The sequence below is a fragment of the Lactobacillus xylocopicola genome, from assembly GCF_033096005.1.
GTDB lineage: Bacteria > Bacillota > Bacilli > Lactobacillales > Lactobacillaceae > Lactobacillus > Lactobacillus xylocopicola.
Window position 1 is genome coordinate 230,425 of record NZ_AP026803.1, and the last position, 57,076, is coordinate 287,500.

Sequence of the window (57,076 nt, forward strand, 5' to 3'; positions counted from 1 at the left end):
ATCAAATGCTTCAGTTAGCTTAATGTATACACTAGATGAACATAATAACGGACTTTATCAAAGAGTTGTCCAAAAAGGTAACGTAACTAAAAGTAATTGCTATGCTTTACAGTTATATAAGGGAGGAACTTATGTATTTAAAGCCTCCTTGCAAAGCGACATGAACTTCAATAAGAACACCGTTTTAACATTAACTGGTATTGCTGGTGGTCATACTCAAACCTTTGAATATGCTGGACAAAAAAATTCTTGGTTTGTTGGTACTAAGGGGAAAAAATCAACTGCAGATAATGAAAAACGCTTCTGGGCTTCACAAATAGCTCGAGTACAAATTCCAGATAAAACGACACATACAACTAATATCAATCTGCCACGTCTTTCTTACTTGAATCGTGCAGGTATTGGGAAAAAGATTGATGCTTCTGGGAACTTTACGGAAGAAACTTTCACTGGTAAAGATTTATTCCGATCAGAAGCTGCTGTCTCACCTGATTACACCAAATTTTTATTAGCAACTATTGATACTACAGGGAATGGTTATTTCTTCTTGTACAATTTAGCTACTATTAATCGTGAATTAAATCAGGCTGGAAATTCCGATGTTAATATTGGTAATATTTCTTGTTTAGGTTACTTTGCTATTCCTAATATTACAAATAGATATTCTGGTATTGGCTCAATCCAAGGGTATGACTTAGATGATCGAAACAATATCTATATTTCTAGTCAAAAATCAGGCGAATCTGAACGAAATATTTATAAGATCCCTTGGGGAAAAATTAAAAAGGAAGCTTGAGATCAGATAGCACTAAATAATGAAAACGCGTTAGATACACCAGGATATTACACTGAACTAGAAAGCGTTCAAGTAATTAGTGAAAATAATCTTTACCTAACTGTTTCTTATCATAGAAATTCAGATGATGTAACAACACGTAATCATATTTTTGAAGTTTCTTGGTGAAACGAATAGACCAATCGAACTTAACATAATGCAGTTTAAGCGAAGTAGGTTTAATACTTAGAGCCACAAGGCTCAATTTGGCAATAAATAATTGTTTGTGAATTTTAACCCGTATAGCAAAAGGGAAGACTGAATTAATAGTCTTCCTTTTTTTGCTTACTAGCCAATTTCACAATTAGTACAAATTTTTCTGACATTTTAATGGTTGTAGTATGGGATATCTTGATGAAACTTTGATAAATTGAGTTTCCTACCCATACGACTATTATTGAATAATTTCCTCCTTTAAGTATTGACGATTAAGTAAATCAGGACTATTCTTGATTTAATTGAATACGGTTTCTTCGGGGCAGGGTGCAATTCCCTACCGACGGTGACAACGAGTGCGTTGAAGTCCGTGACCCGCGTTAAGCGGTGGAACTAGTGCAAGTCTAGTACCGACAGTTAAAGTCTGGATGGGAGAAGAACAAATAACAACTAATATTTGACTCGCGCTAGAGCAGACTGAGCTGAAATCATATTTAGTTAATAAAAAAGCGCCCCGTTGATTAACTTCAACGGGGTTTTTCTATGCTTAGGAAGTGAAAAAATTGCAAGATAAAGATTATATGCGGATGGCTGTCAAAGAAGCAGTGAAGGCGCAAGGCATGACCTGGACCAACCCCTTGGTGGGAGCCGTGATTGTCAAAGACGGTCAGGTGCTGGCCACCGGCTACCACCACCAGTACGGGCGTGAACACGCGGAAGTTAATGCGCTGTTGCATTTGACGAAGTTTGAAGAAGCGCGTGGCGCAACGCTCTATGTTACGTTGGAGCCGTGCAGCCACTACGGCAAGCAGCCGCCTTGCTGTAAGAAGGTGGCTGCAGCCGGCATCAAGCGGGTCATTATAGGTCAGGTTGATCCCCACGAAGTTGTAGGCGGTAAGGGAATTAAATATCTCAATGAACATAACGTGGAAACGGAAGTAATCGGTGGCACGGAGTACTTGAATGAGGCGTATAACTTCTTTTACCGTCAGCAACGGCCACTGGTCACCATGAAATATGCAATGTCGCTTGACGGCAAGCTCAATGAGGCTGGGAACAAGCGCACAATGTTGACGGGTGAGGCGGCACAAGATGACGTGCAGCAGTTGCGCCTGCGTAATCAGGCTATCTTGGTAGGTGCAAACACGGTGCGCGTGGACGATCCGCTGCTGACGGTCAGGATTAGGCCCCTGCCGCAACTGCCAATCAGGATTGTGTTAACACGTGATGCCAACCGACTTGATTTGACTAAAAAAATATTCAAGACGCCTGGCCCTATCTGGCTATTGAGTCAAACCGAACTAACGGAACGGCACGAAGAAAACGTGCGCTGTTTTACCGCTGAAAAATGGACGCCAGCGAAAATTGTGCAATTGTTGACCGATCACAACCTGCAGTCGTTACTGGTAGAGGGTGGTAGCAATGTGCAGGCCCAGTTTATTGCAGCCGCCTTGGCTGATGAGGTGGTTGCTTACATTGCACCGACACTGCTTGGTGGGTCAGCACTGCCCGTAGCAATGGGCCAGGAAGCATCACAGAAGGTGCATTACCAAGTATGTGATGTCCAAACTTTGGGTCCAGACGTGCGCCTTCGCGCAAGGAGAGAATAAATGTTTACAGGAATTATTCAGACAACAGGTAGAATTACGCGTTTAGACGTTACTGACCAGCATGCGCGCTTAGGTGTTAGCGCTCCCAAGCTAGTTGAAAGTAGCTTGCCGCTTGGGGCCAGCATTGCCGTCAACGGTATTTGCTTAACGGTAACTGATTGGCGAGAAAGTGACTTCACGGTTGACGTAATGCCGGAGACAATGAGGCGAACTAACCTGGGTAGGTTGGCTCGCGGCAGCCTAGTTAATTTAGAACCGTCACTTGCATTAGACAGCAAACTGGACGGTCATATTGTTGCTGGACACGTTGATACTACAGCGGAATTAATTGACCGGGTGGAGAATGAAAATGCGGTTGAACTGGGCTTTCGGGTGCCCCATAAGTATGATCCCTATATTGTTGAAAAGGGGTCAATTGCAATCGACGGTATCAGCTTGACGGTCACAATGGCCCAGCAAGACGCATTTGGTGTCAGCCTAATTCCCTTTACAGTTGCCAACACAACGCTGGCCCATTATGGTTTAGGTGATTTAGTTAACATCGAAGTCGACATGCTTGGCCGCTATGCAGTCAAGCAGATTCAGGCGTGGAAAAAAAGAGTTTTAACGGAGAAAAGATAATGAGCGATCAATTAAACGAAAAAATGACCAAAATTTTAGACCACATGCGGGCAGGCGGTCTGATAATCGTAGCGGATTCACCCCAACGTGAGTCTGAAGGTGACATGATTGGCCTGGCTGAAAAGGTGACGCCGGAGACAGTCAACATGATGATTTCTAAGGCGCGCGGCCTGCTCTGCGTACCGATGAGCAAGGACTATGCCGATCGCATGCAGCTAGCGCCGATTGAAACGGGATCAAACGACACCTTTGGTACCGCCTTTACCCTGAGTGTGGATGCGACAGAAACGACTACCGGCATTTCAGCCTTTGACCGAGCCAAGACGATTAAGAAGCTGGCCGACCCGAGTAGCAAGTGGGATGACTTTTACCATCCTGGTCACGTCTTTCCCTTGGTCGCAAAGGAGGGCGGCGTTTTGGAGCGGACCGGTCACACCGAGGCCTCACTAGATTTGGCCCGCCTGGCCGGTGTTGCACCGGTTGGCTTTATTTGCGAATGCATCAAAAAAGATGGCACGATGGCGCGGCGCAAGGACTTAAAAGCCTTGGCCGAAGGGCTAGGAATTCCCTACCTGACGATTGAGGAATTGATTGAATACCGCAAGGGTCAGGAGAACAAGGACCTGGACATCGAGGCTTTTGCCCAAGTTGATTTTCCAACCAAGTACGGACACTTCATGCTTGAGGGCTTCCGCGACAAAAAGCATCCGGATAAAGAACCAACCCTGCTTATCAGCAAGGGGAAGGTCAAGCCGGGTGAACCACTGTTGCTCCGCCTGCACAGTGAATGTCTGACGGGTGATGTTTTTAGCTCTAAACGCTGCGATTGTGGTGCCCAGCTGGCTGAAGCTTTGACTAAGATAGAAGCTAATGGGTCGGGGGCTGTTCTGTACCTGCGCCAAGAGGGCCGCGGCATTGGCTTGGAAAACAAGTTGCGCGCCTACCAACTGCAGGATGAAGGAATGAACACGGTCGAGGCTAACCAGCATCTAGGTCTACCGGTGGATGCGCGCCGCTATAACATTGCGGCGGAAATCTTGCGCCAAAAAGGCATAAGCGAAATTGAACTAATGACTAACAATCCGGACAAGGTTGACCAGCTGGAAGGCTACGGCATCAAGGTCGTCAAGCGTCTGCCAGTTGAAGTGGGCCTAACGGCAGAAAATAAACGGTACTTGACAACTAAGAAGCATGAAATGAATCATATTTTGAATGAGGTGGACTAAAATGAAGGAAATTACGGGTAATATTACTGTTGGTCAGGACAAGCGCATCGGCATCGTCTGTGCCCAGTTTAACGGTGTTGTAACCGACCGTTTACTAACTGGGGCAATCGCCCAATTGCAGAAGTCGGGTGTACAAGATGAAAACATTGTGGTCGTTCATGTACCGGGGGCCTTTGAAGTGGCTCGTGCTGCTAACTGCCTGGCCAACAGTGGTAAGGTCGACGGGGTCATCGCGCTGGGTGCGGTAATCCGCGGAGAGACCGCCCACTTTACCTATGTGTGTGAGGGGGCCACGGCACAAATCGCTGAGGCGTCTGCCAATGGTCCAGTTCCTGTGATGTTTGGGGTGCTTATGACTGACACGGTGGCCCAGGCAACGGACCGGGCCGGTGGCAAGTCAGGCAACAAGGGTGCAGAGTGCGCCACCGATGTCTTAGAGGTTCTGAGTATCGAAGAGCAAATTGACCAACTATAAGAATAAATGAGTGCATCGTGCTGGTGCTACGCCATTGGTACCGGCATACAAAACAGGACATTTCTTTAAAGAGGAATGTCCTGTTTTTGGTTATTTTGTTGGGGTGAAAATGAGCTAGTAAAATGATTAGTTAACTTTTATAATTTGCTTGATAGAGTAATTTTTTTGGTAAAGCAAATGGGAGTAAAGAAATGATTGAAATTAACGGCTTGCATGGCGTTCCCCAGATTTCTGAACCAGGTTATTTACCCAAAATACTGGTAGAAACGATAAAAAAAGAGAACTTTACAATTGCAGAAGGGGATGTCCTTTGTGTTGCTTCTAAGCTATGTTCGATTGCCGAAGGCAATGTAATTGAGCTGGGTCAGGTAAGACCGTCTGTGCTAGCACAGAAAATTCATGCTCAAATTCCGCGTAAAGATGCCCGATTAATCCAAGTGGTTATTGATCAAACAGGTGATCCAACTGGCAACAGCCTTGAAATAGCTGATAATTATCTTGGTGCATGGCTGTCCAGTGGCCTGTTTCTAACCAGTGGCGGGGTCGACAAGGGTCAGGGTGATACCGTAATTACTTTGCCGCAGGATTGTGATCGATCGGCACGGGAAATTCGTGCTGCAATTTTTGCTGAATTGGGCATCAGGACGAGTGTCATTATTACGGATAGTGATGGCCGTGTTGATAAAAAGGGTGCAACTCAGGTCGCAATTGGCCTTAGCGGACTTAGTGGTTTGCGGGTCAACGAGCATACACATACGTCTGAGACCCTGTGTGATCTGCTGGCAGCCGCTGCGGGTCTGGTAATGGGTCAGCGCGGTGTCAACATTCCATTAGTCTGCATTCATGGTTTGGACTATGAGAAGTCACTTGAGTGCGGAATCGGGGATGTGGTGAATGGAAGGTAGTTATTTTTAGAGGGAGGATAAATAAAATAATTAGCGAAAAAATAATATATCCTATATTCATTTCAAATTTTTTGAAAATCTCTTAATTACAACACTTGCAAAAAATGACACTAGACAATATATCGTCTAGTGTCATTTTTATTTATTATTGATTTTTTGCTGTCAAAAGTTTTGCAAATTCATTTTGGCAGTTATGGTTTGCCAAAAAGGCAACTAGATTATGTTGTAAGCGCATACTAATACCCATAAAATAAAAATATGAACGAAGTTTGATAGGAGGAGATAGAAATGACACAAGATAGTCAGGCTGTTGGGCAAACGACAGTCAAACAAAAAAGTTCAATTAAAACTAAGATTCAACGTTTTGGTACTGCTCTCTCCGGGATGATTATGCCTAATATTGCGGCAATCATTGCCTGGGGACTGGTAACAGCACTGTTTTTGGTGCCGGGAGGTTGGTTACCTAATGCGCAAATTGCTAAATTAATTAATCCCATGCTCCATTATTTGCTACCTCTACTGATAGGTTATGTCGGTGGTCGCATGGTATATGAGGAGCGTGGTGCCGTTGTCGGTGCTATTGCAACGACAGGTGTAATTGTCGGAGCCGATGTACCTATGTTTCTCGGTGCCATGATTATGGGACCTTTTGGGGGCTGGTGCATGAAGCAATTTGACCGGCTATTTTCAGACAAGATAAGAACTGGCTTTGAAATGATTTACCAAAATTTCTCTGCAGGGATTATCGGAATGGTCCTGGCTATTATTGGGCAGTTTATTGTTAACCCCTTGGTGGTTGGTGGTAGCAACATTGCCGCTCAAGGTGTTTCTTGGATTATCTCGGCCCACTTACTGCCACTAGCTAATATTTTTATTGAGCCAGCCAAAGTCTTGTTCCTTAACAATGCGGTTGGTAATGGTATTTTGGTCCCATTAGGTATTCAGCAAGTAGGACAGGCGGGTAAGTCAATCCTCTTCTTGCTGGAATCCAATCCTGGTCCGGGGTTAGGAATTTTACTTGCTTTTTGTCTGTACGGCAAGGGCAGTTCTAAATCGTCGGCACCAGGTGCAGTTATTATTCAGTTCTTAGGTGGTATCCATGAAATATACTTCCCGTATATTTTAATGAAACCACTCTTGATTGTTCCTGCTATTTTGGCAGGTATATCGGGAACATTTACTTTTCAGTTACTAGGTGCTGGGTTAAAAGCAGCTGCCTCACCTGGGTCAATTATTTCAATTCTATTGATGACTCCTAAGGGCAGTTATATTGCCAACTTGGCAGGTATTTTAGTAGCTACAATTGTTTCCTTTATTCTCTCAGCAATTATTCTCAAGCGAGACAAGTCGCTTGGCGGTGATCTTGAAACTAAACAGGCAGAAATGCAGCAAATGAAGGCTGAGTCCAAGGGCCTTACAAATAATAACAACGGGTTATCGGCTTCAACCGATATTAAAAAGATTATCTTTGCTTGTGATGCTGGTATGGGATCATCGGCAATGGGTGCATCATTATTACGTGATAAGTTAAAGAAAGCTGGCATAACAACTGTTCCAGTAACCAATGTTGCTGTACGCGACTTAAAACCAGAACCCAATTTATTAGTAGTTACGCAAAAGGAACTAACAGATCGGGCAACCGAAAAAACTCCCGCTGCAATTCATGTTTCTGTTGGTAATTTCATGAACAGTTCACGCTATGATGAAATTGTACAGATGCTAAAACAGAATGTTAATAAAGCTAACTCTGATAGTGTTTCTGAAGAACCAGCTGAAAATATTTCAGGTTTATTCAGCCAGATTGATTTCGCAAGAGTTAAAAAAATCAGCTTTGTAAGTGGAGACGAAAACGTTGGCTCAACCACAATGGCAGTAAGTTCATTCAACGATGAACTTAAACTGGCGCAAAAGAACCTGACTGCTAACCAGACATCTTTAGCAAATGTTCAGGATAGTCCAGATCAGTTGCTAATCACAACAACTGCAATGGTAGAGCAACTAAAAAGGCATGTTTCACAAGCACAAATAGTTGCTGTTGATGACCTGCTAAAGGACAAAAATTTAAAAAATCTGATTTTCCATTTAGAGTAGTTAGGATTTAGAAAATGAAACTTGATAAAAAGATGATTAAGCTGAATCAGCACTTCGACACAAAAGAAGACGCAATTCGAGCTGCCGGTCAATTATTGGTTGATAACGGATGTGTTGAACCTGGTTATGTTAATTCAATGCTCGAACGCAATAAGGAACTTTCAACATATATTGGTAACTTTATTGCCATTCCACACGGTATCGATGAGGGTAAAAAGTATATTGAAAAAACCGGCATTTCCGTTATTCAAGTTCCTGAAGGAATCGAGTTTGGGGAAAACCATGATGATCATAAAGTGGTAACGGTGGTTTTCGGTATTGCTGGTGTAAATAACGAACATTTGAATGTTTTGTCACAAATTGCACTGTTTTGTAGAAAAGTTGAAAACGTTGCCAAATTAGCAGATGCACAGTCAGAACAAGAAGTAATTGATCTTTTAAAAGAGGTAGAAGAATAGTGAAAGCAGTACATTTTGGAGCAGGTAATATTGGCCGCGGTTTTATTGGTGAAACATTAGCTGATAATGACTTTGCGATTGCCTTTGTCGACGTGAACGAAACAATTATTGATGAGCTGAACAGACGTCATGAGTACACAATTGAGTTAGCGGCCGATGGACAACAGAAAATTAACGTTAAAAACGTCCGAGGAATTAATAATAGTAAAAACCCGGACCAAGTTATCGCTGCAATTGCCGAAACAGACATAGTGACAACAGCCATTGGGCCAAAGATTTTACAGTTTATTGCGCAATTAATTGCCCAGGGAATTAATGCCCGAAAAGATAAAGGTAATGAGCAAAAAATTGATATCATTGCTTGTGAAAATATGATTGGTGGTTCTCAGTTATTAAAGCAAGAAGTATACAAGCACTTGGAAGATAGTGATAAAACGTTTGCTGATAAATATATCGGTTTTCCCAATGCGGCCGTTGATCGAATAGTCCCCTTGCAAGAACATGACGATCCACTAATGGTTTCGGTTGAACCCTTTAAAGAATGGATTGTTGATAAGTCGCAAATGGCAAATCCTTCTTTAAAATTGACGGGAGTTGACTATGCCACAGACTTGGAGCCATATATTGAGCGTAAATTATTTTCTGTTAACACAGGGCATGCTACTGTTGCTTATACAGGTAAAACCCTTGGTTACAATAGTATCGGGGAGGCTATTAAAGATGATCGAGTACTGAGCCAGTTAAAGGGTGTCTTAAAAGAAACAGGTGACCTACTGATTGCAAAGTGGAATTTTGATCGGACGAAGCATAAAAAGTACCAAGAAAAAATCATTAAGCGCTTTGAAAATCCATATATTTCTGATACGATTGCCCGAGTTGGCCGCACGCCGATTCGTAAGTTGGGCTATGATGAGCGTTTCATTAGACCGATTCGTGAAGCAAAGGACAGAGGACTAGATTATAGTAATTTGCTGGCAACGGCAGCTAAAATTTACCAGTTCGATGTCTCTAACGATGATGAAAGTGTAAAATTGCAACAAATGATTCAAGACAAGTTTGCAGAAGTAGTAGTTGCAACAACTGGCTTGAAGGACCAAGACTTGGTCAATGCACTTGCTGGTGCCATATCAGAAGAGTTTAAAAAATAAAATTTGTTTAACAGAAAGAACAGTCATTTGAGATAGTTAAGTTGAAGAATGACTGTTTTTGCTGATGCCAACTGATTACTTGATGATAATACCAGCAGGGGTGGTGAAAATGGTTGTATTTACTGAACGACAAAGAAAAATTTTACTAAAGTTGATTGAAAATAAGAAAGGACTTTCTCTAGCTGATTTAGAACAACAGTTGGCTGTCAGTCAGCGTACTTTGTATCGTGAATTTGCTGATTTAAGGTTATATCTAGAGCAACAGGGCGTAATTTTAATTAATCGAAAAGGTCTTTACCAAATTGAGGGTAGTCAAGGCGCATTAACACAAGTTAAAAAAAGTTTGATTAATCAAAAGAAAATGTATTATTTTTCTACTGCATCAAGACAAGATGCAATTGTTGCGATGCTGTTATTAAGCTGTACGGAAATGAAAATCAATGATTTGGCTTTGAATTTAGAGGTTAGCCAAGTCACAGTTCAACGAGATCTAGACGATGTTGCCGAGTCTCTAGAGGCCTATGGCTTGCATTTGCTGCGAAAAAAAGGGATTGGGATTATTGTTAGTGGACCTGAAAATATTCGGCGGTATCTTTTCTGCCGCGTAGTGTTAAATGAAATAAATGAATATCAATTTTTATTGAGTCTACAAAATAAAAAGAAAGCCATGAGTAATTTCTTGGCCCTGCTGATTCCCACTGATTTGCTAGTCAAGAGCTACGAAGCCCTGACTGTTAATGTATTACCTGAAATAAAAGGAATATACGACCAAAGAACCATATCACTCGTTTTAATGTTTGCTCTAACAATCTACCGGTTTTCCCAAGGCTGCAATTTGAGCAAGATAACTAATGAAAGTGTTGATATTAAGTATTTGGGGCTGACGTACAAATACTTGGCAAATTTGAACTATCAGAATATTGGGGAAAAATTGCCCAAAGAGGAAGTGAAATTTTTAGCGGTTCAGTTACAGAACAGCGACCATCAGGTTATCCCAAAGAACTTTGATGACATTGATCTATCAACTTCTATTCAGATAAAAGAATTTATCTCTTTAGTATCTACGGCATATGGCTGGGACTTTACCCGTAATCCGACTTTTTTTGAAAAATCAGCTTATCATATAGAGAGCTTGTTAAAAAAGAACCAATTACTATTACCTGAAGCAAATTTAGCTTCAATCAAAATTTTAGAGCAAAAGTATCAAAAACTAGCAAATATTATTGCTGAAAAGTGGCAAGAAGTATTCACACAAAAATATCTTAGCGAATATGAGAAGCAGTTGTTGTTGCTGTACTTTGCCAATGAGTGCGAAAACCATAAATATTATCATGGGTTGAGTGCATTGGTGATTTGTGAAAATGGATTTTCAACCTCGCAAATTTTAAAAAGTCGTTTGCAACAAGAAGTGCCGGAAATTAGTCAGATTGATACAACTAAAATTGCCAAATTAAAGCAACTTGATTTGGCTAATTACGATTTAGTTTTGACAACGGTCGATTTACCGGGCTTCCCGCGTGACTATCAAGTTGTGAGTCCGCTGCTTTTAAATAATGAAGTCAAAAAAATCAAAAAATATCTGAAGACTTACCAATTTAAATACGCTAATTTGAAAAAAAAGAAACCCAAACAACCAGCATTGCCGCGCTTGCTAGCACATAAAAAAGAAGTTGACCTATATGCTCGGATAGCTGCGCAAATAGTCGTTTTTAAATTTGAAAACACAAGTGGACAGTTACTAAAGCACATAATTAATGGTATTGTTAAGCAACTTCCGGAAGAAGTGATTGCTGATGCTGAATCAGTTGCTCAAAAACTGCTCTATCGAATTAACTTATCACCAGTAGGTTTGCCTCATACCCATTTAGCGTTAGTGCATACTAGCAGTGCAAGTGTCCATCAAGCAGATGTTACAGTTTGTGAGTTGCAAATTCCAGTTAAAATGCTTGCAATGGATCGTAAAGAAATAGAAGTGAAAAGATTTTTGATTATGCTCGCTCCTGAAAAAGATGCATCTAGTGAAACTCAGGCATTAGGAATGATTAGCAGTATGCTAGTAATGAATAATGAAAGTATGGCTATGTTTGAAAATGGAACTACGAAGCAATTACAGGAGTTCTTAGCAGATAAATTCTTGGCAGTTTTGGAACATCAGGCATAAAAAATAATCTGAAGCAATCGCTTCAGATTATTTTTTGAGCTATTGTTCTAGCCTAAAAGCAGGGCATCATCCTTTAGACCATTACCAACTTGCTTTTGGAAGAGTTCCATTAGTTTTGAGACGGTCAGGTTTTGTTTTTCCGCACCTGCGAGGTCGATTGCTACACGGCCTTGGTGCAACATAATCAACCGGTTGCCATAGCGAATGGCATCTTCCATGTTGTGGGTAACCATGAAGGCGGTCAATTTTTGCTCACTAATTAGCTTTTCGGTCAGCTGCATAACGGTAATGGAAGTTTGGGGGTCAAGTGCTGCGGTATGCTCATCGAGTAAAATCAGGTCGGGCCGCTGGAGTGTGGCCATGAGTAGAGTAATGGCCTGTCGTTGCCCGCCTGAAAGCAAGCCGATTTCGGTCTCTAAGCGGTTTTCCAAATTTAGGTCGAGCTGGGCCAGCTGCTCTTTGAAGTACTTGCGGTCTTGACGTTTGACGCCGGCACGAAAGCCGCGGTGTTGCCCGCGTTTCATGGCTAGTGCCAAATTCTCTTCGACGGTTAACCTGACGGCTGTTCCCATCTTGGGATCTTGAAAGACTCGGCTGATGTTCTTGGCCCGTTTGGTCACTGGTAGTTTGCTGATATCTTGGTCCTTCAAGATAATCTGTCCTGCTTGGATTGGCAGAGTGCCCGCAATACTGTTTAAGAGGGTTGATTTACCAGCTCCGTTACTACCAATAATGGTAACGAAGTCACCAGCTGCGAGCTCAAGTTCAACGCCGCGTAGTACCCGATTTTCGTTAACTGTGCCACGCTCAAAGGTTTGATGCAAATTTTTAATCTTTAGTACTTGAGACATTTTTGCTTCCTCCTTTAAGGTTACGTGGTAAATGAAAATTCGGCAATGCCAGGCAAACAACTAATACTAAAGCAGAAGCCAGTTTGGCATCTGAAGGTTCAACGTTCATTTGGAAAACTAGCGCCAGGATTAAGCGGTAGATGATAGCACCTAGTGCTAGGGAAAGCATCCGTGCTCCAATTGACAGGTTACGCAGCAGTACTTCGGCGATAATAATTGATGCCAGGCCAATAACGATCGTACCAACACCCGAATTTAAGTCGGCAAAGCCATTGTTTTGGGCCAATAATGCGCCAGACAGGGCAATACAGCCGTTAGAAATCATATAGCCGAGAATCTTCATACCTTGGGTCTTAATTCCGTTGGCGGCACTCATTTCCGGATTGTCGCCCGTTGCTCGCATGGCTAGACCAATTTCAGTCCGAAAAAAGATAACTAGTAAGCCAACTACAAGCAGGGCAATCAACGCCCCCATGACAATTACCGCATTGTTGCGCGATAAGCCCCAGTTTTGAGCAATTGTAAAAATAGTATTCTTGCCCAGCAGTGAAACGTTGGCAGCATTTTGCATTACCCGCGAGGTAATGGAGTAGAGACCAGTCATTGTGATGATTCCGGCAAGTAACGAGGGAATTTGCAGTTTGGTATTGAGCAAGCCAGTAACTAATCCAGCAACAAGTCCGCCCCCAAAAGCGGCAATGGTTGCCAAAATGGGGTTGATGCCCTTAATTAGACACATCGTGGCTATAGCTCCGCCTAAGGGAAAACTACCTTCAGCGGTCATATCAGCTAAATCGAGGATTCGAAAAGTCAGATAAACGCCTATGGCCATCAATGACCAGAGCAATCCTTGTGAGGATGCTGAAAGAAATAAGTCCCAAAAAGTATTTAACATAATTTTGTGTTTACGACCTTTCTAAAAGTTATTTAGGTGCCTTAATTGATTTAGGATCAATCCCTAAAGCTTTAGCCATCTCTTTATTAACAACCAACTTTAAATTTTCGGCCTTTTCAACGGGCATGTCCTGTGGCTTGGCCTTACCATCTAAGATTTTGGCAGCCATCTTACCTGTTTGTTTACCGAGCAGTTCGTAATCGATTCCGATAGTGGCTAAGCCCCCGGTCTTAACCTGGTCAACAGAGCCTGCAACAAGGGGAACTTTCTTTTCTTTAACTACTTTGCCGATGATCGCGGCGGCTGAGGCAAAAGTGTTGTCAGTTGGCACGTAAATTCCTTGCACTTTACCAGCCAAGGCTTCGGTTACTTGCTGCACATCGTTAGTTGTGTTAGCAGTCTTAACAACTATCTTAACACCAGCCTTCTTGAGGGCAGCAATGGCCATGTCAGCCTGAATCTTTGAATTGGCCTCACCGGCATTATACATTACCCCGATGGTCTTGGCCTTAGGTACAATTGACAAGAGTAAGTTGATTTGCTTGTCAATTGACACCATGTCGGTCGTACCCGTAACATTTCTGCCTGGTTTAGCGTCCGACTTGACTAACTTAGCCGCCTTGAGATCAGTCACCGCTGTGACTACAAGCGGAATGTCTTGGGTGGTGTTAGCCAGACTTTGGGCGGCCGGAGTGGCAATTCCCAGAATTAAATCTGACTTCTCGTTGACCAGTTTTTCACTCATACTCTTCAGATTATCTTGGCTATTTTGCGCATTTTGGTAATCTAGCTTAAGGTTTTTGCCTTCAGTGTAGCCCCCCTCTTTCAGCCCCTCTTTAAAGCCCTTATATGCCTTGTCTAGGGATGGGTGTTGCACGACTTGTAAGATGCCGACGTGCTTAACGGCTGATTTAGAGCCGCCTTGCTTGCTGCTACAACCGCCAAGCAATAGTAATCCTGTCATTGTGATTCCAGTGACCAATTTTCTAATATGCATTTTTCTTCCTCCATTATCCAGAAACAGCTAAAAATAAAAGTACCCACTTACTTCATAAGTGGGTACTACAGAATTATCTCGAATTAAGAAATCGTTTGCGGTTAACCACTTAGAAAGCTATGGGGCTAACCGCATTTAAAGGGCATTAGCCATCATAGATAAATTCAAACTTGCGTTTCGTTTGAATTCACCTAGATGAACCCAAACGCTATCTAAAATAGCTAAAGTAAAAACGGTTATTCAGTTGTAAGTTTTGTTTTAAATTCATCAGAATTTACCTCCAACCTCAATGAAAAAATTATAAAATAATAAAAATTGAAAGTCAAGGAAAAATTCACTAACTTACTCAATTGGATAAAGGAGATGCAAGTAAATTTACGAGCGAGTAAATTAGCTTATTGGGGCGCCTTGATTGATTTGGGGTTGATACCCAGAGCTTGGGCCATCTCCTTGTTGACCACTAACTTCATGTCACGGGCCTTTTCAACGGGTAGATCTTGCGGCTTGGCTTTACCAGCTAAAATCTTGGCCGCCATTTTACCGGTTTGCTTACCGAGGAGTTCGTAATCAATCCCAATTGAAGCTAGACCACCGGTTTTAACTTGGTCAATTGAGGCGGCAACGAGCGGGACCTTCTTTTCTTTGACTACTTTACCGACAACTGAAGCGGCGGAGTCAAAGGTGTTGTCAGTCGGAACAAAGATTCCTTGAACCTTGCTGGCTAAAGTTTCAGTCACTTGTTGTACGTCATTAGTTGTGTTGGCAGTCTTGACAACCACCTTGACGCCGGCTTTCTTTAACACGGCAATAGCCATATCTGCTTGAATTTTAGAATTGGACTCACCAGCATTGTACATGATACCAATGGTCTTGGCCTTGGGCACAATCGATAAAAGCAGGTCAATTTGCTTTTTAATTGAAACCATGTCAGTTGTGCCAGTGACATTGGTTCCAGGTTTAGTATTCGACTTAACTAACTTGGCTGCTTTAAGGTCAGTTACGGCGGTAACCACGACGGGAATGTCTTGGGTTGCGTTGGCTACGCTCTGAGCCGCCGGTGTGGCAATGCCCAAGATCAAGTCGGACTTTGCATTAACCAACTTTTCACTCATGCTCTTTAGATTGTCCTGATTATTTTGCGCATTTTGGTAGTCAATTTTAAGGTTTTTGCCTTCGGTATAGCCACCTTCTTTTAAGCCTTCCTTAAAGCCCTTGTAGGCCTTATCTAGGGACGGGTGCTGGACCACTTGTAAAACCCCGACGTGTTTGACCACTGTCTTGTCTGAGCCAGCCTCTTTGCTGGAACAGCCGCCTAAGAGCAAGAGCCCCGCCAAGGTAATTCCGGTAACTAATTTTTTGATCTGCATTTTCATGCCTCCATAAAAAAATACCCACTTACTCCTAAGTGGGTACAACAAGAATTATCCTGAGGTAATTAATCATGAAGCGATTAGCCACTTAGAAAGCTATGTGGCTAATCGCACTAAAAAGGGTCTAGCCATCATAGATAAATTCAAACGCGTATGGTTTGAATCCACCTAAGATGAATCCAAACCTTATCTATAGTAGCTAAGATAATAACAATTATTAAGTTGTAGATTATGTTTCAAATTCTTCATGAGAATTACCTCCAGCCTTAATGAGGAAAGTATAAAAGATAAAATAGAAAACGTCAAGGCTAAATTTAATTTTGTGATTAATTAGAGCGAGTGGGTCCGCGCAAAATCCGCCTGCCGGGACGCTTAAATATACCTTGGACGTGTAGAAAAAAGTGGCAAGGGTTAGAAAGCGCTCTATTAATCGGCTATAATTAAAGAACAACATAAATTGTCTTGGGAAAAGAAAGGAGAAAAGTCGATGGCACAATTGCAAAGATTGGTACTGAAACCACAAGAGCAGTTAGTGACACGGCTTTTTCTGTCGCCTAAGCTGAAGCAGAATCTAACAGTCCTGTCTTACAGTACTTATGATTTGGTCAACGCGCTGAAAGACTTGAGCGAGCGTGATCCCTTTGTTTCGCTACGTGAGCCGAGGGCAGAAATGCAAAACTTGGAGTGGTTGCGGGCGCCAGCAGGTGAAAACTTAGTTGACCATTTGTTGGGACAAGTACGGTTAAGCGACTGGACCAGCAGGGAGCAGAGAGCAGTTAAATTGCTTATTTTCAGCTTAGACTCAGACGGCTACCTCCGCGCTGATTTAGCTAACATAGCCACTCAAACGGAATTTTCATTGGTAGACTTAAACCATGCTCGCACGCTGCTGCAAGAACTCGATCCCTGCGGGATTGGTACTACAAATCTAAATGAGTGTCTGTTACTTCAAGCTAGGCAAAAAACGAATTTCGATCAGGTTGCCAGGCAGATTTTAGAGGCAGGCCAGTTGGAATTATTGGCTAGCCCGCAGCAGTGGCCCAAGTCAAAATTCACAGAGGCAGAATTGACCCAGGCGCTAGCTTGCATTCAGACCCTTGATCCACACCCCGCAAGTGAGTATGTTGTCGACAATAACACGCAGTATCTTTTACCAGATTTAAGCTACAAGGTTGAAGACGGGCGGCTGACGGTTGAAAGCTGCCAGTCGCAGATTCCAGAGCTGATTTTTGATGAACCAGCGTATGCAGAATTAAAGGATCAGGCACCGCAAAAGAAGTACTTTACTGAGCAGAAACAAGACTATCTGGAAATGAAGAATGCGCTTGACCAGCGTCAAAAGACGATTATGCGATTAGGTCACTTTGTTGGTGAAGTCCAACAGCCATTCTTAATGTCTCTAAAAAAGCAAGAGCTGAAGCCACTAGGCCTAAAGGAGGCGTCCCAGGCTCTGAACCTGGCACCTAGCACGATTAGTCGGGCGATTAAGGACAAGTACATCCAGTGTCAAAACAAGCTTTTTAGTCTAAAAATACTCTTTCCCCGTCAGGTGACGACGGATTTGTCCCCAGCGCGGATTGAGTACGACCTGCAAAAAATAATTGCAGCAGAAGACCAGCCGTTAAGTGACCAGCAATTAGTCGGAATTTTTGCTGAAGCTGGGGTCAAATTGAGCAGACGGGTAATTACCAAGTACCGGCAAAAGTTAAACATTCCCAACAGTTATGGGCGCAAGCACAAGTATTGATAATGTTAATGGTCACACAAAAAGTCCTAGTGAATTTGGGTTCACCAGGACTTTTTTTGCTTAAAAATATTATGGTAAGTCATTACCAGCAGCTAGGTAGAGGTCATACCACTCCTGAGCCGTCAGGTTGATGTCAGCGCCCCGAGCACTGTCAAAAATGTGGTCAGGGGTCATCGTGCCAATGATGACCTGGATCTTAGCTGGATGGCGCAGGATCCAGGCTGCGGCAATTGCGTTCTTGGAGACGCCCTTAGAGTCAGCTAGCTTTTGCAGGGTGGCGTTGACTTCAGGAAATTGCGGGTTGCCAATAAAGTTGCCCTCAATCTGGCCGTACTGGAAAGGCGACCAGGCCTGTACCGTCATGTGATGGAGCTGAGAGTAGTCCAGAATGCCGCGGTCATGGTCAATACTGCGCTCATCGGTCATGTTGGTATGGATGTTGAAGTCGATTGGACCGGTGTGCATAATACTGAACTGCAACTGGTTAATTAATAGCTGCTGGCTGATGCCGCTTTGCAGCAAATCAACCTGCCTAGGGTTGAAGTTGGATACGCCGAAGTGGCGTACCTTGCCAGCTGTTTGCAATTCGTCAAAGGCGGCTCCGATCTCATCGGGATCCATCAATGCATCTGGCCGATGCAAAAGCAGGCTGTCTAGATAATCAATCTTCATCCGGGAGAGAATACCGTCAACTGCACTGAGAATATGTTTTTTAGAAAAATCATAGCGGGTAGTCTTGTAGTTGAGTGCAGGTTCTTCGAAGATACCAGTCTTGGACTGGATATAAAAGTCATCACGGTTTAAAGCAGATTTTGCGAATGCCTGACCGAAAATTTTTTCAGACTTGCCATGACCGTAGATGTCAGCTGAATCTATATAATTAATGCCCGTCTCGCGTGCGGTTTCTAGCGTCTTGACCGCCTCGTCGACTGTTAACTGGCTCATGCGCATGATGCCTAATGCAACGGCAGAACCAGTAAAGTTTGTGTTGCCAATTTTAATTTGTCTCATAGTGTAAGACCTCCTACCTGTAGTATAAGGCTTTTGAAACAAAATAAGTACATCAAAAGATTGAGTTAAAGATAAATTAAACTTAATAATTATTTGAGTAAAAATTTAAATAATTTATTATTTTTAATGAATATTGTTAATAAATAGAGTATATTATTTAGAAAATGTTCCTTAAATTAACTACAGGAGGGAAATATTATGAGTCATAAAGTCGGGATTATTGGCGACGGACATGTTGGTAGCACGGTAGCACATCAACTAATTATTGCGGGATTAGTTGATGACTTGGTCTTAATTGATGTGAATGAGGCTAAATTAGCTTCGGATGCGCTTGATTTTGAAGATGCAATGGCTAATCTCAATCACCATACCAATATTATTAGCAATGATTACGCCGCCTTGAAAGACGCCGATGTTATCATCTCGGCCTTTGGCAACATTGCCTTGGAAGCGGGCGGCGACCGCTTTGCCGAATTACGCTATAACAAGGAGCGGATTGGGGCAATTGCAACGGCTATCAAGCAGAGCGGGTTTAATGGCATTATCATTGCCATTACCAACCCGGTAGACGTCATTACCAGTATGTATCAAGAGCTGACGGGCTTGCCGAAAAAGCATGTTATCGGTACGGGTACCTTGCTTGATACGGCCAGAATGAAGCGAGCTGTAGGTAAGCGCATGGGTGTTGATCCACGTTCAGTTCAAGGCTTTAACTTGGGTGAGCATGGCAATTCGCAATTTACCGCCTGGTCGACTGTTAAGGTATTAGAACGGCCGATAATTGAACTGGCTCAAAATCAGCCTTGGAAGTTAGAAGATTTGAATGAGGAAATCAAGTTCGGAGGCCAGACTGTATACAAGGGCAAGCAGTATACTAATTATGCCATTGCGGCAGCTGCAACGCGCTTGCTTGAAGTTGTTCAAAGTGATGCACGCGCTGAAATGCCAGTCTCCAACTACCGCCAAGAGTACGGCACTTACTTGTCGTATCCGGCAATTGTGGGCCGCGATGGGATTATTCAAACTCTTGACTTGGCATTGACTGAGGAAGAAGAGCAGCAGCTACGGCATTCAGCTGAAACAATTAAGGCCAAGGCGGCTAAAGAATTTAACTAATAATAACGAAAAGGCTAACTGGTAGCATTGTAAGTGCTACCAGTTTTTGCTATTCTTAAAGAATAAAAAAGGTCATTTATTAAGGAGAAAAATATGGTAAAAGTAGCAGACGATTATATTTTAGGCCTCGATATCGGGACAAACTCATGCGGCTGGGCCGTGACTGATAAGCAGAATACTTTGTTGAAGCTGCGCGGTAAAACTGCAATTGGCTCGCATTTGTTTGAAGAAGGACATTCAGCTGCTGACCGGCGTAGCTTTCGAACCACCCGTAGGCGGCTAAAGCGTAGGAAGTGGCGCCTGAAGCTTTTAGAAGAAATTTTTGCTGAGCCAATGGCTGAAGTAGATGAGAACTTCTTCGCGCGGTTACATCAATCCTGGATATCGCCACTGGACAACGATCGGCCCAAATACCAGGCCATTGTTTTCCCCACGCCAGAAGAAGACCGTGCTTTTTACCAAGACTATCCAACAATCTACCACTTGCGCTATGCGCTAATGACTGAGGATAAACAGTTTGACCTGCGAGCAATCTTTATGGCAATGCACCATATCGTCAAGTATCGTGGTAATTTTCTGCAGGATACGCCTGTCAAAAACTTTGAAGCATCAAAAATTAAGGTGGCTGCAGCCCTAGAATCGATTAATTCTGCTTTGGCGGACATGGCTGGCGAGAACGCAGATCTGATCAAGCTGAAGGTTGCTAATGCTGCGGAAATTGAAAAAATCATCAAAGGTGAAGATGAGGCAAAGACGGTCGCCAAGCTTGATAAGGTTAAGAAGATTACCCAATTGCTGGTCGATCCAACTAATAAGGAGGCTAAGAACCTAGCCAAGCAACTCGCTAATGCTTTGATGGGTTATAAGACGCGATTTGAAGTGATTTTAGGTAAAGAAATCGAAAAGGCTGATCAAAACGCCTGGAACTTCAAACTAAGCGATGAAGATGCCGATGACAAACTAGATGCACTGTTGCCTGAGCTGAGCGATAATGAGCAGACCATTATAGCCGAGATCAAGCTGTTGTTCGGTGCCATTACCTTGAGTAATATTGTCGATGAAGGTAAGTCGCTGTCGGAATCCATGATTGGCAAGTATCAACAGCACAGTAAGGACTATCGGTTGCTTAAGTCCGTTGTGCACAGCCAACATGATCGCAAAAAGGGCCAAAGCTTGCGCCTAGCATACGACCTCTATGTCAACAACCGCCACGGTAGCTTACTCAAAGCTAAGCAGGAATTGGGTTTCAAAAATGTTTTGAACAAGGAAGACTTCTATAAGCTGGTGCAAAAAAATGTGGATGATTCTGAAGATGCACAAACTATTTTGCAAGAAATTGAAGAAGACAACTTCATGCCTAAACAGCGCACCTCGGCTAACGGTGTTATTCCCTTCCAGCTGCACCAACGAGAGTTAGACCAGATTATCAAGATGCAGAGCAAGTATTACCCCTTCCTGGCAGAGGAGAATCCGGTCGTAGATCACCAAAAGCAGGCACCATACAAGCTGGACGAGCTGATTAGATTCCGCGTGCCCTACTATGTAGGACCAATGATTACGCCTGATGACCAGGAGAAGACTTCGGGCAAAAGTTTTGCCTGGATGGTACGCAAAGCAGATGGTGCAATCACGCCCTGGAACTTTGAAGCTAAAGTAGATCGAATTGAGTCGGCCAACCGCTTTATTAAACGGATGACGCTCAAGGATACTTACCTGCTCGGTGAAGATGTCGTGCCGGCCAATAGCCTGCTCTACCAAAAGTATGAGGTTTTAAATGAACTAAACAATATTAGAATTAATGGCAGCCGGCTTGATGTTCCTACCAAGCAGGAGATTTATGAGGGCCTGTTTAAGACCCGAAAGACAGTCACAGCCAGCAGTTTAATTACGTATCTGCAGACCAACCATCATCTCCAATATGTTGATATTAAGGGGCTGGCTGATCCGCAGAAGTTCAATTCCAGCCTAGCCAGCTTTTATCATTTGAAAAATCTCGGTGTCTTCAGCCAGGAGCTTGATAACCCGCAGTATGAGAAGGATTTTGAGCAAATTATTGAATGGTCAACAGTCTTTGAAGATACGAGGATTTTTCAAGAAAAACTGCGTGAAATTACCTGGTTAACTCCCGAACAATTCAAGGCTATATCGACTTGGCGGCTCAAGGGTTGGGGCAGGTTATCACGTAGATTACTAGTAGAGCTGCATGATCAGAACGGTCAGAACATCATGGAGCGGTTGTGGGACAGTCAGCAGAACTTTATGCAGATTGTTAATGAACCCGCCTTCAAAGCGGCTATCGAAAAAGAAAATCAAGCTGTCACTAAAAGAAGTGGTGTCGAAGATATTTTGGCCGACGCCTATACCTCACCAGCCAATAAGAAAGCCATCAGGCAAGTGGTTAAGGTGGTTGACGATGTGGTTAAGGCGACTGGTGGCAAGGTGCCAGCCCAATTTGCAGTTGAATTTACCCGTAACCCGGATCCCAACCCCAAACTTACGCAAATCCGAGGCAGTAAACTTTTGAAGGTATATAGCGATACAGCCAAAGAGCTCGTTGACCAGGAGTTAACCAATAATTTAAAGCAGAAAATGGAAAGTCGCCAATTAGCACAAGATAAATATTTTCTCTACTTCATGCAGGCCGGTCGGGATGCTTATACGGGCCAGAGAATAAATATCGATGAAATTACGACTAAGTATCAAATCGACCATATTCTACCGCAGTCCTTTGTTAAGGATGACTCCTTAGATAACCGTGTTTTGACCGCAAGCCCGCTGAATGCACAAAAATCTGATGATGTACCATTTAAACGTTTTGGCAATAAGACAGCGGTGGGACTTAGTATGACAATTACGCAAATGTGGAAAGTTTGGCAAAAGGTGGGTCTGATTAGCAAGACCAAATTGACTAACTTAATGCTGGATCCGGATCATCTATACAAGTATCAAAAGTCCGGCTTTATCCACCGTCAATTAGTAGAGACGAGCCAAATTATTAAGTTAGTGGCGGTTATTCTTCAAGATAAGTATCCTGATTCTGAAATCATTACGGTTAAAGCCAAGGATAATTCAGCCTTGCGCAAACGGCTGTCCTTGTACAAGAGCCGGGAAGTCAATGATTACCATCACGCCATCGATGCTTATTTATCGGCAATTTGTGGCAACTTTTTGTACCAGGTCTATCCGAAACTTCGTCCCTTCTTTGTTTATGGTCAATATCAACGGTTTGGTAATGACTCCAAGCAAAAAGACGAAACAATGGAAAAAGTCAAAACGTTTAACTTCTTGTGGCCGCTGCTGCAAAAAGATAACGAAAAACACCAGGCACCAGAAGAGATAGTTGAAAACTTTACGGACCACATTGTCTTTTACAAGCACCCAGATATCTTTGATAAACTGCGTCGCGCCTATAATTTCAAGTTCATGCTGGTATCACGGGAAACAACGACGGAAGAGCGCAACCTGTTCAATATGACGGTCTATCCGCGCGCTGAACGCGACACTGCCGCTACTAGAAGTCTTATTCCTAAGGGTAAGGGACTTAATCCAGCCATCTACGGTGGCTATAGCGGTAACGCAGATGCCTACATGGCTATTGTTAAGATTGAAAAGGCTAAAGATGCGGTTTACAAGGTGGTTGGAGTGCCGATGCGGGCGCTAGCTGACTTAAAGCAGGCGGCTAAAGCGGGTAATTATGATGCGGTTCTAAAGCAGACCTTGACACCGCTAGTGATGTACGACAAGAAGGGTAAGCCCAAGCGAGGCTTTAAAGACTTTAGAATCCTCGGTGGACGTGTGCTTTACAAACAAGTCGTAATTGATGGCGACCGTAAATTTATGCTGTATTCGTCAGTTTATATGGCTAATGCCAAGCAATTAACCTTGTCGCCAGAAGCGATGCGGATAGTGACCGATAACTTTAAGCAGGGTGATAACATAGATCAGTTACTGATTGATGTTTATGACGAAATTCTAACCAAGGTTGACCGCTACCTGCCCTTATTTGATACTAATGGCTTTAGAAGGGGGCTTCACAATGGTCGCGAAAAATTTCTGACTCTGGAGATTAGTGAAAAGAAGAATACAGTTAAGCAAATTCTCAATGGCTTGCATGATAATTTGGTTCTGGGTAATTTGAAGAATCTAGGAATTAAGACTTTATTTGGTATGATGACAGTGACATCTGGTATTACCCTCTCACCAGATGCCAAGTTACTCTTCCAATCGCCGACCGGCTTATTTGAAAAACAAGTTCGAATTACTGATTTGTAAATGTCAAAAAGGGGGACCAGCCAGTTGGTCCTCCTTTTTGGGAAACAAAAAAACCTCCGCTATAGAGTTGAGGCAGGACGACACATCAGTGTCGCGTTGAAACATATCGTTTGATTTTAAATCTGGTTGTTAGATCAATGATGATTAAAATCATCGGTCGGGAGCTACCCGACAAGTTAATTTTACCATGTTTTAAGGAATATACAAGGAGTAATTATGGGATGGAGATCAGTTATTATTACCCAGCATGCGAAGCTTACCTACTCGATGAATATGATGATTGTTCAGACGCGGGATGGGATTAACCAGATTCCAATTACAGATATCAACTTATTGCTAGTGTCTACGACCCAGGCGGTAATTACCAGTGCGCTAATTAGTAAGCTGGCTCAGAATCAGACCAAGGTCATTTTTGTGGATGAAAAGAATGAACCCGTCACGGAAACAGTGGATTACTATCCAGGGGCGCGAACTATGGCTAAATTATCCAAGCAATTTAGTTGGGATCAGGACCGCAAAGAAAAATTGTGGACTAAAATTGTTAATCAGAAAATCACCAACCAAATTATGGTCTTGCGAAATTATCATTTGAATGGACAAGCCGTTCAGGATGAGCTGAACCAACTTGAAGTGAACGATTCCACCAACCGGGAGGCAATGGCCGCCCGCAAGTATTTCTTGACTTTATTTGCGGGAGACTTTGTGAGACGTGATGGTAGTGCAGTCAATAGCGCCTTAGATTACGGCTATGCAATCTTACTGGCGAGTTTTAATCGGAGTATTGCCGTCAGCGGCTATATTTCTTATCTGGGTATTCACCATCATTCTGAAGAAAATCAATTTAACCTGGCCTCAGACCTGATGGAACCATTTCGCCCTTTCGTGGATTATTGGGTGAAAGCCAATGACCAGATTACCGAACTGACACCAGATATTAAGTATGGGCTAGTCGAGTTGTTGAACTTGGAGATCAAGTTTAATGGGAAAAAGACTTTACTCACCAATGCAATTAATGGCTATGTGCAATCGTGCCTGCGTTTTTTGAGTGAAGAAAGTAAGGCTTTGCCCGGAATGGAGATGAGTTTAACCAATGAGGTACCGAATGATGCGCTTAATGATAATGTTTGATTTACCAACTGAAACAGCCCAAGACAAAAAAGAGTATCGGCAATTTCGCAAGAAGCTAATTAATGAGGGTTTTTTGATGGTCCAGTATTCAATCTATGTACGAGTTTGTGTTACTAGACAAACAGCCAACTTTTTAGAAAAAAGGGTCAAAAAATTTTTGCCACAAGGTGGCGTAGTCCAGTCCTTAATGGTCACCGAAAAACAGTATAATGATATGCATTTCCTGGTCGGCAAGCCAATCGTGGATGTACGTAACCAGTCCGATCGGACGGTGATTCTATGATTTTGTCATATTCAACCCACAAAAAATGGTCCTTTTCAACCTCGGGAATTAAGATTTTGTCTACGCAGAGTACTGTTGCCTATCGCGACCTGGTACAAGGCTTTCAAGGACAGAACGACCGCTTAGTCTGTATAGATGATAAATACGAGCCGCAAGATATTTCCAAGACTTTTGACTTTGGAGGTGATCTCTTGCTTAGCGGTGATGTTACCAAAAAGTACTTGCTTACAATTGGCAAGACCTACCTGGCCAACATTGATGAAGATAATCGTAATCAAATAATGGCTGCCTTTCAGAATTTAGAAATAACAATTGAAAATTCACTCCTGTTGGAAGATCTGCCACTAGCAATTACTTGGGATGAGGATTTAAAAAAGTTACTCAAGATGGTAGAATTGCACCTTGATACTGACAGGTTGCAAGTACCGTATGGTATAATTGAAACAGTTCTAAAAATACATCAAACTTGTAATCTAAAGACGATTCCAGTGTTTTGTAATGTAGCTAATTACTTAGATGACCAGGAATTGGCAGAATTATCCCAGCTTGTTCAGCAAATGGGGCTGGTTTTGTTTTTAATTGAATTCACATCTGCGGATTTATTGGTTGTACCTGAAGATGCTGAGTTCTATTATATTGACCGTGATCTAGTCGATTGGTACTAACGCCTATCTTAAAAACTGATGATAAAATGTTGGTTTTAGATGGTTGTTAGATCAATGATGATTAGAACTGTTTTCGGTTGTGAATATCCCAGAATAGTGTTTTAGATGGTTGTTAGATCAATGATGATTAGAACTCAGTTGCTTAACAATGTCCATATTGTTCTGTTTTAGATGGTTGTTAGATCAATGATGATTAGAACTTTTTCTCCTTTAAATCTTAATTCACTTAAGTTTTAGATGGTTGTTAGATCAATGATGATTAGAACCCCTGAGTTGAATCGTCGTCAAATGCACTCGTTTTAGATGGTTGTTAGATCAATGATGATTAGAACCAAAAGTAAGGCCAATTGATGTACTAGAACGTTTTAGATGGTTGTTAGATCAATGATGATTAGAACATACGGATTATCTAAATTGTCTGGGTTATGGTTTTAGATGGTTGTTAGATCAATGATGATTAGAACTTATTTGATAGTAGGAACACAATAGGAACAGTTTTAGATGGTTGTTAGATCAATGATGATTAGAACTCACAATTGGATATTATTGACGGGTACCGTGTTTTAGATGGTTGTTAGATCAATGATGATTAGAACTTAGAACAATGTTGGGAAGTCTTTTCGAAAGTTTTAGATGGTTGTTAGATCAATGATGATTAGAACCCATTAAAGATATTATTGTGACCTTTTTTAGTTTTAGATGGTTGTTAGATCAATGATGATTAGAACGTCTAGAACATCTGTTATTAAGCGGACTTTGTTTTAGATGGTTGTTAGATCAATGATGATTAGAACTTAGTAATAGAGCAGGTGTAATTGGTAATTGTTTTAGATGGTTGTTAGATCAATGATGATTAGAACGATTTCTCCTTTAATATTAATTCAACTTAAGTTTTAGATGGTTGTTAGATCAATGATGATTAGAACTCCTTCTCGGCCTTTGCCTTGTACTCATTCGTTTTAGATGGTTGTTAGATCAATGATGATTAGAACACATACTTCTTCCCGGTAAAGTGTTTCTTAGTTTTAGATGGTTGTTAGATCAATGATGATTAGAACCTTCGCATCCGCGCCGCCATGCCCCGTCCGGTTTTAGATGGTTGTTAGATCAATGATGATTAGAACCTTTGACACGGTAGAAGCCGTATCCCATAGGTTTTAGATGGTTGTTAGATCAATGATGATTAGAACACGCACGAGGATTGAAACGTGCGAAAATATGTTTTAGATGGTTGTTAGATCAATGATGATTAGAACAAATAACCATAAGGAATATCGGGGTTGTAAGTTTTAGATGGTTGTTAGATCAATGATGATTAGAACTACAGCTGATTGAAGCGAGCAATGACGTCCGTTTTAGATGGTTGTTAGATCAATGATGATTAGAACAATTCTTGGCTAGGTTTGTAGCTCCTACACGTTTTAGATGGTTGTTAGATCAATGATGATTAGAACGAGCAAGAGGAAAAATGGATAAAAAATATAGTTTTAGATGGTTGTTAGATCAATGATGATTAGAACTTTTCTCCATACTCATTTTTGTAGAAGTAAGTTTTAGATGGTTGTTAGATCAATGATGATTAGAACAAAGATTTTTTATTTCCTTAACTGAGCCTTGTTTTAGATGGTTGTTAGATCAATGATGATTAGAACTCCAATTGATCTGTTTCAAGCGTTTGCTTAGTTTTAGATGGTTGTTAGATCAATGATGATTAGAACAAAAATCGTCATTGATAAGAGTAGATACTTGTTTTAGATGGTTGTTAGATCAATGATGATTAGAACTTCATAAACGCTCCTATCAAACGATCTTGTGTTTTAGATGGTTGTTAGATCAATGATGATTAGAACTTCTAGCACAATCTCTTGCAAAGTTTGCTCGTTTTAGATGGTTGTTAGATCAATGATGATTAGAACTTTGCTGACACGATAGAAACCTGGAAAACAGTTTTAGATGGTTGTTAGATCAATGATGATTAGAACGGAATATACTACTGTTCCACGACGCACGGCGTTTTAGATGGTTGTTAGATCAATGATGATTAGAACCTACTACGGCAGTAAAAATGACTGGTCAAAGTTTTAGATGGTTGTTAGATCAATGATGATTAGAACGATAAAGCCTATCGAGATAACGAAGGAAAAGTTTTAGATGGTTGTTAGATCAATGATGATTAGAACAAAATGATAGTTTTACCAAAACCAGAACAGGTTTTAGATGGTTGTTAGATCAATGATGATTAGAACCACTCTTTTGCTACTTTTTCGTCGCTTGAAGTTTTAGATGGTTGTTAGATCAATGATGATTAGAACGGCAACAAGGCATAAATAAGTACACAATCTGTTTTAGATGGTTGTTAGATCAATGATGATTAGAACTGCTCGTATTGTACTCTCATACGGTAAACTGTTTTAGATGGTTGTTAGATCAATGATGATTAGAACAAAGTGTATAAGGATTTGATTATGTTGATAAGCGCTGTTTGATGAACAAACTGCATATGCAGAATTTATTTACTCTTATTGGAATTCGAATTCTTCCTGGTACTGACATGGGGTGCAAATATTTATAAACAAACTAAGTCTAAAGATATTTTTCAGCCAGTTTTCACCAGCTCTAAAAAATTGAGAATATAGCGATTAAAGGAATATTCTAATTGCTATATTGTTATAATAAAAATAAAATAGGAATGATTATGGCTAAGAAAAGAAAAAATGAATTTGAAGAATTGTCATCGTTGAATAACGAAACCTCTAACTCAGAAATAGAGAAAGCGCAGCGATTGCTTTTCAGATAATTGGCGAAGGCGATTTTAGTGAATAAATAAAAACAGCTAATCTTATCGAGCAACGGGCTATTTTAGCTGCCCTTGCACATCCTCCCATGCTAAAAAATAGTGATAAGGCGAAATTTGCACTTATTATGGCAGACGATATCATGTTCAACGTGATAAAAGTTCCTTCTCAAGAACGAAGGTCAGAAGAATTTAAAGCCTTAAAAAAGGGTTAGATTATTGTCTAAGCGTCTTTGTTAGCGCTCTTCCCGCAGAAGGTTTTATGTTTCTTGATAAATACGCCCAACTGGACGACCCAGTTGTTATTAGTATAATAAAATCGAATTTGGGCAAGGCCAGATTAAAGAATAAATACCCGTCAGAAGTTTCAGAGATTAGCAAAAATATTTCCTGACCCAAAAAGAGGTTCTGCTAATATGCAGAACCTCTTTTGCGGTTTAAGGCTAAATCAAGTTAGTTAATTTACCTCATTTGAAGAATGTTCGGACTTTAAGGTGAAGGCAATGATTAAACCAACCACAGCCAAGGCCAAAGTAAAGTACAGGCCATAGTGAACACCATTGGTAAATTGGGCGGCCTTATTAAGGCCTTGGTAAGCACCCTGGCCCAGACTCAAGAAGCTGGTTGCCAAAGCTGTTGCTACAGCACCGATAATTTGTTCCATAGTGTTGAGAATGGTACTCCCATCAGCAGATTCAGGACCGCGCAGAGCATTTAGAGCGTGCGTTTGTGCAGGCGACATAGCTAGTGGGCACCCAATCATCAGAATAATGTGAGCCGCAATTACGTATGCAATCGGTGACGTGTTGTTTGAGAATAGCAACATTACAATACCAATAATGGCAATTGTAAAGCCGGCCACCGTGGGCCTTTTAGCACCTAAAGAATCGAATAGGCGTCCGGCAAAAGCGGAGACGGCCGCGTTAATAATGCCCCCTGGGAGCATGATAATCCCGGTTACCGCAACTGGTAATAGCAACCCGCGTTGCAGATATTGCGGCAACAAATACATTGCTGACAAAATAATCGCAAAGTCCAGCATGACGCAGAGTGCCCCCTGGGCAAAATCTATCTTCTTAAATACGTGTAGATTGATAATCGGTTGTTGTAAATGTAGTTGCCGGTGGCCATAAAAAAGCAAAACAATAATACCAATAGCCAACATAATTATGACAGTTGGTGAAGCCCAGCCAAAGTCAGCGGCAAAGCTAACGCCCATTACAAGACAAGAAAATCCGATAATGGATTCAAGTAACGAAAGAATATCAACTTTTGGTCGAGTAATTGTGCCGACGTTGGGTAAACCAACTAGCGCACAAATTAAAGCAATAACCAAAAATGGAATAAAGAACCAAAAGATCCAGTTCCAGGACAGCTTACCCAGAATAATACCTGTCACGGTTGGTCCAATTGCTGGTGCCAGCATAATAACTAGGGCGCAGATTCCCATCGCTGCACCCATTTTGCGCGGGGGGAAGACTAACATTGCGACCGTAAACATCAAAGGGAGGATGATACCTGTTCCCAACCCTTGAATCATCCTTCCAATTAGTAAAAGGGTAAAGTTAGGGGCAAGAGCCGCGATCACTGCACCAATAATGAAGTCTATAAGGCCAGTGATAACCAGTTGCCTGGAGGTGAACCATTTAGTTAATAGACTTGAAAAAGGCAATATAATGCCGATAACCAGCATATAGCCAGTGACCAGCCATTGAACTGCACCTGAATTAATTTGAAATGCTTTCATCAATTGGGGCAAGGCGATGTTTAATGATGTTTCCGACAACATACCGACAAAAGCCCCAATCATCATACTCATCATTGCTAGCCAAGGGCGGTTTACTTGTACCCTCGCTTGATTATTTTTCATAGAAAAACTCCTTTCAATTCTGTGCTCTTTACAGCAACTCGATCATGATAACAAAATAAAAAAAGCTTCGTAAGTTTTTTTTAAAAAAGGAAAACTGTGTTTAGAGTTTAAATGTCATTGTTCATTAAGAAAAATCGGGGGGTTAAGTTTTGGATTCTAAGGAACTAGCTATGACTTGTTTTTTCCCATGAATTATTACCAGTTAACATTCGAGCGATAGCCATATAAGGAACAACTGCTAAAACCCAACGATAAAGATCGATTACAAAAGCGACTTTTAATAATTTTAAAAAAGTAATTTTGGACTCTTGCTCCGTGGTTCTCCATTGTTTAACTATCATCAGAGAATTTGAAAAATATTCAATTAATACTATAACTAAAATAGCACCAATACTAAGCCAAAAGTTAAAAGCAGCATCGTAAAACAAGGTTATGAGAGAAAAAATAGCTGCTGGAACAAGAAATACAGAAAAACAGGGAATTAATAAAAAGGCTAATACATAAAATTTGATAGCAAAAGAAATAGTACTCGATTTAATGATTTTACTGCCGTATGTAGCTAAGCACTGCAACCCACCTTGACACCATCTTATCCGTTGCCTAATTAGTTTTTTAAGAGAAATAACGCCCTCTTGTCCGATACTATCAGTATTAAGAAATGTACCATAATATCCTTTTAGCAAACCTTTTAATGAAAATTCACAATCTTCAAGTAGAGAAGAAGACCAGCCAACATCTTCAACCATTTTTAAGGTTACAAATTGACCATTACCGGAGGCTAGAGAGGAGCCCCAATTTGTTCTGGCCATTTGTACTAAGCCATTGTAGATAGAAAATTCAAAATTTTGCATAGTAGACAAATTATTATCTGTATTATAGATGTTTACACGGGTTTGAACCAAATCATATGATGAATTTTCAAAAGAGTGCCAAACTTTGCATAAGTAATTTTCATCGAATCGAGCATCGGCATCAACTACTCCGATTAATGTATTATCCCTTGAAAAATTCATTTGAGCAATTTGATCAGCAGCATTTTGTAGAGCCGGCCCCTTCCCTAATTGGGCGTTAGGCTTAACCCTATGAATGACGATCACATTTTCTTCGTGAGAAAATTTATTTAATAATTCCGTTGTTCCATCATTGGAAGCATCATCGATAAAAACAAATTTAAGATCTATAAAGTGTTTGCATTGCTCATGTAAATTAAGTAGTTTAGACATATTTTTATTAAGTGACTTATATTCATTCATTGCTGGTATAAATAATAACATTGTTTCAAATGAACGTTGTTGATAGTCATAACTTTCTTGTTGAACACTTTTGCTGAAGGACAAATATAAGCACCAGAGCAAATTAAAAACGAAGGCAATTCCACCAATAATAAGTGTGATAGTAATAAAAATATACATTAAAAATTCTCTTTTCTATAAATAATTTCTTATTCTATCATCAATTAATATGAATCAAAAGAGCATATTTAATATAAACTAAAACTAATAAACAAATAAAAAATCAAGCAGTACTTGCTTGCTCAATTTAAATTTTAAAATAACGGTAAGTTATTCGCCCTGAAAGCTTCCGTCTTCAACTTGCCGAATGAAATCAGCCAAGTGCTGGTAGTAAACGTCAGGATTATCGACCATGTGATGGTGTCCGCCGTCTGGTGTAGTTACCAGACGCGAATTTGGAATCTCTTGTTGCATCGTTTTAGCGGTGGCGATGGGCATTGTTTCCTTCTCACCAAAGGTAATCAAAGTTGGTACTTTGATTTTTTTTAGCTGCTTTCTGAAGTGCCATTCCTTCAACTTTCCAGTAATAACGAATTCATTATCACCTTGAAAGGTATGGTAGACCTCGCTGCCACCGAGATCTTTCAAGTGGTATAGTTTGGATGGTTGTCTACGGTCAACGAAGTTGATATTTAAGCTGTTGACGTCGTCTTGGTAGCGCTGGTTGTTGTAATCATTGTGTTCTTCACATTCATGCATGAAGTCGATTTCACTTTGCGGCAAAATCTCCTGGCGACGGCGGTTGACCGAATCTACATATTCATCAATTTCGTCTACCATTGATGAAATAATCGCTCCCTTTAAATGGTGGCCGTACTTAACGGCGTATTCCTGAACTAGCAGTCCGCCCCAGCTTTGGCCAATTAAGTAGAACTGATCAAGGCCAAGTTTGGCGCGAACTTCATCGACCTCAGCTAAAAAATATTCATAGGTCAGGTATTTTTCGGCAATTTCAGGGTCAGAATAATCCGGTTGGTCAGAATAAAGCGAACCCAATTGATCGTACATTGTGACTTGGACGTTTAGTCCTTGTTTTTTGAGCTGGTCTGCAGTATCTTCCCAGTATTCGTGGGTTCCACCAGGTCCACCATGCAGTGCTAAAAGGTGAATATTGCCGTCTCCCTGGGTGTTGGTCCACAGGTGGTAGCCGTTGTCTAAAGTGATGATTTTGGTGCCAGTTTTCATAATTGTTCTCCCTTATTTAACGTTATCCTTTATTTTAGCGCAGAACCTTTAAAAGCAAAATAGTGGGTTAAAAACTGCCTGATTTTCTCCTAAGTAACATATTACCAATGATAAGTAGTGATGGCACCGGGTTCAACTAATTTTTGTTATACTTGATGATGAATAGGCTTATAAACATAGCTAACCAAGATACTGAGTTTAGACAAGTTAAGGTCGCTAGCTTGAGTTCAGCATTTGTAGCTGCACGGGTCCTGCTTACCTGCCTATTTTAACATCTGGTTCCAACTGCACCGGCGATACTTCCGGTGCTAGCAGTTTTATTAGAGGTGACAATACTATGAAGTTTTATACACTCAAGTATATTGAGCAAAATCAGAATACTAATAAAAATATTCTCTATGCATTAATTGCCGCAACCGCGGTTGTGCTGATTGCACTCATTGCGCTTTACCTGCGGCATCGCTTTGACACACGTTACCGTGATCTGGGCATTATTGCCCTGTTGTTTTTACTCTTGTTTGTCGGTACGCAATATGAAAGATATGTGCAGACCAACTTGAATAAGTCCCAGTCTGAGCAAATTGTTCCCTTCATAAAGGCAATTGCTAGAGATCAGGGGGTCCCTGAAAAGGACGTCTTGGTTAATTCAACGACCCTGAAAGATGGTCTGATTGTGCGGTTAGAGTCCAAAAATACCGATTATCAGTTGAATTTGAATGATGATAACAACAGCTATTCTTTAGAACAAGCTCATGTCATTAACCCTGAAGTCAACGTGCAGAATTAGGAGGAAGCAAGCATGGATTATACACAACTGTTTATTAAGTTCGGGCTAGGTGTATTGACACTAATTTTTCAAATAAATGTTTTTGGTAAAAGTAATATTGCGCCAACGACTGCCTTGGACCAGCTGCAAAACTATGTCTTAGGTGGTATCATTGGTGGCGTAATTTATAATGCCAACATCACTGTTTTGCAGTTTATGCTGGTTTTAATTGTGTGGACACTGCTAGTGTTCATTTTAAAATTTGCCCGGGAACACAGTAACTTTATCCGGGCCCTGATTGACGGCAAGCCAATGCAAATTATTAAAAACGGGCAGGTTTTGGTGAAGAACTGTTTGGCGGTTGGTTTATCTGCTAATGAGTTAATGTTCAAGTTACGTAGCCAGGGTATTTATTCGGTTGAAACGGTCAAAAACTGTATTTTTGAAAAGAATGGGCAACTAACGGTAATCAAAAAAGATGAAAAAAATGTTCGCTTTCCGTTAATTAGTGATGGCCAGGTCAACTACGATGTGCTCGAGCAACTCGACCGGGACGAAAATTGGTTAAAGCAGGAAGTTAAAGCAGCGGGTTACCAGGATTTTAATGACGTCTTTTTGGCTGATGTTGAAGATAGCAAGATTTCCTTTACTGGTTACGAGCGAAAATAGAAATGAGAAGTAGATGGAAAATTTAGCCCAAGCCCAGCGTTTAATTAATGAAGCAAATATTGTAATTGTGGTTGCAGGAAATGGTCTGGCTCAACTGGAAGGTTTAGATCTGCTGGGGCAAACTGCCTTTGACCAGACTTTTCCGCAGCTTGCCCAGGAATATGGCGTGCATTCAGTGGCTAGTGCTTTGGAACTCAAATTGGCTTCATGGCCTGAGCAGTGGCTCTTATGGAGTAAGTTAATCAAAGCGTATTCGCTTGACTACCAAGCAAGTCAGACTATGGGTGAGCTGAAAGAACTATTGGCCAACAAGCAGTACTTCGTTGCCACCTCGACTTTTGGTCATTTTTTTGAACAAGCCGGCTTTAATCAGAAGCGGATTTTTAACGCCTTTGGTGACTGGACCATGATGCAATGCTCAAGCGGAATAGGTCACGGAATAGTAAGTGACCGTGAGGCCGTACAAGCACTGCTTGCTGCTGGGTCAGCTTTAAACGCAGCGCTGGTCCCTAAGTGTGCTATTTGCGGGCAACCGATGGAAATTCACCTGCCGCGGAATGAGCACTTTTATCCGGATACCGATGCCAATACTCGATTTCGCTGGTTTCTGACGGGAAATGAAGAGGAGCAGGTGGCCTTTCTGGAGCTGGGTGTTGATGAAACGAGCCCCCAGTTGCTAGAGCCAATTATTCACTTGGTAGAAGAGTTTCCGCAGTGGTCATACGTAGCTGCTGACTTGAACCAGGATGAGTTGCCAATGCGGATTCGCGCGCGCAGTGCAGCGGTCAATGCCAATACTGGTGACTTGCTACACGCATTAAGGATGGAGCGGTAATTCAGATGAGTATTTTGATTAAAAATGGTGTTTTACACGTTTCTGGCGCTCAAGCCAAAATTCGCGGCAAGGGTCAGGAGCGGCCTGGCTTTATCACTGACTATACCCTACTAGACATTGAAACAACTGGTCTCAGTCCTTACCGTGACCACGTCACTGAACTTGGCGCGATTAAGGTCCGTCAGAATGAGGTGGTAGCTGAATACAGTAAACTGGTCTTTTATCCGCGGTCTAACCGGGTGCCAGCCTTCATTACCAACTTAAATGGGATTACCGAAGAGCAACTCCTTAGCGAAGGAATTCCGGTCAAAGACGCCATAATTGAGTTTCGTCAATTTATCGCTGATGATATAATTATTGGTTATAATGTTAACTTTGACTTGAATTTTTTGTATGATTTGACCAAGAAGTTCAAGTTACCTGAGCTCAAAAATGATTACGTTGATGTCTTACGCTTGGCCCGTGCTTATTATCCTCACCAGCACAACCGTCTGCTTGACTGTTTGCAGCGAGCGGGCATTGCTGAAGTTGAAGAACATCATGGCTTAGCTGACGCGATCGCTACCAAAAAGGTTTACGACGACTTCCGCGGACACTTTGATGAAGAACTGCTTAAGCAAGCTCGCGCCAAAGTTAAGAACTTGGACTTGCTGGATAAAGAGCTTGAGGCGTGGGAGCTTGGCTTGCACAATCCGGTCGCTAATAAGAAATTTGTTTTAGCCGCAGGGCTCGCGATGGACAAGGCCGAGGCAGCATTAATGGTTACCAATATGGGTGGTTTGGTGCAAGCTATGGTGCAGTCTGATACGGATTATCTGATTATGGCAGACCAGAAATTTTTTAGCAAAAACCACCCTGACTGGTTGCAGGCCCAGAAGTATAACCAAACTGGTAGTAAGATTAAACGACTATCTGAAAGCTATTTTTTGAACATGATTGCTGAATGGGCAAGGAATTAAAACTATTAAGACTAAGTTGAAAGACTTGGTCTTTTTTTGCAAAGAGTTGCAAACAAAAGTTCGATTAGTTATACTTTAATGATGACTGAATTAAGGAGCGATTTTAATGGCACGCAGACAGCAAAGACGGCGCAGAAGAACTGACCGCAGTGACTTTTGGGCGTTGGTCATTATTATCATATTTTTGCTGTGGTTTGTTTCGACCAGAGGCGGGTCAGACCCCAGTGGTGAACAGACGATTAGCCAGTTTACGCAGAAGTCAGATACTAAGGGGACAATTGACCAAGCTAAGCCAGCGGCCAAGGTTTACGGCGGGCTTTCCCAACAAGACTACCAAAAGTTAGCCAAACAAAACTTTAAAAGCGGGCAGGCAGCCTATCTGCCAGTCAATCATAATAATTCAACGCTAATCAAAAATGCTTGGCGGGTCAACCGGGTCATCTATGCTAACCTCGATGAACTGAATCGGACTTCACATTCCAATACGGCCTTTTTACAAAAACGTAATGTTGCTGGTGATGGCTTGCGGGTGCGGCAGGTTGTTGAACCTACGGGCTGGCATTACAACCGCCGCAATGGTACGCAAATTTATAATCGCGGGCACCTAATTGCCTACTCGGTTTCAGCTGGCATTGACTTAGATGGTAATTACAATCCGGCTAACCTGTCGGGCGACCAGAATAATCCTAAGAACCTGTTTACCCAATCAGCTTTTTCCAATCAAAGAGTTCAAACCATTTTTGAAGCTCGGGTGCGGACGGCACTGAGGCAGAACAAGCGGATAATTTACCAGGCAACGCCGATTTTTCGTGGTAGTGAGCTGATGGCTCGTGGAATTAACCTGCAGGCCGTGTCCACCGATGGTGTCCTCGACTTTAATGTTTACTTATTTAACGTGCAGCCGGGTTTTTTCTTTGACTATCAAACTGGCAGGGCCCAAGTTGACCGGCAAATGCAGGTCAAGGAAGTAGATAATAGACCATGAGGAGCTACGGCATTAAGTCGTAGCTCTTTTAGCAAGGCGATCATTCCCCTGCTTTATTCCTGAATGGTAAGAATTAAAAAGACTGTTCTAGTACAAAAGCTCATTTCAAGTCAGGGAAACCCGCAAAAACAGAACAATATATAATTATTATTGCTAAATAATTAGTGAATTTTACATAAAAGGCCAATTTAAATCTGGAAAGTATGACTGCTTCGAGCAAAGTACGAATTTTCCTGATAAAGACGGTTGTATTAAAACTGATTTTGTCATAAAATTAGAGTGATAAATTAGAGTCAGAAAAAATGGTGCGGGGTTTATGGATAACAACAAATTTGTTGAAGTAAAGAAGCTCAGAAAAGTCTATGACAATGGCCACGAAGCCATTAAAAATGTTAGCTTCTCTGTCAAAAAAGGTGATCTTGTCTGTTTGCTTGGTCCCTCGGGTTGTGGAAAAACAACTATCTTGAACATGATTGCGGGACTACTTAATCCCTCGTCGGGTGAAATTCTATTTGGCGGCAAGTCTGTAGTTGAGGTTGCGCCAAAGGACCGGCAGATTGGCTATGTTTTTCAAAACTATGCCCTGTACCCGCATATGACAGTTCTGCAGAACGTCATGTTCCCCCTAATTGTCGGTAAAAATAAAAAAGCTAAGGCTGATGCGCAGAAGATTGCCGAGAAGTACATGTCGCTGACACAAATTACTGAACTGGCTGAGCAAAAGCCGGGCAACTTGTCAGGAGGTCAGCAGCAACGGGTGGCAATTGCCCGGGCTCTGGTTCAGGAACCACAGATTTTGCTGATGGATGAACCGCTGAGTAACCTGGATGCCCGGCTGCGTCTAAAGATTCGGGAAGAGATTCGGGCTCTGGTTAAGACAGTAGGGATTACAACGCTCTTTGTGACCCATGACCAGGAAGAGGCACTCTCAATCGGGGATAAGATTATCCTCTTTAATGACGGAGTTATCCAACAGGATGATTTAGGTGAAAACTTTTACCTTGATCCCAATAATTACTTTGTGGCCAACTTTGTTGGTAATCCAGTAATTGACAATTTTAAAGTAAAAAAGACCGACCAGGAGTTGCAGGCGAGTCAGTTTACGATTAAGCTGGCTGATTTGGACCAAGCGCGCTTTAAGCGAGCAATTCCTAATGGCGATTACATTCTATCAGTTCGTCCGGAAAACATTGTTCCTGATCCTGAGGGTGTTCTTCGTGCCACGATTGATGACATTGAATTAATTGGACGTGAACGGATTTTGAAGTTTACCTCCGACCAAAATCAGGCCCGTTCGCTGGTTAGCCTGGAGTCGCCGATTAAACATGGCGATGAAATTAACTTCCAAATGCGGCTTAATCGCATATTTCTCTTTACACCTGAGGGGGAGCGCGTTTACTAATGAAGACTAACCAGAAAAAAGCGTGGCTTTTTTTAGCGCCAACCATCATTTTCGTCACTCTATTTAGTATTTATCCGATTTTACGGGCTTTTGGAATGAGTTTTCAAGGAGGCTCACTAATTGACTTAAATTGGACCGAACTTAACAATTATAAGTATATTTTCAACGATCCAGAATTTTGGCTCGCGATTAAGAACACCATTTTATACGCAGTGATCTCAGTTCCAGTAGGCTTGGCCATTTCGATTATGTTAGCCTGGATAATTTTTGATAAGGTCAAACACAAGAGTCTTTTTGAAACGACTTTCTTTATGCCTTACGTAACGTCGACTATCGCAATCGGAATTGTCTTTCGTTATATTTTTAATGGCGACTACGGGATGCTCAACTTTTTGCTCAGGAGTGTCCACCTGCCGGCCCCTGACTGGATTGATGATCCCGCGATGTCGCTCGCAACGATCATTATTTTTGGCATCTGGACTTCTTTAGCCTTCAATATTGTTATTTTAATGGGTGCCTTGCGTAATATTGATCCTAACTTTTATACAATTGCAGATATGTACGGTGCTAGCGGCAAGGACAAGTTCTGGCGGATAACGATGCCGGAGTTGGTGCCAACAATTGCCTTTTTGCTGACCATGAACATTATCGGGGCCTTCAAGATTTATACTTCAGTCTATGCCTTGTTTAATGGGCAGGCAGGGGTCGGAAATTCAGGTACGACGGCGGTCTTCTACATTTACAATAAGTTTCAAATTGTTGGTACTCCAGGTGTTGCAATGGCAGCAACAGTCATCTTGTTCCTGATTATCCTGTTTGCAACCTTTTTGCAGCGGAAGATGATGAAGAAGATAGGAGAAAATTAAATGAAACGAATTCGCTTGAGTGTTTTATTCAGTTATGTCATCTTGTTCATCTTCGCTGTTATTACGGTTTTTCCCTTCATTTACATGATTTTGGGGGGACTGATGAACTTTCAGGAGACGACTTCAATTCCGCCAACCCTAATTCCCCACCACTTTGAATGGTCGAATTATGCCAAAGTTTTTGCGCGGGCGCCGTTTGCACGTTACTTCTTCAATACGGTATTGACGGCTAGCGTTACCACGATTGTTAGTTTGTTTAACTCACTTCTGGGTGCTTTTGCAATGGTTAACTTGCGCTTCAAGGGCAAGGGACTGGTCCAGATGGTTTTACTGTCGCTGCTGATGGTGCCAGGAGAAGCGATTATTTTCACCAATTACAATACAATTGCGCACATGGGTTTACTCAATACTTATGTGGGTTTAGTTTTGCCGTTTTTGACGTCAATCTTCTACATGTACTACTTGCAAAGCTACTTTGGCTCAATTTCAAGTACGATTTATAAGGCTGCCATGATTGATGGTGCCAGTGATTGGGATTATATTTGGAAAATTCTGGTGCCAATGTCCAAGGGCGGTCTATTCACGGTGGGCCTGTTGAGTTTTATTTCTGGTTGGAATTCTTTTCTGTGGCCGCTTTTAGTTACTAATGAAGATACAATGCGGCTGTTAAATAATGGCCTGTCAGCCTTTGCTTCTGATGCCGGCAGTGAGACACAGTTGCAATTAGCAGCTGCAACCTTGACGGTTTTACCGATCTTAGTTCTGTACTTAATTTTCAGAAAACAGATTATCAAAGGAGTAGTGCGCAATGACCTCAAAGGATAAAACTAGGCTTACTTTTTATAATGGCTTGACTACAATTGGTGGACCAATGATTGAAGTGGCCTACCGAAAGTCACATGTCCTGTTCGATCTGGGCGAAGTCTACCGTCCAGAACTCAAACTGCCAGATGAAAGTTACCAGACGCTGATCAAAAATCAGTTGATCGGAGATGTACCTAATTTTTATGATCCTAAACTTACCGGTCAACCAATTGACACAGAGCGCTGGGAACATGCGGCAGCTTATATGTCCCATCTTCACTTAGACCATAGCAAGGCGATGAATTTTTTAGCGCCTGAGATTCCACTTTATGCGGGACCAATTACTGCCCAAATGATGGCACCACTCAATGAGCAAGGGGATTTTCTGCTACCAGCTGCTGGTCATGCGGCAAGTTATGTGAGACCGATCATCGCCGCTGAATACCGCAAGCCAATTGAGGTGGGGGATATCACACTAGAAATCTGGCCCAGTGATCATGATGCTTATGGCGCAACGGGCCTATTAATCAAGACACCTGATAAGGTGATTGCCTATACCGGTGATGTGCGCCTACATGGCTATCATCCGGATTGGGTGCACCAGTTCTTGGCAGCAGCCAAGGGTTGCGCTGCTCTTATTGTCGAGGGTACCGGTGTTTCTTGGCCAGAAGAAAAGCACGACGAGGATAGCGAGGAGTTCACTGGCCCTAAGAATGAACAGGAACTAACTGCTGAAATTGTACAATTGCAAAAAGATAATCCCAAACGACAGATTACCTTCAACACGTATCCGACTAACGTGGAGCGGCTCTTGCGAATCATTGCGGATTCACCGCGACGCGTTGTGCTACACGCTGGGCGGGCTCACCTGCTCAAGGAGTTAGGGAAGGATTATCCGTATTATTACTTGCCAGGGGAGCAAAAATTTGCTGATCTAAAAACAGAGCTGGCAGTTCCTTATGAGGAATTGTTAAATGATGATCACAAGTACCTCTGGCAAGCAGTTGGTAATTATGCTGATTTGCAGGCAAATGGTCTCTATTTGCACTCTAACGCTGAGCCGCTAGGTGACTTTGATCCGGCTTACAAACCGTTTTTGCAAGATTTGGCGAATAAAAGGATCGAGTTCAAGGCGTTGCGCTGCTCTGGGCATGCTGACGAAGAAGAGCTCAGAGAGATTATTGGGGAAGTTCAGCCACAGATACTAATCCCGGTGCACACACTGCATCCGGAGCTGGAGGAGAACCCATTTGGAGAACGGATTTTACCAAAGCGTAATGAGACAATTACGCTTTGATTGAATCAAAAAATTGTTGTTTAGTTTTTATTTTTGGGAGGTTTAACCAAATGAAGTTTAGTAGAAAGCTTGCTGCAGCCTTTGCTGTCGGATTGACACTAGTCGGTACTGCTGCTTGTTCAAACGGTGGAAATTCTTCTTCAAGTTCTGATACGGAGAAGATTGCCAAGGTAACCAAGAAAACTAATATTGTTTTCTGGCATGGGATGACAGGTGTTCAACAAGATACCTTAAAGGAATTAACCAAAGAGTTTGAAAAAGAAAACCCGAAAATCAAGGTTAAGTTGGAAAACCAAGGCGCATACCAAGACCTGCAAGCCAAGATTAATTCAACTCTGCAGTCACCAAATAACTTACCGACAATCACCCAAGCTTATCCAGATTGGCTGGCAACGGCGGCTAAGAATAAGATGTTGGTTGATTTGAAGCCATATATCAACAATAAAGAGGTTGGTTGGGGCAGTGAGCAGAGCTCCGATATTAAGCCAGCACTTCTTAATGGGGCCAAGATTGAGGGTACCCAATACGGAATTCCATTCAACAAGTCAATTGAATCCCTAACTTACAATGCTGATTTGTTTAAGAAATATGGCATCAAAAAAGCTCCTGCAACAATGGATGAGCTAAAAAAGGATGCGGAAATCATCTATACCAAGAGTAAGCACAAAGTTGTTGGAGCTGGCTTTGATTCTCTATCCAACTACTATGTTTTGGGAATGAAGAATAATGGTGTTAACTTCTCCAGCAAAATTGACTTTGCCGGTGATACATCTAAGAAAGTTATTAACTACTACGCTGACGGTGTTAAGGCCGGCTACTTCAGAGTAGCTGGTTCAGAGCATTACCTTTCAGGTCCCTTTGCTAACCAAAAGGTTGCCATGTATATTGGTACTTCTGCCGGAGAAGGCTTCGTCAAGCAAGGTGTTGGCAATAGATTTACTTATGATGTTGCCCCACGTCCGGGTAAGTATACTATGTCACAAGGGACTGACGTTTACATGTTTAAACATGCAACGGCTGACCAAAAGGCCGCTGCCTTTACCTACATTAAGTTCTTAGTTTCAAAGTCTAGCCAGCTTAAGTGGGCTAATGCAACTGGTTATATCCCAGTTAACCAAACCGCTGCTGATTCGGCTGAGTATAAGAATAATAAGAAGCTTAAGCTTCCGGCTAAACTCGAAAGTGCCATGGAGAACCTGTACAGTATTCCGGTAATCAAAGATTCTGGTGCTGCTTATGGTCAACTCAACCCAATTATGCAAACCATTATGTCTGCTGCACAAAAGCACCAGGATGTAAACGGCGCAATCAATACGGGTAAAAACAAGTTTGACGCTGCTTGGAAACAATAAAAACTAAATAGCAAATTTATTTGAAAAGGTCTGTCTTTTAAAGATGGGCTTTTTTGTTGGCTAAAAAAGATAAAATCTAGAACAAAAAAATTGGTAAAGGTTTGAAAGCTCATAAAAAGCGAACTTTAAAGCTATAAATAGCTGAAATTCACCGGTAAACCGAATTTTGTGCATAATTTTAATTGCCTTATTTTGGGGGCTGCTATACAATATAAAATGCTATTGCCAGTAATACCAATACTATTGGAGGATAAAAGAGATTATGAATTTCGGTAAAAAACTTGCCGCCGCGAGCGTTATCGGTCTTGCACTAGTGGGTGCTGTAGCCTGTTCTAGGCGGGATTCATCCATTAGGTCAAACCAAATTCCGCCGGTAAACCAAAAAACTACGGTGGTCTTTTGGCATGGAATGCAAGGATCGCAGGAAAAGGCACTCCAAGGGCTAGTCCATGATTTTGAAACAGCAAATCCGCAGATTAAAGTTAAGCTAGAACAGCAGGGTAACTATGATGACTTGCAGGCGAAACTTAATTCAACTATGCAATCACCCAAGAATTTACCAACTCTCACTCAGGCATATCCGGGTTGGCTGCAGAGTGCAGCTAAGAATCAGCTGTTGGTTGATTTAAAGCCCTATATGAGAAATAAGGCAGTCGGTTGGGGTAAGCATTCAGTGGGCATTAAACAGGATATGTTGGACAGCGCCAAGATTAACGGCAAGCAGTACGGCATGCCATTTAACAAGTCAATCGAAGTTTTGATCTATAATCCAACCCTGCTTAAGCGATATGGCATACAGAAAGTGCCAGCAACGATGGCTGAATTAAAGCAGGCAGCTCAAACTATCTATAAAAAGAGTAAGCAGCAGGTTGTTGGAGCAGGCTTTGATAACTTGAACAACTACTATGTGTTGGGCATGAAGAATCAAGGCCAAAACTTTTCAAGTAAGATTGATTTTAAGGGTTCCCAGTCGCGGCAAGTCATCAATTATTTTGCTGAAGGTGAAAAAGCTGGTTACTTTAGGATGCCAGGCTCAGATAAGTATCTCTATATTCCGTTTACCAACCAAAAGCTGGCCATGTTTCTTACCTCTTCATCAACTGAAACGTGGATTAAGCAAGCCGCTAAGCCAGGCTTTAACTATCAAGTAGCGGCACGTCCGGGTAAGTATACGATGCAGCAAGGGACGGATCTCTATCTGTTTAATAATGCTAGTGCAATGCAAAAGGCGGCTGCTTTTAAATTAATGAAATATCTTACTAGTAAAGGTAGTCAGCTTAAGTGGGCCCAAAAGACAGGCTATCTCCCGGTCAGTGAAAAAGCGGCTGCCGCTGCTGCCTACAAGGCTAACAAGCAGCTCAAACTGCCAGCTCAGCTGGAAACAGTTTTGGCTACTAATTCCTTGTACAGTGTACCGGTAACCAAAAATTCGAATGCGACCTTTAGTCAGCTAACGCCAATTATGCAATCCATCTTGGCGGCTGCCCAAAAGCAGCGCAACGTTGACCAGGCGATTTTGACCGGTCAGAGCAAGTTCGATGCTGCCTGGCAGCAGTAAACCTGGTTAGGTTAAAAAGTGGGCTTGAGCCTGCTTTTTGTTTGTCGTTTTCCGCTTGCATGGTAAGATAATAGCAGTACTAAAACTGGCTCTTAAGACCAGCTAAAGTAAGTAAATAGGGGTGGACCGAGTGATTAAAGAACAAAAATTTTTGGTGGAAACCAATTATCGGTGGTATGACATTAGCAACTTGAGTGAGGAAGACAGTGCAAAGTTACAAGCGGAATTTAACTTTACGCCTGACATGATCTCTTATATTTCTGACCGTCATGAACGCCCGCACTACGACTACGATACGAACACCCATATCCACCTGCTGGTTTATGATGTGCCAATTTGGCCTACTACCGCAATCATGCACTTCACCGCCCAACCAGTTACCTTTTTGGTTTCGGGTGAAGATATTTTCACCTTCCATAATGAGTCCACCAGCTATGTTTTTGACGAATTCAACGATCGTGCCATGCGGGAAAAGCTTTCCGCTTCGCAGGATGTGACTGAACTATTGATAAAGTTTTTATTATTTTCGTCGCAGTACTTTCAGCGGGCGGTCATGCAGCTCGATGTTGAACGTAACAAGTTAGATCAAAAACTATCTGATAATATCAATAACAAGGACTTGGTCAAGCTATCTAACATTGAAAAAGGGTTGGTTTATCTAGCAAGTTCAATCCAGACCAATCTGATGATGCTGCATAGCTTGAAGATATCTGAATTAGACTTTACCAAGCAGGCACATGAACGACTTGACGATGTCTTAATTGAGGCAAACCAGTCAGCTGAAATGGTTAAAATTTCCCAGCAAGTAACGCAGACATTATCAGCTACGTCCAACAATATGATGAACAACAACCTGAACGATACGATGAAATTTTTGACGGTGTGGTCACTAGTTTTGACCATTCCAACTATTTTAACTGGTTTTTACGGCATGAATGTTAGCTTACCAGTTGGACATAGTTCTTCAGACTGGATTACGATCACGGTGGCGATGATTTTTTTAATGGGTTGGTTAATTATCTTGATGAAACGACACCATTTCTTTTAAGTTGAGGTTGATTTATGAAAAACAAAGTGCTCATTGGTTCAATTGTGACGACCCTGCTGGCTTTTATGCTGTACGCAGCTAATTTGCGCCGGGTTGAGCATACCAACTTAGAAATTGTTGGGCAAAATAAAAAAGAAGTTTTGCCGGATAGTAAGGCAAAGAAAAAGCACGAACTTAAGGTTCCTGAGGTTGAATATCCCAACCAAATCAAAGTTGAGGCGGGCAGTGAGCAGGTTTGGGCCAAAAAGATTGAAAAAGTAATGGGCAAAGACCGCAGCTATCAGGTTAGTGTGCAGGACTTAAACAATGGCAAATATGCGCGCGTGGCTAATTCAGTCAAGGCTCACGGTGTTGGCGCAAGCAGTCGAATTTTTTTGCTTGCGGCTAGTTATTACCAGGAACAAGAGGGTAAGCTGGCCGGTAAGGCAGCAGTCAAAGTTAAAAAGGCGGAAGCCGTAAAAGGTGATAAAGTCTTGCAGCCGGGGATTGCTTATGCATTAACCTTTATCAGGCAGTCGATGATGCAAGGCAGTCAGACAGCCGGTAATGTGCTCTTGGACCAAGTTAAGCCAACTAATGTTGACCAGGTTGCTAAGAAGATGGGGGCAAGTGACACCAAGTTTGCGACTAAATACACCGCTAGTCCGCTAGCTACAACGACTGCAGCAGATTTGGGCCGCGTTTTGATCAACCTGTATCAGAATAAGACCTTGAAGCGGCAGTATGCTAGTTTAGCGCTGGGTCAATTGAATCAAGCAAAAAATAGACCGAAAGTCGTTCATACTAGCGCGGGTACTATTTATGCTATTGGTGACAGTAAGGCTAATCTTGCACTGGTTGAAACTCACGGGCGGGTATATTGTGTGAGCGTGTGGAGTGAAAATGACCAAAAATTCACGAAGCTTGGTGAAACCATTAAGCAGTTTTTTTAAAGTAAGTAAATATAAGCTGATTAGTCAAAGTCAAAGTCTTGGTAACTTTGGCTTTTTAAATAAATTAAAATAATTTACATGTTGTAGATTGTATTCTTCAAAGTGTAGTGTTATATTGTACATTATGTTGTCAAAAGGAGGGGTGCAATTGGTTAAAAAAAGGAGCCTCGATTTAGATAAGGTAATTGAAAAAGCAACGGAACTAATTGGACAAAAGGGTCTTTCTGCCACCACTTTGCCCACTTTGGCAAAAGAGCTAAATGTTCGTTCCCAGTCGCTTTATCATTATGTTTCTGGTCGTAAACAGTTATTGTCGCTGGTTGGCGCAAGTAGAATTAATATCTTAAAGCAAAAACTAGTTGATAATTTGATGGGGCTTTCGGGCAAGGAAGCAATTCTCAAGTTTGCGGATATCGTGCGAGACTTTATCTTGGACGATCCCGCCTTGATTAGCATTCTGTACCATCTTAATGAATATCAGCAAGAGGACGCGATTACACAAGAAATCCTAAACATAATTGCGTTGGCCGATAAACTAAACCTACGCGATAACAGCACAGTTTCGCTTCATTCCCTGATTGGTGCAGTTCTAGGTTATGTTTTCTTGGATGTGTCCTCATCCTTTGCTGATGAGACCAGTGCGAAAGCTAATGAGGGTTATCATGAAATGATTTTACAATTAGTTCTACCTAAAAGTATTTTGCAAGATTAGAGAGGAAAATCATTGTGCAAAAATTATTTAAAAACCATATTTTTTCATTAATTGCATGGGTTTTGATTTTAATTATTTCGGTTGTGGCTTTACCAGATGTCACGGGATTAACACGGGAGCACTCGAATGTTTCCTTGCCTGCAAACGTTCAAAGTGAAGTCGCCCAAACAATTCAAAATGACTGGGGTCCTAAGAAAAAGAACACCTATGAAATTGCAGTTGTTTTCAATAAAAAAAGCGGTAAGTTAACGGCTGATGATAAACGTGCCATTAATCAAACTGTTGCTAAACTGAAAAATGACCGGGATGAGTACGGCATCAAAGACGTTTTAGCGCCTGATGATAATATTGCTACCCGCAAGAAGTTGCAGTCCAAAAATAATACTACCTGGGTCATGCAATTAAATGTGGCCAAAAAGCATGCGCCGATTAATGAAGTAGAGACGCAATTGAATAAAGCGGTCAAGACTGCTGGTGTGCGTACCTATGTAACGGGTGCAGATGTCTTACAAAATGCCTTTTCAAACTCTATCCAAGAAGGAATTAAAAAGACAGAAGCAATTACTGTTGTCTTTATTTTTATTGTTTTGGTAATTGTGTTTAAGTCACCAATTGTTCCATTAATTTCTCTCTTGACGGTTGGGGTATCTTTTATTACCGCCTTTTCAATTGTGACCAACCTGGTCAAATACCAAAACTTCCCGTTTTCTAACTTTACCCAAGTCTTTATTGTGATTGTCTTATTCGGAATAGGTACAGATTACAACATCCTGCTTTACGATAAATTTAAGGAGAATTTGGGCATTGGCATGGACCGTTATAAGGCCATGAAAGACGCCCTGAAAGTAGCCGGGAAGACCATTCTGTATTCGGGTTCATCGATTTTAATTGGTTTTTCAGCCCTTAGTTTGGCCAATTTCTCAATCTATCGCTCAGCGGTTGGAGTGGCCGTCGGAGTGGCAATTTTATTGGTTGTTCTGTTAACTCTCAATCCGTTTTTTATGGCTGTCTTGGGCGAAAAGATGTTTTGGCCAGTAAAGAAATTCGGTGGTGAGCATGAAGATAAGCTATGGCATGGCATTTCTAAAGGTACCATGGCTCACCCGATAATCTATTTATTGGTTTTGGCAGTTGTGGTGATTCCCTTCGGCTTGATGTATTCTGGTCATCTAAATTATGACGATACTGATGAAATCGATAATAATGTTCCAGCCAAGGCGGGGATGCTGGTTGTTGAAAAGAACTTCTCCAAGGGTATGGCGGAGCCGTCCACCCTTTACATTAAGAGTGACCACCGTCTTGATAATGAAGCTGACCTAAAATTAATCGATCAGTTGACCAAGCAACTTCAAGGTTCAAAAGATGTTTCTTTTGTAACTTCGGTTACCCAACCATACGGTGAAAGTATCCAGCAATTGTATGTCAAGAACCAATTGAATACGGTTAACCAAGGCGTCGATCAGGCCCGTGCCGGTCTGAATAAGTTGAGTAAGGCAAGCAAGAAATTAGCCAGTGGTGCAACTGCCCTGTCTAGTGGAAGCAGTCAGCTGCAAGGTGGTACGAGTCAACTGCAAGGTGGTGCCGGACGCCTCCAAAGTGGTACTTCGCAGTTGGCTAACGGGCTAAACCAGTTGAATTCCCAGCTAAGTGCTAGTGCGCAAGGAATGGCTGGTCAGCAGCAGAACACCAAGGCTACTTTAGAAAAGAGTTACAAAGATAATCTGTCTAAGAGCATTGGCAGTCTGCCAGGCCTAACTCCACAACAAAAGATGGCGGCAATGCAAGCTGCTGGTGCTGCTTTGGAAAAAGCATGGCAGCAGAGCTCATCGTCAATGCCTAACGCTTCTGGACAAATGGGTCAACTACAGTCAGGTGTGGGCCGGTTAGCCTCGGCTTCTGGTCAGCTAAACTCCGGTGCCAGCACCTTAAATGGCGGTATTGGTCAGCTGAATTCTAGTGTGGGCCAACTTACCGCGGGTGCGGGCCAATTGGCCAGCAACATGCCTAAGATTACTTCCGGTGTGGATAGTATCAATAGTGGTTTGGGACAAGGTGCCGCATACTTGACGGGCTTAGCCAGTTCTACCGCTGCTAATACTTTTTATATTCCCAAAGAATTTATCAAAAATGATACGTTCCAAAAATCAGTTGCTAATTACCTTAGTCCTGACAAGAAGTCGGCCATGTTGATCATTGTTTTTGATTCGAATCCAAGTAACACTGAAGCAACAAAAAAGGCGCAAGCGCTTAGTTTAACGGCCAAAAAGACTTTTGAAGGTACTAGACTTGAAAAGTCAACGGTGGCCATGGGTGGTCAAAGTGCTAAGATTGCAGACGTCAAAGACGTGGCCAATAAAGACTTTCTTAGAACTGCCGCTATTATGTTAATTGGGATTGGCATCGCGCTGATCTTCGTTACCCGGTCATTGCTGCAACCACTGTACATTTTGGGAACATTACTGATTGCTTACTTCTGCTCACTGTCAATTAGTGAATGGATAGTTAAAGCAATCATGGGTAAAGACCTGTTGACTTGGAATACGCCATTCTTCAGTTTTATCATGTTAATTGCCCTAGGAGTTGACTACAGTATCTTCTTGATGACGCGTTATCGCGATATTGATGGTGGTAAACCGAGTGAGCGGATGCTGAAAGCATGTGGTATTATCGGAACAGTGGTAGTTTCGGCGGCAGTTATCCTCGGTGGTACCTTTGCTGCCTTAATTCCATCCGGTATTCCAACTTTGATTGAGGTTGCCTTAGCCGTGATTATCGGCCTGGTTATTCTGGTCTTCATCATGCCAATTACCCTGTCGGCAGCGGTTAAACTGACTTACGAGGGTGTGCATTGGGGCAAGCGCAAGCGTAAATAAGACTAACCTACTAAAAAAGATTGAAAGGCGCACTTTAGCGTATTTTCAATCTTTTTTGCTATCAATTAAAAGGTTCAGAAAGTAAAAATAATCGCAAAGAAATTGTCTTTATGCTGATTTTTGATTTATGATTAACTTACCAAGTTTTAATAGCAGCAAAGGAAGGATTATTATGACTACTTGTCCAAATTGCGGCCAAGCTGTTTCAGAGACAGACAAGCTTTGTCCGAAATGCCAGTTTAATTTACAAAAATATCGTGATGCGTTCTTTAATGACCAAGCAACAGAGGCCGGAAAAGCTGGTTCAAGGGCTACTAGCCGCCAGGCTTACCGGCAGGAATTCGTTCCCAAAAAACAGAACTTAGTAGTACAAAGGATGCTGGAGTGGACCCGAGCCAACAGTATGATTGTACTGTTACTAGGTGTTTTTCTCTTGATCGTGATGAGCTTTTCGCGTAGCATTGGCTGGATTGGCTTCTTTGCTTTGCTGGTCTGGTTATATCTGGTCTGTGCCCGTGCTGATAAAATCGAGCGCTATACCGCGGACGAACGGTTGACTGAAAGAGTTAATCAGCTCGGCTCGAATATGTTTAATAACGTTGAGGAATCAAGTCAAAAGGCGAAGTCAAGGGGGAAGACTGGTGGCCGGCTGCAACAACAAGTGACGGAAACGGCAGTAACCAAAAAACACTTCGGCTATGTGCAATTGCTGGTGGTACTGCTGGCAGTGATCAATCTGATTGTGTTGTTTGCCGGCTCTGGTGCATCAGTCTCTGATGTTACTTATAGTGGTAAAATGTCGATCACGCGGGTTACCTTCAGCTTGGCGGGCCATCTTTTTTCATCAAGTACAACTCTGCTGTCCGGCATTTTACTCTGTCTCATCTGGTTATTATTGGTCTGCATTCCGATTTTGATTGTTTACCATACTTTGCGCAGTACTAGAAAGGGCCAGATTATTGCCTTTCTGTTATCAGTAATTGAAACAGGGTTTCTGATTTACTTACTCTTAAGGCTGTCAAACAATTCGCTGTCCAATACTGGATTTTTGCACAGGATTACGAGTGAACTACTGGTATATGCAGTCTCAATTGGAGCTTCGACTTACTTTTTGATTTTGTCGAGTATCATGACGACTGCACTGTCTGGTTACAGTCTAATCAGCAAGAAGAAATAAAATAGGGTCTGAGCAAAAGTCCGCTTTAAGCCAAACTAAAAAATTTTACAATTTAAAAAGACTGACAAATCGACGTTTGTTAACGTGATTTGTCAGTCTTTTTGGTTAGATTAGATTTCTTTTCAGGCTCTTTTGGTAAGCTTTACTTACTTTGCATGTCAATTACCAGGTGCTCATTGACAAAGGCCATCATGCCTAGTTCGCTTAACTCGCGACCATAACCGGATTTTTTGACGCCACCAAAAGGTAATTCGCCGGAGCTAATCCAAGTACCATTAATTACGGTCATGCCCGTTTCTATTTGCGCAGCTACGTTGCGAGCACGTTCAATATCGGAACTTAGCACGGAGGAACCGAGGCCATAACTAGAATCATTGGCCAGGGCAATGGCTTCTTCCTCGTCCTCAACTTCATAGACAATTGCGACGGGTCCAAAGAATTCCTGGTCAAAGGCAGGATTATCGCGATCGACATTAGTCAGGATGATTGGGCGGAAAAAGGCGCCAGCTGAATCAATTTCTGGATATTCGTAAAAAACTTTTGCTCCACCAGCGATTGCGGCTTGCACTTGCTGGGTTAGCTTTTCTTTGGCACCAGCTGAGTTCATTGGGGCCAAGGTCGTCTTAGGATCGAGGGGGTCCCCCGGTTTAAGACTTGCAAAGACCGCCTTTAATTCTTTAAGAACTTCCTGGTATTTTGACTTGGCGACAATCATTCGTTTGGATGAGGTACATACCTGCCCAGCATTGTAAGTTCTTGCCGAGCTGAGCGCTTGCTTTAAAACAGCCGGATCAACATCATCCAGGATAATAAAGGCATCATTACCGCCGAGTTCCATAGTTGATTTTTTGAGGTTTTTACCAGCGTTTTCGGCAACGGAGGCACCCCCGCGTTCCGAACCAGTTAAGGCAACACCCTGAATACGGGAATCAGCAATAATGGTGTCCAATTGGTCATAAGTAGGGAAGAGGTTAATTAAACTACCTTCTGGTGCGCCCGCCTGTTTAACAATTTTGGTAATTAATTCAGCTGAACCAGGAACGTTGTGAGCATGCTTGAGCAGAACCGGGTTGCCAACGATAAAGTTGGGTGCAAAGACTCTAATAACTTGGTAAAGAGGGAAGTTCCACGGTTCACAGGCCATAATTACGCCAGTTGCTTGTTTCAAGTAGTATGCCTTGCCTAGTTGTGAGTCAATGGGCTGCGGCTTCAACATGTCTGGCCCCTTGTCTGCGTAATAGTCACAAATTGAAGCACACAGGTCAACTTCACCGCGTGATTCTTCAATCACTTTGCCCATTTCACGGGTCATTATTTCTGCCATCTCCTCCTTCTGCTGACGCAGTTCGGCAGCTATTTGACGCAGGGTCTTACTGCGGCCTGAGGGACTTTCGTGACGCCATTTTTGATAGAGTGCGTGGGCAAGACTGATAGCATCTTCAATTTGGGCATTGGTTGAATTCTCATAATTGGCAAAGTTTTCGTTTGTAAATGGATTAATCGATTGATATTTAGCCATAATGGATCTCCTTAAAATATTTTGCAATTTGCAATTGATAAGTGGACATTACTCATTATAAAACGTTTTCACAAAAGTTGTTATGCATTAGCACAGTTTTTACTAATTATTAATAAGTAAAAAAGTGGTCAGCACAATCTGGCGACTAACTTCACTTTTGGGTTAAATAAGCCACTGATTCATTGAGATACTCATCTGCATAGGCCATTGCATGACGAGTTCCTGGTAGCAGTTTGAGGTCAACTCCATGATCCTTTTGGGCAAGCATATTAATAAAATCGAGCAGGTAGTCAGTAGGAGATAATTCATTGGTGGAATTAATCATCATTAGCCGGTGTAAATTTTGATAGTTATAAGCTTTAGCATCAAGTTCTGGTAATCTTTGCTGGTTGTTTGCCCCAATATAAGTGAGGGTAAAGTACTTGTAAAAAGAATCGCTGATTGCGCGTGGATCGGTCAGACCTAGTTCGCTTTGGGCATCAACTGCAGCCTTGACTTCTTGGTGGTCCTTGATCCAGCTAGAATAATTGACCGGTGCAGACCAGGTAACGGTTGGGAAACCATACCGACCAGCCAGGTAGAGCGCCAATACGCCGCCGCTGCTGGCACCAATTTGTATGATGGCGGATGGGCTAGTTGAATTTTGCTTGAGGTAGTCACTTTGAAGTAACCATTCGACAAAGTTAACACTATCTTGGTGGGCAGCCGGAAAGAGGTTTTCAGGTGCAAGCCGATAATTAGGGGCAAAAACCGTCAAGCCTTGTTCAGCGCAGCTAGTGCATAAGTCGGTTAGGTTGCTTTTATCGCCGCGAATCCAGCCACCACCATGCCAAAAAAGCAAGATCTTACCTGTTGCTTGGGCGGGTGCGTAAACGTCAACAGCTAGCTGCCGTTGTTCATCATAAATAATGGCATTACTAATTTTAATCATCTATTTTACCTCCAATAAGTATAGCTATAGTCACATTATACGTTAAAATCAACTGGTCTTCACTTTGCTAATAAAGATAAATTTTAGCTCATTGGCTGTTTAGAGACTGGTGCGCGCTTTCAGTCGGAAGTAAGTCGTACCGGCTGAAAGATTGATTTTTAAACTGGGCTGATTATTAGCTATACTGAATTAAATGATGAAAGCGTTCTAACTAACGCGGAGGAAAACAAATGAACGGAGTGACCATTAATCTAAAAGGAATAATATTTGACATGGACGGGGTTATCGTAGATACCGAATAGCATGATTTTCAAATTCAAAAAGAGTTTATCGCTACGTTTAACCCAAATCATAATTTCTCTGAAGCAGATTTTTTACAATTAGTGGGAAAATCCTATAATGATTTATATACCCTCCTGCAAAAATTTTTAAACGATAAATTGTCTATTAGAGAAGTTGAACGTGAATTTAATTGCTTTTCTGAAAAGCAATACCAGAATATTGACTATCAAAGCCTGTTTAGAAAGGATCTCTTACTTATTTTAGAATACGCTAAAGAGCATAACTTATCGTTAGCCGTTGCATCTTCATCAACACGAGAACATATTTTAGAAGTTTTAGAAGCTTGTCAGATATAAGCATATTTTGATGTGATTAACAGCGGGGAAGCTTTATTGCAAAGTAAACCCAACCCGGAGATTTATTTTAAAACCTTAACCGAGTTACACCTAGCTGCTGCTGAGTGCCTCGCCGTAGAAGATTCTTATTACGGCATTGCTGCTGCTAAAAATGCTGGGATAAAAACCATTGCGTATCAAGAGACCCGGATGAAGATAGACCAATCTAATGCCGATGTGTGCAAAGAATATGTTAGAAGTGCTCAAATACGTTAAGCAAGCTGCAAGTTTATAATACTGGTGAAAAGGGGACAGGCATTAAAGCCCTCTTTTTAATGCCGATTATCACTGTGAAATTTCATTATTTAGCTGCAGAATAGTTGAAAAAGTAATCATCTAACTAATTTTTTGGTAAAATGGAGCATAACATTGGAGGTAAACTATGCATCTGTCAGCTAAAGCTAGTCGAAGATTAATCAATATTTTGACCGTGGTCAGCGGAATTATCATCATCTTATTATGCATCTATTGGTATCGCTTAGGCGTTTTTACTGATCAAGCAAAAATGAAAGCGTACTTGGCGGATAAACGAATTATTGGTCCACTGATCTTTGTCTTAATTCAAATTATTCAAGTAGTTATCCCTATCATTCCGGGAGGCGTATCACTTTTAGGCGGGGTTATTTTTTTCGGCCCAGTCGCTGGCTTTATTTATAACTACGTTGGTATTTGTATTGGCTCAATTATCAATTTTTTCCTGGCCAGATTTTATGGCCGTCCTTTTATTTTGCATATTGTTTCTGAGCGAACATTAGACAAGTACATGAAGTGGACGGAGAATCAACGCAAGTTTAACTGGTTTTTTGCCATTTGTATCATAGCGCCAATGGCCCCTGATGATGTTCTCTGTTTATTGGCTGGTCTGACCGACATGAAGTTTTGGACCTACTTTTGGATCATCATGTTGGGTAAGCCATGGACAATCGCAGCCTATAGTATTGCTTTGACCTTTGGGATGGACTGGTTGGTTAAGCTGGTCGGTAAGTGATGGCCGGACGCATTTATTTACGTTCATTTAAGTTGGCAGATGCCCCGACGTTGTTAAAGTGGGGACAAGATAAGTATTATCAACATCTGGCGGGATTTAGGCAGTACCATAACTTGGCTGCTGCTGAAACGGCGGCCGGACAATATGCTGCGCGCAAGTATAGCTATGCGGTTTGTCTAACCGAAAACCAGCAGCTGATTGGTCTGGTTGAACTGTATGAGCGGGGAACGGATGAGCGTGAACTACTAAAGACCAAGGAAGTCGGCTTTTTGTTAGACAAAGAGTTTTCTGGGCAAGGTTATATGACTGAAGCGTTAAAATCCTTGTTTGAATACGCCTTTAAGCAGTTAGGACAAGAGGAGATTTGGGCAGGTACTTTTAAGCAGAATCAGCGTTCGCAACACTTACTCCGACGCCTGGGCTTCCAATATATGTACTCAGTTGATTTGGGCATGATCAGCCGCCTGTTTGCTTATGAAGAAAAATACTATTTGCTTAAAAAAGAAGAATGGCTTAAAATAAACTTAAACACGGAATCCTAAGGCTGTTTTAGAGAGCTCACGTGGTGGTGCAAGTGAGTAGAAGCCGTTTCCAGGTTCCATTAAGTGGGCAATTAATAGTTGCACGGATTGCGGCTCCGTTATCGCCATAATGAGTGCAACTGTCGTAGGCAGTTGAAGCTGGGTGGTACCGCGAAGTCATGTATGAGCCAATTCGTCCCAATTTTAGGGATGAATTGGCTTTTTGATTATTTTTAATATGGAGGAGCAAAATGTTAGATATTAAAGTAATTCGCGAAAATTTGCCGTGGGCCAAGGAGAAGCTGGCTACGCGTGGGATTAAGCCAGAGGAACTAGATGAATTAATCAAGATTGACCAAGAGCGACGCGCAGGTTTGAAGCGCAGTGAAGAGCTCAAAGCTCAGCGGAATCAGGTCTCTAAGCAAATTGCAGCAGCTAAACGCAACCAAGAAGATGCTGGGCATGCCATCACAGAAATGCGTGAAGTCGGAACTCAAATTAAAGATTTGGATGATCAGGTTAATGAATTAACCAACAAGCAGAACGATATCATCCTTAGACTGCCGAATTTTCCGGCTGATTCGGCGCCGGTTGGTCCAGATGAAAGTTATAACCAGAAAGTTCGCAGTTGGCATGAACCAGCTAAGCTCGCTTTTGAACCGAAAGCTCACTGGGACATAGGTACCGACTTAGATATTCTAGACTGGGATCGTGGTGCTAAGGCTTCCGGTGCGCGTTTTGTTTATTACAAAGGTGCGGGAGCCCTGCTTGAACGGGCGGTCTTTAACTTTTTCTTAGATGAAAATACGAAAGCTGGTTATACTGAAATAATTCCGCCATATTTAGTCAACGATGAATCGATGCAAGGAACGGGCCAATTCCCAAAATTCCGTGAGGATGTTTATACGATTGTTGACAATGATAATCCGGATCAGCCGCGAGACCTAACCCTAATCCCAACTGCTGAGGTACCGCTGGTTAACTATTTCAGAAATGAAATTATTCACGATGGTAAACTGCCAATTAGCGTAACTGCGCTTTCA

General features: G+C 42.0%; 46 protein-coding genes, 1 CRISPR repeat array and 1 riboswitch (2 of these 48 running past the window's edge). Of the genes, 36 read left to right on the forward strand and 10 right to left on the reverse strand.

The genetic code is table 11. The annotated features are described in order from the left end of the window. The 10 genes from R8389_RS01165 to R8389_RS01210 form a co-directional block, all read left to right on the forward strand. Window positions 1-796 carry the 3' portion of a helveticin J family class III bacteriocin gene (locus R8389_RS01165; protein ID WP_425604642.1) on the forward strand. Its footprint begins 11 nt before the window's first position, so the window shows 796 of its 807 coding nt (coding positions 12-807); the start codon falls outside the window, past its left edge; the stop codon is at window positions 794-796. A 504-nt stretch (window positions 797-1,300) separates the two neighbouring features. Further along, a riboswitch (FMN riboswitch) is annotated at window positions 1,301-1,435 on the forward strand. 110 nt (window positions 1,436-1,545) lie between these two features. Then, window positions 1,546-2,601 carry a bifunctional diaminohydroxyphosphoribosylaminopyrimidine deaminase/5-amino-6-(5-phosphoribosylamino)uracil reductase RibD gene (ribD, locus tag R8389_RS01170; RefSeq protein ID WP_425604643.1) on the forward strand — a complete coding sequence of 352 codons (1,056 nt, stop codon included), beginning with the start codon at window positions 1,546-1,548 and terminating at the stop codon, window positions 2,599-2,601. Further along, entirely contained in the window at window positions 2,602-3,222 is a 621-nt protein-coding gene (locus R8389_RS01175) for a riboflavin synthase (RefSeq protein WP_317637691.1), read from the forward strand. Beyond that, a complete protein-coding gene (gene ribA / locus R8389_RS01180) occupies window positions 3,222-4,448 on the forward strand; it encodes a GTP cyclohydrolase II (RefSeq protein ID WP_317637692.1) in 1,227 nt (408 codons plus the stop codon). Before R8389_RS01175 ends, ribA begins: the two co-directional genes overlap by 1 nt. A gap of 1 nt (window position 4,449) precedes the next feature. Further along, on the forward strand, window positions 4,450-4,923 hold the full coding sequence (gene ribH / locus R8389_RS01185) for a 6,7-dimethyl-8-ribityllumazine synthase (protein WP_317637693.1): 474 nt from the start codon (window positions 4,450-4,452) through the stop codon (window positions 4,921-4,923). 191 nt (window positions 4,924-5,114) lie between these two features. Continuing rightward, window positions 5,115-5,828 (forward strand): coenzyme F420-0:L-glutamate ligase, encoded by a 714-nt coding sequence (locus tag R8389_RS01190; protein ID WP_317637694.1) that lies wholly within the window; start codon window positions 5,115-5,117, stop codon window positions 5,826-5,828. Between the two features lie 288 nt (window positions 5,829-6,116). After that, on the forward strand, window positions 6,117-7,919 hold the full coding sequence (locus R8389_RS01195; RefSeq protein WP_317637695.1) for a PTS mannitol transporter subunit IIBC: 1,803 nt from the start codon (window positions 6,117-6,119) through the stop codon (window positions 7,917-7,919). Between the two features lie 14 nt (window positions 7,920-7,933). Then, the gene (locus R8389_RS01200) at window positions 7,934-8,377 is read left to right on the forward strand and encodes a PTS mannitol transporter subunit IIA (RefSeq protein WP_317637696.1); all 444 of its coding nucleotides are present in this window, start codon (window positions 7,934-7,936) and stop codon (window positions 8,375-8,377) included. Further along, a complete protein-coding gene (locus tag R8389_RS01205) occupies window positions 8,377-9,525 on the forward strand; it encodes a mannitol-1-phosphate 5-dehydrogenase (protein WP_317637697.1) in 1,149 nt (382 codons plus the stop codon). The genes R8389_RS01200 and R8389_RS01205 overlap by 1 nt, the downstream gene beginning before the upstream one ends. A 64-nt stretch (window positions 9,526-9,589) precedes the next feature. Continuing rightward, window positions 9,590-11,686 carry a BglG family transcription antiterminator gene (locus R8389_RS01210; protein WP_317637698.1) on the forward strand — a complete coding sequence of 699 codons (2,097 nt, stop codon included), beginning with the start codon at window positions 9,590-9,592 and terminating at the stop codon, window positions 11,684-11,686. Between the two features lie 47 nt (window positions 11,687-11,733). Here the strand turns inward: R8389_RS01210 and R8389_RS01215 are convergent, their stop codons facing one another. The 4 genes from R8389_RS01215 to R8389_RS01230 all read right to left on the reverse strand — a co-directional run bounded on the left by R8389_RS01215 (window position 11,734) and on the right by R8389_RS01230 (window position 15,796). Further along, entirely contained in the window at window positions 11,734-12,537 is an 804-nt protein-coding gene (locus R8389_RS01215; RefSeq protein ID WP_317637700.1) for an ABC transporter ATP-binding protein, read from the reverse strand. Next, window positions 12,515-13,432: an ABC transporter permease gene (locus tag R8389_RS01220; RefSeq protein WP_317637701.1), complete on the reverse strand. Its 918-nt coding sequence runs from the start codon at window positions 13,430-13,432 to the stop codon at window positions 12,515-12,517. Before R8389_RS01220 ends, R8389_RS01215 begins: the two co-directional genes overlap by 23 nt. A gap of 28 nt (window positions 13,433-13,460) precedes the next feature. Next, window positions 13,461-14,429, reverse strand: a complete 969-nt coding sequence (locus R8389_RS01225; RefSeq protein WP_317637702.1) for an ABC transporter substrate-binding protein — start codon at window positions 14,427-14,429, stop codon at window positions 13,461-13,463. Between the two features lie 395 nt (window positions 14,430-14,824). Next, a complete protein-coding gene (locus R8389_RS01230) occupies window positions 14,825-15,796 on the reverse strand; it encodes an ABC transporter substrate-binding protein (RefSeq protein ID WP_317637703.1) in 972 nt (323 codons plus the stop codon). A gap of 490 nt (window positions 15,797-16,286) precedes the next feature. On the opposite strand from R8389_RS01230, the gene rpoN reads away from it, so the two are divergent. Then, window positions 16,287-17,546 (forward strand): RNA polymerase factor sigma-54, encoded by a 1,260-nt coding sequence (gene rpoN / locus R8389_RS01235; RefSeq protein ID WP_317637704.1) that lies wholly within the window; start codon window positions 16,287-16,289, stop codon window positions 17,544-17,546. Window positions 17,547-17,615: 69 nt separating this feature from the next. Here rpoN and R8389_RS01240 read toward each other — a convergent pair whose 3' ends face one another. Next, window positions 17,616-18,557, reverse strand: coding sequence for an aldo/keto reductase (locus R8389_RS01240; RefSeq protein WP_317637705.1), 942 nt, complete (start codon window positions 18,555-18,557; stop codon window positions 17,616-17,618). A 198-nt stretch (window positions 18,558-18,755) separates the two neighbouring features. Between R8389_RS01240 and R8389_RS01245 the strand changes: the two genes are divergently transcribed. The 5 genes from R8389_RS01245 (at window position 18,756) to csn2 (ending at window position 26,021) form a co-directional block, all read left to right on the forward strand. Beyond that, entirely contained in the window at window positions 18,756-19,673 is a 918-nt protein-coding gene (locus R8389_RS01245) for an L-lactate dehydrogenase (RefSeq protein WP_317637706.1), read from the forward strand. Between the two features lie 93 nt (window positions 19,674-19,766). After that, window positions 19,767-23,945: a type II CRISPR RNA-guided endonuclease Cas9 gene (gene cas9 / locus R8389_RS01250; protein ID WP_317637707.1), complete on the forward strand. Its 4,179-nt coding sequence runs from the start codon at window positions 19,767-19,769 to the stop codon at window positions 23,943-23,945. A 216-nt stretch (window positions 23,946-24,161) separates the two neighbouring features. Continuing rightward, window positions 24,162-25,073 (forward strand): type II CRISPR-associated endonuclease Cas1, encoded by a 912-nt coding sequence (gene cas1, locus R8389_RS01255; RefSeq protein WP_317637708.1) that lies wholly within the window; start codon window positions 24,162-24,164, stop codon window positions 25,071-25,073. Continuing rightward, complete coding sequence (gene cas2 / locus R8389_RS01260; RefSeq protein ID WP_317638222.1) at window positions 25,051-25,356, forward strand: CRISPR-associated endonuclease Cas2; 306 nt, start codon at window positions 25,051-25,053, stop codon at window positions 25,354-25,356. The genes cas1 and cas2 overlap by 23 nt, the downstream gene beginning before the upstream one ends. Next, complete coding sequence (gene csn2 / locus R8389_RS01265; protein ID WP_317637709.1) at window positions 25,353-26,021, forward strand: type II-A CRISPR-associated protein Csn2; 669 nt, start codon at window positions 25,353-25,355, stop codon at window positions 26,019-26,021. The genes cas2 and csn2 overlap by 4 nt, the downstream gene beginning before the upstream one ends. Before the next feature lie 32 nt (window positions 26,022-26,053). Further along, window positions 26,054-28,465: a CRISPR direct-repeat array (repeat unit 36 nt; unit sequence GTTTTAGATGGTTGTTAGATCAATGATGATTAGAAC). A gap of 807 nt (window positions 28,466-29,272) precedes the next feature. Here the strand turns inward: csn2 and R8389_RS01270 are convergent. The 3 genes from R8389_RS01270 to R8389_RS01280 form a co-directional block, all read right to left on the reverse strand. Continuing rightward, window positions 29,273-30,685, reverse strand: a complete 1,413-nt coding sequence (locus tag R8389_RS01270) for a DHA2 family efflux MFS transporter permease subunit (protein WP_317637710.1) — start codon at window positions 30,683-30,685, stop codon at window positions 29,273-29,275. 164 nt (window positions 30,686-30,849) lie between these two features. Continuing rightward, on the reverse strand, window positions 30,850-32,097 hold the full coding sequence (locus R8389_RS01275) for a glycosyltransferase family 2 protein (RefSeq protein WP_317637711.1): 1,248 nt from the start codon (window positions 32,095-32,097) through the stop codon (window positions 30,850-30,852). 150 nt (window positions 32,098-32,247) lie between these two features. Beyond that, window positions 32,248-33,162: a proline-specific peptidase family protein gene (locus R8389_RS01280; RefSeq protein ID WP_317637712.1), complete on the reverse strand. Its 915-nt coding sequence runs from the start codon at window positions 33,160-33,162 to the stop codon at window positions 32,248-32,250. A 337-nt stretch (window positions 33,163-33,499) separates the two neighbouring features. Here R8389_RS01280 and R8389_RS01285 point away from each other — a divergent pair, with 337 nt between their 5' ends. The 16 genes from R8389_RS01285 (at window position 33,500) to R8389_RS01360 (ending at window position 51,397) form a co-directional block, all read left to right on the forward strand. Then, window positions 33,500-33,949, forward strand: coding sequence for a DUF3290 domain-containing protein (locus R8389_RS01285; RefSeq protein ID WP_317637713.1), 450 nt, complete (start codon window positions 33,500-33,502; stop codon window positions 33,947-33,949). Between the two features lie 12 nt (window positions 33,950-33,961). Then, on the forward strand, window positions 33,962-34,597 hold the full coding sequence (locus R8389_RS01290; RefSeq protein ID WP_317637714.1) for a DUF421 domain-containing protein: 636 nt from the start codon (window positions 33,962-33,964) through the stop codon (window positions 34,595-34,597). Window positions 34,598-34,610: 13 nt separating this feature from the next. Next, the gene (locus R8389_RS01295; RefSeq protein ID WP_317637715.1) at window positions 34,611-35,432 is read left to right on the forward strand and encodes a Sir2 family NAD-dependent protein deacetylase; all 822 of its coding nucleotides are present in this window, start codon (window positions 34,611-34,613) and stop codon (window positions 35,430-35,432) included. Between the two features lie 5 nt (window positions 35,433-35,437). Continuing rightward, the gene (locus tag R8389_RS01300; protein WP_317637716.1) at window positions 35,438-36,391 is read left to right on the forward strand and encodes an exonuclease domain-containing protein; all 954 of its coding nucleotides are present in this window, start codon (window positions 35,438-35,440) and stop codon (window positions 36,389-36,391) included. 106 nt (window positions 36,392-36,497) lie between these two features. Beyond that, window positions 36,498-37,376 carry a DNA/RNA non-specific endonuclease gene (locus R8389_RS01305; protein ID WP_317637717.1) on the forward strand — a complete coding sequence of 293 codons (879 nt, stop codon included), beginning with the start codon at window positions 36,498-36,500 and terminating at the stop codon, window positions 37,374-37,376. Window positions 37,377-37,692: 316 nt separating this feature from the next. After that, window positions 37,693-38,778 carry an ABC transporter ATP-binding protein gene (locus tag R8389_RS01310; protein WP_317637718.1) on the forward strand — a complete coding sequence of 362 codons (1,086 nt, stop codon included), beginning with the start codon at window positions 37,693-37,695 and terminating at the stop codon, window positions 38,776-38,778. Beyond that, window positions 38,778-39,644, forward strand: coding sequence for a carbohydrate ABC transporter permease (locus R8389_RS01315; RefSeq protein WP_317637719.1), 867 nt, complete (start codon window positions 38,778-38,780; stop codon window positions 39,642-39,644). The genes R8389_RS01310 and R8389_RS01315 overlap by 1 nt, the downstream gene beginning before the upstream one ends. Continuing rightward, complete coding sequence (locus R8389_RS01320) at window positions 39,645-40,469, forward strand: carbohydrate ABC transporter permease (protein ID WP_317637720.1); 825 nt, start codon at window positions 39,645-39,647, stop codon at window positions 40,467-40,469. Then, window positions 40,453-41,745 (forward strand): MBL fold metallo-hydrolase, encoded by a 1,293-nt coding sequence (locus R8389_RS01325; protein ID WP_317637722.1) that lies wholly within the window; start codon window positions 40,453-40,455, stop codon window positions 41,743-41,745. The genes R8389_RS01320 and R8389_RS01325 overlap by 17 nt, the downstream gene beginning before the upstream one ends. Window positions 41,746-41,795: 50 nt before the next feature. Next, window positions 41,796-43,097, forward strand: a complete 1,302-nt coding sequence (locus R8389_RS01330; RefSeq protein ID WP_317637723.1) for an extracellular solute-binding protein — start codon at window positions 41,796-41,798, stop codon at window positions 43,095-43,097. A gap of 262 nt (window positions 43,098-43,359) precedes the next feature. Continuing rightward, the gene (locus R8389_RS01335) at window positions 43,360-44,655 is read left to right on the forward strand and encodes an extracellular solute-binding protein (protein ID WP_317637724.1); all 1,296 of its coding nucleotides are present in this window, start codon (window positions 43,360-43,362) and stop codon (window positions 44,653-44,655) included. 130 nt (window positions 44,656-44,785) lie between these two features. Beyond that, on the forward strand, window positions 44,786-45,703 hold the full coding sequence (locus R8389_RS01340; RefSeq protein WP_317637725.1) for a magnesium transporter CorA family protein: 918 nt from the start codon (window positions 44,786-44,788) through the stop codon (window positions 45,701-45,703). Between the two features lie 14 nt (window positions 45,704-45,717). Beyond that, window positions 45,718-46,635, forward strand: coding sequence for a serine hydrolase (locus tag R8389_RS01345; protein ID WP_317637726.1), 918 nt, complete (start codon window positions 45,718-45,720; stop codon window positions 46,633-46,635). Window positions 46,636-46,783: 148 nt separating this feature from the next. Next, window positions 46,784-47,347, forward strand: a complete 564-nt coding sequence (locus R8389_RS01350) for a TetR/AcrR family transcriptional regulator (protein ID WP_317637727.1) — start codon at window positions 46,784-46,786, stop codon at window positions 47,345-47,347. Between the two features lie 14 nt (window positions 47,348-47,361). Further along, window positions 47,362-50,220 carry an MMPL family transporter gene (locus R8389_RS01355; protein WP_317637728.1) on the forward strand — a complete coding sequence of 953 codons (2,859 nt, stop codon included), beginning with the start codon at window positions 47,362-47,364 and terminating at the stop codon, window positions 50,218-50,220. Between the two features lie 172 nt (window positions 50,221-50,392). Continuing rightward, a complete protein-coding gene (locus R8389_RS01360; RefSeq protein ID WP_317637729.1) occupies window positions 50,393-51,397 on the forward strand; it encodes a zinc ribbon domain-containing protein in 1,005 nt (334 codons plus the stop codon). Window positions 51,398-51,539: 142 nt separating this feature from the next. Here R8389_RS01360 and R8389_RS01365 read toward each other — a convergent pair whose 3' ends face one another. Then, a complete protein-coding gene (locus R8389_RS01365) occupies window positions 51,540-52,916 on the reverse strand; it encodes an NAD-dependent succinate-semialdehyde dehydrogenase (protein ID WP_317637730.1) in 1,377 nt (458 codons plus the stop codon). Between the two features lie 151 nt (window positions 52,917-53,067). Next, entirely contained in the window at window positions 53,068-53,847 is a 780-nt protein-coding gene (locus tag R8389_RS01370) for an alpha/beta hydrolase (protein ID WP_317637731.1), read from the reverse strand. A gap of 674 nt (window positions 53,848-54,521) precedes the next feature. Here R8389_RS01370 and R8389_RS01375 point away from each other — a divergent pair. The 4 genes from R8389_RS01375 to serS form a co-directional block, all read left to right on the forward strand. Then, window positions 54,522-54,740 (forward strand): HAD-IA family hydrolase, encoded by a 219-nt coding sequence (locus R8389_RS01375; RefSeq protein ID WP_317637732.1) that lies wholly within the window; start codon window positions 54,522-54,524, stop codon window positions 54,738-54,740. Window positions 54,741-54,906: 166 nt separating this feature from the next. Further along, window positions 54,907-55,512, forward strand: a complete 606-nt coding sequence (locus R8389_RS01380; protein WP_317637733.1) for a TVP38/TMEM64 family protein — start codon at window positions 54,907-54,909, stop codon at window positions 55,510-55,512. Beyond that, window positions 55,512-56,054: a GNAT family N-acetyltransferase gene (locus R8389_RS01385; protein WP_317637734.1), complete on the forward strand. Its 543-nt coding sequence runs from the start codon at window positions 55,512-55,514 to the stop codon at window positions 56,052-56,054. Before R8389_RS01380 ends, R8389_RS01385 begins: the two co-directional genes overlap by 1 nt. A gap of 230 nt (window positions 56,055-56,284) precedes the next feature. Continuing rightward, a protein-coding gene (gene serS / locus R8389_RS01390) for a serine--tRNA ligase (RefSeq protein WP_317637735.1) crosses the window boundary here: on the forward strand, window positions 56,285-57,076 show its 5' portion. The gene runs 516 nt beyond the window's last position; only the first 792 of its 1,308 coding nucleotides appear in the window; it begins with the start codon at window positions 56,285-56,287; its stop codon lies beyond the right edge, outside the window.

Coding starts and splice junctions, on each gene's coding strand:
- R8389_RS01240 (WP_317637705.1), bottom strand. CDS start 18,557: ATGAGACAAATTAAAATTGGCAACACAAACTTTACTGGTTCTGCCGTT.
- R8389_RS01305 (WP_317637717.1), top strand. CDS start 36,498: ATGGCACGCAGACAGCAAAGACGGCGCAGAAGAACTGACCGCAGTGAC.
- cas1 (WP_317637708.1), top strand. CDS start 24,162: ATGGGATGGAGATCAGTTATTATTACCCAGCATGCGAAGCTTACCTAC.
- ribH (WP_317637693.1), top strand. CDS start 4,450: ATGAAGGAAATTACGGGTAATATTACTGTTGGTCAGGACAAGCGCATC.
- cas9 (WP_317637707.1), top strand. CDS start 19,767: ATGGTAAAAGTAGCAGACGATTATATTTTAGGCCTCGATATCGGGACA.
- R8389_RS01220 (WP_317637701.1), bottom strand. CDS start 13,432: ATGTTAAATACTTTTTGGGACTTATTTCTTTCAGCATCCTCACAAGGA.
- R8389_RS01190 (WP_317637694.1), top strand. CDS start 5,115: ATGATTGAAATTAACGGCTTGCATGGCGTTCCCCAGATTTCTGAACCA.
- R8389_RS01370 (WP_317637731.1), bottom strand. CDS start 53,847: ATGATTAAAATTAGTAATGCCATTATTTATGATGAACAACGGCAGCTA.
- R8389_RS01275 (WP_317637711.1), bottom strand. CDS start 32,097: ATGTATATTTTTATTACTATCACACTTATTATTGGTGGAATTGCCTTC.
- R8389_RS01245 (WP_317637706.1), top strand. CDS start 18,756: ATGAGTCATAAAGTCGGGATTATTGGCGACGGACATGTTGGTAGCACG.
- R8389_RS01380 (WP_317637733.1), top strand. CDS start 54,907: ATGCATCTGTCAGCTAAAGCTAGTCGAAGATTAATCAATATTTTGACC.
- R8389_RS01320 (WP_317637720.1), top strand. CDS start 39,645: ATGAAACGAATTCGCTTGAGTGTTTTATTCAGTTATGTCATCTTGTTC.
- R8389_RS01295 (WP_317637715.1), top strand. CDS start 34,611: ATGGAAAATTTAGCCCAAGCCCAGCGTTTAATTAATGAAGCAAATATT.
- R8389_RS01335 (WP_317637724.1), top strand. CDS start 43,360: ATGAATTTCGGTAAAAAACTTGCCGCCGCGAGCGTTATCGGTCTTGCA.
- R8389_RS01225 (WP_317637702.1), bottom strand. CDS start 14,429: ATGCATATTAGAAAATTGGTCACTGGAATCACAATGACAGGATTACTA.
- R8389_RS01270 (WP_317637710.1), bottom strand. CDS start 30,685: ATGAAAAATAATCAAGCGAGGGTACAAGTAAACCGCCCTTGGCTAGCA.
- R8389_RS01215 (WP_317637700.1), bottom strand. CDS start 12,537: ATGTCTCAAGTACTAAAGATTAAAAATTTGCATCAAACCTTTGAGCGT.
- R8389_RS01325 (WP_317637722.1), top strand. CDS start 40,453: ATGACCTCAAAGGATAAAACTAGGCTTACTTTTTATAATGGCTTGACT.
- R8389_RS01195 (WP_317637695.1), top strand. CDS start 6,117: ATGACACAAGATAGTCAGGCTGTTGGGCAAACGACAGTCAAACAAAAA.
- R8389_RS01330 (WP_317637723.1), top strand. CDS start 41,796: ATGAAGTTTAGTAGAAAGCTTGCTGCAGCCTTTGCTGTCGGATTGACA.
- R8389_RS01200 (WP_317637696.1), top strand. CDS start 7,934: ATGAAACTTGATAAAAAGATGATTAAGCTGAATCAGCACTTCGACACA.
- R8389_RS01385 (WP_317637734.1), top strand. CDS start 55,512: ATGGCCGGACGCATTTATTTACGTTCATTTAAGTTGGCAGATGCCCCG.
- R8389_RS01230 (WP_317637703.1), bottom strand. CDS start 15,796: ATGCAGATCAAAAAATTAGTTACCGGAATTACCTTGGCGGGGCTCTTG.
- R8389_RS01210 (WP_317637698.1), top strand. CDS start 9,590: ATGCCAACTGATTACTTGATGATAATACCAGCAGGGGTGGTGAAAATG.
- R8389_RS01290 (WP_317637714.1), top strand. CDS start 33,962: ATGGATTATACACAACTGTTTATTAAGTTCGGGCTAGGTGTATTGACA.
- R8389_RS01365 (WP_317637730.1), bottom strand. CDS start 52,916: ATGGCTAAATATCAATCGATTAATCCATTTACAAACGAAAACTTTGCC.
- csn2 (WP_317637709.1), top strand. CDS start 25,353: ATGATTTTGTCATATTCAACCCACAAAAAATGGTCCTTTTCAACCTCG.
- ribA (WP_317637692.1), top strand. CDS start 3,222: ATGAGCGATCAATTAAACGAAAAAATGACCAAAATTTTAGACCACATG.
- R8389_RS01345 (WP_317637726.1), top strand. CDS start 45,718: ATGAAAAACAAAGTGCTCATTGGTTCAATTGTGACGACCCTGCTGGCT.
- rpoN (WP_317637704.1), top strand. CDS start 16,287: ATGGCACAATTGCAAAGATTGGTACTGAAACCACAAGAGCAGTTAGTG.
- R8389_RS01280 (WP_317637712.1), bottom strand. CDS start 33,162: ATGAAAACTGGCACCAAAATCATCACTTTAGACAACGGCTACCACCTG.
- R8389_RS01315 (WP_317637719.1), top strand. CDS start 38,778: ATGAAGACTAACCAGAAAAAAGCGTGGCTTTTTTTAGCGCCAACCATC.
- R8389_RS01310 (WP_317637718.1), top strand. CDS start 37,693: ATGGATAACAACAAATTTGTTGAAGTAAAGAAGCTCAGAAAAGTCTAT.
- R8389_RS01360 (WP_317637729.1), top strand. CDS start 50,393: ATGACTACTTGTCCAAATTGCGGCCAAGCTGTTTCAGAGACAGACAAG.
- R8389_RS01175 (WP_317637691.1), top strand. CDS start 2,602: ATGTTTACAGGAATTATTCAGACAACAGGTAGAATTACGCGTTTAGAC.
- R8389_RS01285 (WP_317637713.1), top strand. CDS start 33,500: ATGAAGTTTTATACACTCAAGTATATTGAGCAAAATCAGAATACTAAT.
- R8389_RS01300 (WP_317637716.1), top strand. CDS start 35,438: ATGAGTATTTTGATTAAAAATGGTGTTTTACACGTTTCTGGCGCTCAA.
- cas2 (WP_317638222.1), top strand. CDS start 25,051: ATGCGCTTAATGATAATGTTTGATTTACCAACTGAAACAGCCCAAGAC.